This window comes from Chitinophaga filiformis, assembly GCF_021646545.1.
Classification (GTDB): Bacteria; Bacteroidota; Bacteroidia; order Chitinophagales; family Chitinophagaceae; genus Chitinophaga; species Chitinophaga filiformis_A.
In genome coordinates, this window is record NZ_JAKIRP010000005.1 from 230,687 (window position 1) to 288,357 (window position 57,671).

General features: G+C 46.7%; 42 protein-coding genes and 1 pseudogene (1 of these 43 cut by a window edge). 18 read left to right on the top strand and 25 right to left on the bottom strand.

Annotated features, from left to right (window positions below):
• From L3C95_RS15525 to L3C95_RS15540, 4 genes are all read left to right on the top strand, one after another.
• Positions 1 to 830, top strand: the 3' portion of a protein-coding gene (locus L3C95_RS15525) for a TlpA family protein disulfide reductase (RefSeq protein WP_236388922.1). It extends 1,159 nt beyond the left edge of the window; the window shows 830 of its 1,989 coding nt (coding positions 1,160–1,989); the start codon falls outside the window, past its left edge; its stop codon occupies positions 828 to 830.
• A 1-nt stretch (position 831) separates the two neighbouring features.
• Positions 832 to 1,914, top strand: a complete 1,083-nt coding sequence (locus L3C95_RS15530) for an alpha/beta hydrolase family protein (protein WP_236388923.1) — start codon at positions 832 to 834, stop codon at positions 1,912 to 1,914.
• A gap of 99 nt (positions 1,915 to 2,013) precedes the next feature.
• Positions 2,014 to 2,859 carry a helix-turn-helix domain-containing protein gene (locus L3C95_RS15535; protein ID WP_236388924.1) on the top strand — a complete coding sequence of 282 codons (846 nt, stop codon included), beginning with the start codon at positions 2,014 to 2,016 and terminating at the stop codon, positions 2,857 to 2,859.
• 85 nt (positions 2,860 to 2,944) lie between these two features.
• Entirely contained in the window at positions 2,945 to 3,949 is a 1,005-nt protein-coding gene (locus L3C95_RS15540) for an NADP-dependent oxidoreductase (RefSeq protein WP_236388925.1), read from the top strand.
• Between the two features lie 75 nt (positions 3,950 to 4,024).
• Here the strand turns inward: L3C95_RS15540 and L3C95_RS15545 are convergent, their stop codons facing one another.
• From L3C95_RS15545 to L3C95_RS15560, 4 genes are all read right to left on the bottom strand, one after another.
• Positions 4,025 to 5,146, bottom strand: a complete 1,122-nt coding sequence (locus L3C95_RS15545; RefSeq protein WP_236388926.1) for a glycoside hydrolase family 76 protein — start codon at positions 5,144 to 5,146, stop codon at positions 4,025 to 4,027.
• Between the two features lie 34 nt (positions 5,147 to 5,180).
• Positions 5,181 to 6,977: a RagB/SusD family nutrient uptake outer membrane protein gene (locus L3C95_RS15550; RefSeq protein ID WP_236388927.1), complete on the bottom strand. Its 1,797-nt coding sequence runs from the start codon at positions 6,975 to 6,977 to the stop codon at positions 5,181 to 5,183.
• A gap of 17 nt (positions 6,978 to 6,994) precedes the next feature.
• Entirely contained in the window at positions 6,995 to 10,375 is a 3,381-nt protein-coding gene (locus L3C95_RS15555) for a SusC/RagA family TonB-linked outer membrane protein (protein ID WP_236388928.1), read from the bottom strand.
• Between the two features lie 116 nt (positions 10,376 to 10,491).
• Positions 10,492 to 11,421 (bottom strand): FecR family protein, encoded by a 930-nt coding sequence (locus L3C95_RS15560; protein WP_236388929.1) that lies wholly within the window; start codon positions 11,419 to 11,421, stop codon positions 10,492 to 10,494.
• Between the two features lie 542 nt (positions 11,422 to 11,963).
• On the opposite strand from L3C95_RS15560, the gene L3C95_RS15565 reads away from it, so the two are divergent.
• Entirely contained in the window at positions 11,964 to 12,623 is a 660-nt protein-coding gene (locus tag L3C95_RS15565; RefSeq protein WP_236388930.1) for an SMI1/KNR4 family protein, read from the top strand.
• Between the two features lie 63 nt (positions 12,624 to 12,686).
• Here L3C95_RS15565 and L3C95_RS15570 read toward each other — a convergent pair whose 3' ends face one another.
• Positions 12,687 to 13,043: a winged helix-turn-helix transcriptional regulator gene (locus L3C95_RS15570; protein ID WP_236388931.1), complete on the bottom strand. Its 357-nt coding sequence runs from the start codon at positions 13,041 to 13,043 to the stop codon at positions 12,687 to 12,689.
• A gap of 124 nt (positions 13,044 to 13,167) precedes the next feature.
• On the opposite strand from L3C95_RS15570, the gene L3C95_RS15575 reads away from it, so the two are divergent.
• Complete coding sequence (locus tag L3C95_RS15575) at positions 13,168 to 13,926, top strand: SDR family NAD(P)-dependent oxidoreductase (RefSeq protein WP_236388932.1); 759 nt, start codon at positions 13,168 to 13,170, stop codon at positions 13,924 to 13,926.
• A 170-nt stretch (positions 13,927 to 14,096) separates the two neighbouring features.
• Here L3C95_RS15575 and L3C95_RS15580 read toward each other — a convergent pair whose 3' ends face one another.
• From L3C95_RS15580 to L3C95_RS15620, 9 genes are all read right to left on the bottom strand, one after another.
• The gene (locus tag L3C95_RS15580; RefSeq protein ID WP_236388933.1) at positions 14,097 to 14,687 is read right to left on the bottom strand and encodes an NAD(P)H-dependent oxidoreductase; all 591 of its coding nucleotides are present in this window, start codon (positions 14,685 to 14,687) and stop codon (positions 14,097 to 14,099) included.
• Positions 14,688 to 14,765: 78 nt separating this feature from the next.
• A complete protein-coding gene (locus L3C95_RS15585) occupies positions 14,766 to 15,320 on the bottom strand; it encodes a Crp/Fnr family transcriptional regulator (RefSeq protein ID WP_236388934.1) in 555 nt (184 codons plus the stop codon).
• A 79-nt stretch (positions 15,321 to 15,399) separates the two neighbouring features.
• Entirely contained in the window at positions 15,400 to 15,828 is a 429-nt protein-coding gene (locus L3C95_RS15590) for an EthD family reductase (protein ID WP_236388935.1), read from the bottom strand.
• A 173-nt stretch (positions 15,829 to 16,001) separates the two neighbouring features.
• Positions 16,002 to 21,449 (bottom strand): Ig-like domain-containing protein, encoded by a 5,448-nt coding sequence (locus L3C95_RS15595; protein ID WP_236388936.1) that lies wholly within the window; start codon positions 21,447 to 21,449, stop codon positions 16,002 to 16,004.
• 38 nt (positions 21,450 to 21,487) lie between these two features.
• The gene (locus L3C95_RS15600) at positions 21,488 to 23,089 is read right to left on the bottom strand and encodes a RagB/SusD family nutrient uptake outer membrane protein (protein WP_236388937.1); all 1,602 of its coding nucleotides are present in this window, start codon (positions 23,087 to 23,089) and stop codon (positions 21,488 to 21,490) included.
• A 17-nt stretch (positions 23,090 to 23,106) separates the two neighbouring features.
• Entirely contained in the window at positions 23,107 to 26,265 is a 3,159-nt protein-coding gene (locus tag L3C95_RS15605; protein WP_236388938.1) for a SusC/RagA family TonB-linked outer membrane protein, read from the bottom strand.
• 87 nt (positions 26,266 to 26,352) lie between these two features.
• Positions 26,353 to 27,402, bottom strand: a complete 1,050-nt coding sequence (locus tag L3C95_RS15610; RefSeq protein ID WP_236388939.1) for a FecR family protein — start codon at positions 27,400 to 27,402, stop codon at positions 26,353 to 26,355.
• Positions 27,403 to 27,471: 69 nt separating this feature from the next.
• Positions 27,472 to 28,026, bottom strand: a complete 555-nt coding sequence (locus L3C95_RS15615; RefSeq protein ID WP_236388940.1) for a sigma-70 family RNA polymerase sigma factor — start codon at positions 28,024 to 28,026, stop codon at positions 27,472 to 27,474.
• A 153-nt stretch (positions 28,027 to 28,179) separates the two neighbouring features.
• The gene (locus L3C95_RS15620) at positions 28,180 to 30,219 is read right to left on the bottom strand and encodes a hypothetical protein (protein WP_236388941.1); all 2,040 of its coding nucleotides are present in this window, start codon (positions 30,217 to 30,219) and stop codon (positions 28,180 to 28,182) included.
• Positions 30,220 to 30,534: 315 nt separating this feature from the next.
• Between L3C95_RS15620 and L3C95_RS34955 the strand changes: the two genes are divergently transcribed.
• Together L3C95_RS34955 and L3C95_RS15625 are read left to right on the top strand one after the other, a co-directional pair.
• The gene (locus L3C95_RS34955; RefSeq protein WP_262915875.1) at positions 30,535 to 30,663 is read left to right on the top strand and encodes a hypothetical protein; all 129 of its coding nucleotides are present in this window, start codon (positions 30,535 to 30,537) and stop codon (positions 30,661 to 30,663) included.
• Positions 30,664 to 30,853: 190 nt separating this feature from the next.
• Entirely contained in the window at positions 30,854 to 33,811 is a 2,958-nt protein-coding gene (locus tag L3C95_RS15625) for a trypsin-like peptidase domain-containing protein (RefSeq protein ID WP_236388942.1), read from the top strand.
• Between the two features lie 920 nt (positions 33,812 to 34,731).
• On the opposite strand, the gene L3C95_RS15630 is transcribed toward L3C95_RS15625, so the two are convergent.
• The 6 genes from L3C95_RS15630 to L3C95_RS15655 all read right to left on the bottom strand — a co-directional run bounded on the left by L3C95_RS15630 (position 34,732) and on the right by L3C95_RS15655 (position 40,882).
• Positions 34,732 to 35,325, bottom strand: coding sequence for an RNA polymerase sigma factor (locus L3C95_RS15630; RefSeq protein WP_236388943.1), 594 nt, complete (start codon positions 35,323 to 35,325; stop codon positions 34,732 to 34,734).
• A 103-nt stretch (positions 35,326 to 35,428) separates the two neighbouring features.
• Positions 35,429 to 36,388, bottom strand: a complete 960-nt coding sequence (locus L3C95_RS15635; protein WP_236388944.1) for an MBL fold metallo-hydrolase — start codon at positions 36,386 to 36,388, stop codon at positions 35,429 to 35,431.
• Positions 36,389 to 36,460: 72 nt separating this feature from the next.
• Positions 36,461 to 37,531, bottom strand: a complete 1,071-nt coding sequence (locus L3C95_RS15640) for a serine hydrolase domain-containing protein (RefSeq protein ID WP_236388946.1) — start codon at positions 37,529 to 37,531, stop codon at positions 36,461 to 36,463.
• A gap of 6 nt (positions 37,532 to 37,537) precedes the next feature.
• A complete protein-coding gene (locus L3C95_RS15645) occupies positions 37,538 to 38,656 on the bottom strand; it encodes a lactonase family protein (protein WP_236388948.1) in 1,119 nt (372 codons plus the stop codon).
• Between the two features lie 113 nt (positions 38,657 to 38,769).
• On the bottom strand, positions 38,770 to 40,380 hold the full coding sequence (locus L3C95_RS15650) for a M1 family metallopeptidase (protein WP_236388950.1): 1,611 nt from the start codon (positions 40,378 to 40,380) through the stop codon (positions 38,770 to 38,772).
• Between the two features lie 31 nt (positions 40,381 to 40,411).
• Positions 40,412 to 40,882, bottom strand: a complete 471-nt coding sequence (locus tag L3C95_RS15655) for a secondary thiamine-phosphate synthase enzyme YjbQ (RefSeq protein WP_236388952.1) — start codon at positions 40,880 to 40,882, stop codon at positions 40,412 to 40,414.
• Between the two features lie 79 nt (positions 40,883 to 40,961).
• Between L3C95_RS15655 and L3C95_RS15660 the strand changes: the two genes are divergently transcribed.
• On the top strand, positions 40,962 to 41,810 hold the full coding sequence (locus tag L3C95_RS15660) for a universal stress protein (RefSeq protein WP_236388953.1): 849 nt from the start codon (positions 40,962 to 40,964) through the stop codon (positions 41,808 to 41,810).
• Between the two features lie 102 nt (positions 41,811 to 41,912).
• A complete protein-coding gene (locus L3C95_RS15665; RefSeq protein ID WP_236388954.1) occupies positions 41,913 to 43,130 on the top strand; it encodes a PAS domain-containing protein in 1,218 nt (405 codons plus the stop codon).
• A 68-nt stretch (positions 43,131 to 43,198) separates the two neighbouring features.
• Here L3C95_RS15665 and L3C95_RS15670 read toward each other — a convergent pair whose 3' ends face one another.
• Positions 43,199 to 44,878, bottom strand: coding sequence for a RagB/SusD family nutrient uptake outer membrane protein (locus L3C95_RS15670; protein WP_236388955.1), 1,680 nt, complete (start codon positions 44,876 to 44,878; stop codon positions 43,199 to 43,201).
• A 23-nt stretch (positions 44,879 to 44,901) separates the two neighbouring features.
• Positions 44,902 to 48,183 (bottom strand): SusC/RagA family TonB-linked outer membrane protein, encoded by a 3,282-nt coding sequence (locus L3C95_RS15675; protein WP_236388956.1) that lies wholly within the window; start codon positions 48,181 to 48,183, stop codon positions 44,902 to 44,904.
• 565 nt (positions 48,184 to 48,748) lie between these two features.
• On the opposite strand from L3C95_RS15675, the gene pncB reads away from it, so the two are divergent.
• Positions 48,749 to 49,924, top strand: a complete 1,176-nt coding sequence (pncB, locus tag L3C95_RS15680) for a nicotinate phosphoribosyltransferase (protein WP_236388957.1) — start codon at positions 48,749 to 48,751, stop codon at positions 49,922 to 49,924.
• Between the two features lie 21 nt (positions 49,925 to 49,945).
• The gene (locus tag L3C95_RS15685; protein WP_236388959.1) at positions 49,946 to 50,674 is read left to right on the top strand and encodes an FRG domain-containing protein; all 729 of its coding nucleotides are present in this window, start codon (positions 49,946 to 49,948) and stop codon (positions 50,672 to 50,674) included.
• Positions 50,675 to 50,678: 4 nt separating this feature from the next.
• Here L3C95_RS15685 and L3C95_RS15690 read toward each other — a convergent pair whose 3' ends face one another.
• Together L3C95_RS15690 and L3C95_RS15695 are read right to left on the bottom strand one after the other, a co-directional pair.
• Complete coding sequence (locus tag L3C95_RS15690; RefSeq protein WP_236388961.1) at positions 50,679 to 51,428, bottom strand: metallophosphoesterase; 750 nt, start codon at positions 51,426 to 51,428, stop codon at positions 50,679 to 50,681.
• A gap of 2 nt (positions 51,429 to 51,430) precedes the next feature.
• Positions 51,431 to 52,174 carry a nucleotidyltransferase gene (locus tag L3C95_RS15695; RefSeq protein WP_236388963.1) on the bottom strand — a complete coding sequence of 248 codons (744 nt, stop codon included), beginning with the start codon at positions 52,172 to 52,174 and terminating at the stop codon, positions 51,431 to 51,433.
• A gap of 181 nt (positions 52,175 to 52,355) precedes the next feature.
• On the opposite strand from L3C95_RS15695, the gene L3C95_RS15700 reads away from it, so the two are divergent.
• Positions 52,356 to 52,814 carry a lipocalin family protein gene (locus L3C95_RS15700; RefSeq protein WP_236388964.1) on the top strand — a complete coding sequence of 153 codons (459 nt, stop codon included), beginning with the start codon at positions 52,356 to 52,358 and terminating at the stop codon, positions 52,812 to 52,814.
• Between the two features lie 500 nt (positions 52,815 to 53,314).
• On the top strand, positions 53,315 to 55,711 hold the full coding sequence (locus tag L3C95_RS15705; RefSeq protein ID WP_236388965.1) for an ABC transporter permease: 2,397 nt from the start codon (positions 53,315 to 53,317) through the stop codon (positions 55,709 to 55,711).
• Here the strand turns inward: L3C95_RS15705 and L3C95_RS35245 are convergent.
• A pseudogene (locus tag L3C95_RS35245) lies at positions 55,687 to 55,740 on the bottom strand (hypothetical protein); the annotation flags it as partial. The gene L3C95_RS15705 and the pseudogene L3C95_RS35245 sit on opposite strands and share 25 nt — an antisense overlap.
• 91 nt (positions 55,741 to 55,831) lie before the next feature.
• Here L3C95_RS35245 and L3C95_RS15710 point away from each other — a divergent pair.
• From L3C95_RS15710 to L3C95_RS15725, 4 genes are all read left to right on the top strand, one after another.
• Positions 55,832 to 56,197 (top strand): PKD domain-containing protein, encoded by a 366-nt coding sequence (locus L3C95_RS15710; protein ID WP_236388966.1) that lies wholly within the window; start codon positions 55,832 to 55,834, stop codon positions 56,195 to 56,197.
• Positions 56,197 to 56,412, top strand: coding sequence for a PKD domain-containing protein (locus L3C95_RS15715; RefSeq protein WP_236388967.1), 216 nt, complete (start codon positions 56,197 to 56,199; stop codon positions 56,410 to 56,412). The genes L3C95_RS15710 and L3C95_RS15715 overlap by 1 nt, the downstream gene beginning before the upstream one ends.
• 186 nt (positions 56,413 to 56,598) lie before the next feature.
• Positions 56,599 to 57,186, top strand: coding sequence for a Crp/Fnr family transcriptional regulator (locus L3C95_RS15720; RefSeq protein ID WP_236388968.1), 588 nt, complete (start codon positions 56,599 to 56,601; stop codon positions 57,184 to 57,186).
• Between the two features lie 59 nt (positions 57,187 to 57,245).
• Positions 57,246 to 57,608: a hypothetical protein gene (locus L3C95_RS15725; RefSeq protein WP_236388970.1), complete on the top strand. Its 363-nt coding sequence runs from the start codon at positions 57,246 to 57,248 to the stop codon at positions 57,606 to 57,608.
• Positions 57,609 to 57,671: the final 63 nt, after the last annotated feature.

Genomic DNA, 57,671 nt, shown 5'->3' on the forward strand with positions numbered 1-57,671 from the left:
GCCCTGCATTCTTCGGCCATGCATCGCTGCTGCATGTGACAGGCGACGATAAACGTGCCCTCGTATATATGGAAAAAGCAAAGTCATACCATGATCCGGAAAGGGTTAGCGCAGAATTCAACGGATTGTATACAACCCTACTTGAAAAGAATGGTAAACACGCGGAAGCCATGCAGGTAGTGGAAAACAGTGTGCGTGAGAATAAGGTTACACCTGAAATGATCGACATGCTGAAAAAAGAGTACATCGCCAAACATAAAAATGAAGCTGGCTTTGAGGCTTACTTCAACAACATGAAGAATCCCGACCAGCTGAAGGCGCAACAGGAACACCTGAAATCAGCCCTGATCAGACAATCCGTCCCTTCATTCAAACTGGAACAAATGAAAGGCGGATTCGCCGAGCTGGCAAAACAAAAAGGTAAGATCGTCGTAATCGACTTCTGGGCTACCTGGTGCGGCCCATGCAAAGCAGCACTCCCGGGTATGCAGATGGCGGTGGACAAATATAAAAACGACGACAAAGTAACTTTCTATTTTATTGCCACTCAGGAAACCAAACCTGACTACCGGGAGCAGATCAAAGCCTATGTGAAAGAGAAGAATTACAATATCAATGTGCTGTACGACGCACCTAATAAAAAGACTGGTCACCTGGACGACACATATTCCAAATACGCTGCACTGATGCACTGCTCCGGTATTCCACAGAAGATGATCATTGACGGCAATGGTTTGGTAAGATGGAGTTCCACCGGTTATATGGGTAGCCCCAGTGCACTGGTAGACGAAATATCCTATGTTATTGAACTGCTGAAAAAAGAGAATTGATATGTTAAGATTGTTACTGATTGTCCTTTCTATCCCTTTAATGCTACCTGGCCGTATATGCGGCCAGGTATTCCCTTACCGCAGCGATTCCGTGCATTACAGCAATGCTGATGGCAGTATCCGCTTTGGTGGCACGCTCACTACGCCGACGGGTGAGAAAAGCTATCCCGCCATTGTACTGATATCAGGCACAGGTAAACAGGATAGAGATGGTGCCATGGCGGGACATGCTATGTTCCGTGTGCTGGCTGACTCACTCACCCGCAATGGCTTTGCTGTATTGCGTACAGACGACCGGGGTGTAGGCGAAACATCAGGAAAATATGAAGACGCTACTACCAAAGATTTTGCTGATGATGCACTGGCTGCTGTTCACTTCCTCAAACAGCATAAAGCGATCGCTAAAGTCGGCGTCATAGGTCATAGCGAAGGTGGCGCCGCTGCCATCATTGCCGCCGGTTCTTCCCATGATGTAGACTTTGTGATCACGCTGGCAGGCCTTGCCATCAACGGACTGGATGCCCTGAAACTACAGAACTATGCCATTACCCGATCGGCAAAGATCAGTGACTATGACCGTAAGCGCTATGATACCATCAACACACGGATGTTTAACACCGCTTACAGGTATGCCGGTACCCGCGAACTGGAAACTAAACTCCGCAGTACCTACGCGGCCTGGAAACAGGCAGATGACAGCGCCTTTAAGAAAGACTTCCCGGACAAGTACGATCATATGCGTTTTTTCCTGGAGTCTTACATCGCACAGGCAACAGGGCCCTGGTATCAGTACCATATCAGGTTTGACCCAGTCCCCTATCTGCAGCAGATCAAAGTACCTTTCCTGGCCCTGAATGGTGATAAGGATATCATGGTCACCTGTAAAGAGAACCTTGAGACAATCGCTACGACATTGAAACAGTCAGGTAACAGGAATGTAACGACTCATGTTTTGCCGGGCACCAACCACCTCTTTCAACATTGTGTGACCTGCACACGGGAAGAGAGCAGCACGTTGCAGGAAGACTTTTCTGCAGAAGCATTTACGACTATCATTCAATGGCTGCAGCCATTCCTGAAATAACACGCTTCTTTGTTGAAGATCAATAGATAAATGACAAACGCGGCTTATCGAGGCCGCGTTTTGTATTTTACCCCACAGATGATTTCGTACATTTACACTATGAACGATCGTCAGTCAGCTGCAACAGGATACATCACCGGTCATATCCCTGTTCCCGAAGAATGGGACCAGGTATTTGACCCGTTTTACTATGCTGCAAATCACCAGGAGTCGCCAATCAGGAGAAAATTTGCCCCCAGCTTCCAGACTATCCTCATCTTCAACTTTGGCACGCCAGGCTTCTTCTACCTTACGCCAGATGAGCCTTTGCCTGTCGAAAACAGTATAGTCATCGGTCCTATAAAGCTGTCCCACGACTATGTACTGTCTCCCGGCACAGACGTGTTAATAGCCAATTTTAAACTGGATGCCTTTTACCGTTTCTTCGGCAGACACCTGCAGTCTTACACCGACTTCATGCAACACCCTGATGAGTTATTGGGCGAACACTGTTTTGCGAATCTCTGGCAGGAGCTGAAACAACTTCCCGATATGCAGCAACGGGTGAACAGGATACTGGATTTTTCAGCCGCCTACCTGGTTGAGCGGGACGAAAAGTCTGAAGACATTGTGGCAGGCAGTCATCCTGAAAGTGTCATCAACCCCATTAAGGAAATCGCCGGTAAACAAGGTCAGAGCGAAAGAAGCATACAGCTGAAGTATAAAAAATACCTGGGCTACAGCGCCAAGGAGATCAGCCGCTACCAGCGCTATAAGAAAGCATTGGCCTGGTTGCAGGAACGGGCAGGGCAAAACAGCCATATTGACTGGTTTGAAATAATCCACGAATTCGGGTACTATGATCAGAGCCACCTGATCCACGATTTTAACCACTTTCTGGGCGTTTCTCCCGCCCAATATGTCAAATTGCAGGCAAGTATCTGTATCGCAGCCGGGAGGCCTTAATTTGGTCTTATTTTTGCCAAAGACTTTATCTTTAGCGCAGCTATTCCATCCAGCTTTCAACCGGTTGGATACAATAAGACAAGACATGAAAGCGATCACACTCAGGCAGTTCGGCACTACCGACAATTTCTTCTTTACAGAAACTGACACCCCGGCAATCAACGATAACGATGTACTGGTAAAGATATATTCTACCGCCTTCAATCCCATCGACTACCAGATGAGGATAGGCGCCAATGAAAGTAAACGCATGCACTCACATATCCTGGGAAGGGAATTCTCCGGTGTTATTGTCCAGAAAGGCAAATCTGTGAAAGATCTTGAGATCGGAGACAACGTGTATTGTGCCTCCGGCAGTATGGGATCAAACGGCACCTATGCTGAATATATCAGTGTCCCCCAGCAGATCCTTGCCAGGATGCCAGCCAATATCAGCTTCGATCAGGCGGCAGCACTCCCCATCAGTGCCCTGACCGCCATGCAATGCTGCAACCGGCTCAAAATATCCCCCGAAGAATCCGTCTTCATCAGCGGAGGCGCCGGTGGTGTAGGATTAGTACTGATCAAGATCCTGCTTTCCCATGGCATCAACAAGATCATCACCACCGCCGGTAACCCCGGTAGCAAACAGGAACTGATCAATGCCGGCCTCAGATACGATCAGATCGTCAACTATAAAGCAGCTAATGCCATTCCCCTCATTATCCAGGCAAATGGTAACCAGTTGTTTGACTACTGTATAGACCTGGTAGGCAGGCAGATGTCTGAACTCTGCAGTAATATTGTACGATTGAACGGCACCTATGTAGACGTGACCGCATTCACCACAGAAGAGGCCCGGGAGAATCTGTTCAATATCGGAGCTGTAGTGGTTCATATCTCGAACTACGCCTATAGCCTGAAAGGCAATTTCTCCTATTATGGCGACCTGTTAAAACGGGTCACAGCCCTGGTGGAAAAAGGCATCATCAGCCCCTCTCCCATCCAGGTAATCGGCGATTTCGAACTGGAAACCGTCAAAAAGGCACATACGCTCATGGAAACAAACCAGACGAAAGGCCATAAACTGATCATGCGCATCACCGAATAAAAAAGGGTGTACCAACAAGCCGTGGAGCTGGCCGGTTGATACACCCTGGAATTAGTATGGCTGGATATGGATAGGCTATTTTTCCGGCGGACAAACCTGCATCAGTTCTACTGCGCTGCTGGCCTCATATGATTGCACAATGCCGGAAGGACATGTCACCTTGTAATTCCGGTACGTGATCCCTCTCGTAGCATCCCGGTTTCCCCAGGCCATATTGATATTCTTCCGGAGCCATGGCAGGTATTGCTGCTGCCCTGCATCCTTCACCAATGTCATAATGTAGTGACCGAAAATAGCCTTCAGAACGCCCTGCTCATTCCAGTCGCCTTCTGCCGGCAGAATACCATCGGCATCACACATCTTCTGCTGTGTATAATCAGCTGCCTTCTTTGCATTGTCCAGGTAGGACTGCTGACCGGTAGCCTTGTACAACATCACGGCAGCACCAATAAAAGTGCCCTGATTATAGGTATAATCAGAAAATCCTTTATTGCCTTTGATGTTATTATCTGCCGCCCTGCCGGTAGTACTGTCAGTCAGGTTCACCAGCGACCAGCTATAGATGTCTTTCGCCTTGTTCAGGTAAGCGGTATCTTTTGTAATGTTATACAAGGTCATAGCGGCAATCACTGTCGGAAAGTTGATACAGGAGTTCTTGCCGGTATGATTGAAGTCCCACCACATACCACCGCCTGCAGGATCGTATGATTCTTTATAGACATAGTGAAACCCCTGTATGGACCTGTTCAGGTACTCCTGGTTGCCAGTGATCTCATGTGCCCTGGCCAGGGAGATGATCCACCACATCATATCATCATAAATAAACCATACCACTTTGTTACCCCAGTTATACTTATCATATCGGTTATAACCACCCTGGTACAGGTCTTCTATCATCTTGCGGTGAGCCGCGTCGCCGGTACGCTTATAGGTATCCATGATCAGGTCCCAGTATACCGCCTGTGTCCAGATAGCGCCTATATCCTTCCTTTCTGTATTGGAATAATACAGCTTATCTGTCGTGCTGTAGAAATACTGGTTGAAGGTGTTAAAAGCAGCAGTAGCATCTTTCGATGTAAAAGATACCGGAGGCAATACCGGTGGCTCCTGAGTTCCCCCGCCCGGTGTATTGCTTTTACCGCAGGATATACTGGCCAGCAGTACCGCAATCGTCAGAAAACAACGTAATTTATTCATCACAAAAACAAGTTGGTGTCAGTTAATAAAGTTATTACCATCCGGGGTTCTGGACAAGCTGCTTGTCATTATTTACATCGTTGGATGGTATCGGGAAAAAGTAATGACGCTTGTTGAACACCCTCGTCTCAAAAGGCACCACCTTGAGAAACTCCGGCATGTCAGCACTGATATTCAGTCCGTACATAGGTCCGTTCTGGGTTTGCTCTCCTATTTTCCAGCGGCGCACATCAAAGAAGCGGTTATTTTCGAATGCCAGCTCTATCCTTCTCTCTTTACGGATAGCCTCACGCATGGCATCCTGCCCCTGCGGAACAGCTAATCCTTCCGTTCCATATTGTGGTATACCCGCTCTTTCACGGATCAGGTTCAGGTATTTCAGTGCATCAGGATTTGCGGGATCAGCTTCATTCACACACTCTGCATAACTCAGGTAGATCTCAGCCAGGCGTATCAGTATCACGGTACGGTTGGAGATATCCCATGCGCCCAGTCCCATTGCCTTACGCACAATGTAACCGGTCGGGGAATAGTCGCCGCCACCTGTTTGTTTACCGGAATTACCTGTATTGTAAAGACGTGTGGTGATCTCACCGAATGATCTGTTCAACCAGGTACTGCCATCAAATGTAATATTCACATAGAAACGTGGCTCTCTGTTCACCCATTGGTTATAGATCTCTTTTTCATGCGTATCGTTCGGTGGCTGGAACATCGAAGTTCCTTCCTTCACGTAACCGGATAAAGGATCATCTATACTTCTGCCATTCTTCATAAAGAAAGCATCCACCATGTTCTGTGTAGCACCTAAGCCGCCGCTGCCTCTTACATCGCGGGAACTGGCGCCGTTGTGATAAGGCGTCAGCTCATATTGTCTCGGACTGATAGAGCTGCCTGTTCTGGCGAAGATCACCTCCTTGTTCCAGTCAGTCAGTATTACGTCACGACAGGACAGATAAGGATCGTAATTGCCGTTCGCATCATTTTTCCTGAACAGGTCATAAGTGCCGGGTACAAACGTGGAAAGAAAGGCCCTATAAGCTTCTGCTGCTTTTGTCCATTTATTGGCGTCAAAAGTCTGGCTGATCAGGTGTTTACCGTCTTTGTTGACCATGTCAGCAAAGTCGGTGTTACCGTTGTACAGGGGACTGGCGGCATACATCATGGCATTCGCGCGAAAAGCCAGGGCAACACCCTTTGTAATACGCCCGTATTCTTCATCATTCCTGGGTATTACCGGAAGGTCTTCCGCTGCCTTTTCCAGTTCAGCAGCCACATACTCCACACACTCATCAAAGGAATTACGCGGTAATTGCAGGTCTGCATCCACAGCGGGCGCTTTCTCTCCCAGGATGATCACCGGTCCGTAGATACGCATCAGATAGAAATAATACATGGCTCTCAGCGCTCGTGCTTCCGCTTTGTATTGTTTAATAAGGTCTGGCGACAGATCTGTGATCGCGTCTGCATTTTCCATAAATACACTGGCACTGCGGATACCCCGATAAAAGTTACGCCAGTAGTCGCCCACGAAACCGGAGTTAGCATCCCAGTTGCCGATGTTCACGTCATTGGATTGTACAAAACCCCATACGAAGTCCGCTTCATCACAACCACCGGTCCACAGACCGCGATTGCTTTCAGAACCGGGATTGCGCTGCCCGAATTCATCCGGTACACTGCGGTACACATCTGCAAGGAAGCGCTGCGCCGTACCCCACGTCCTGAAGGTTTCATCTAAGGTCAGCCTGTCGTCCGGCACCTGATCGAGATACTTTGAACAGGAGGACGCGAGTACTATAACGAGGAATAGATATAATAGCTTTTTCATCATCATTACTTGTAGCATTAAAATTTCAGGTTCATACCGAGAGAAATGGTCCTGATGTTAGGATACCTGGAACCATTATCTGTATTGAGCTCAGGATCCCACAGCTTGAACTTACTGAAGGTAAACAGGTTGATGCCCTGCACATAAACAGACGCATTGCGGATACCTGTTCTGTTCAACCAGGTAGTAGGCAGGTTATACGCCAGCTGTGCGGATTTCAGTCGCAGGAAACTGACGTCTTTTACCCACCAGGAGCTGGCCTGTGTATTGTTTTTATTCTCTGCCTCTCCATATGCCAGTCTGGGATAGAATGCATCGGGGTTGGGATTATCCACCGTCCACCTGTCTTCCGCAATAGCATATGCGTTGGTGAGACCGCCACCACCATTGAATGGTATGATAGCCGATCCTGCCAGCATTCTATCTGCATCGGAAATACCCTGGAACAGCAGTCCGAAATTGAATCCTTTATATCCCAGGTCGAAGCCGAATCCATATACGGTCGTTGGCAGATCGCCACGGCCTATTTTGGTCACATCATAGCTGTTGATGATACCGTCGCCGTTCAGGTCTTTATACTTGATATCACCGGGTTTCACTTTGGACTTATCGCCTGGTACAGCACTCTTGTTCACTTCGTCCTCACTGCCAAACAAGCCTTCAGCGATGTATCCATAGCGGGCAAGCACATTATTGCCCCTGTGCTCCATCCATGGGTAAGTCTGCGGTGGGCGGTCGTCTTCTATCACCACGTCTTTCGTATAAGTGATATTACCTCTCAGTCTTACGTCAACCGCGCCGATCCGGGTACTATATTCAAGTGAAGCGTCAAAGCCTTTATTATCCACGATACCCAGGTTAGCAAACTGCTGGTTCTGCAAGCCCATAAAATCTACGTTGGAGGCCCTTTGCAGGAAGATACCGGTACGGTGTTCTTTAAAGAGATCTACGATCACTGACAGGCGGTCTTTCAATGTGCGGAACTCGATACCCAGGTCCTGTTTGTTGGATACAGACCATTTTACATTCGTAGCATAACGGTTGATGTTGATCCCGCCGAGTTCATTAAATGTCTTTCCATATTTATAAGCACGATCGTAAGTGCTCAGGTTCGTGATGTACAGGAAACGTTCTCTCGCACTACCCAAACCAGTATTACCATTGGAATAGCGGAATTTCAGGAACGTAATAGCGTTCTTCAGTGGTGCAAAGAATTTCTCTTCAGAAATGATCCAGCCCACACCTACAGCGGGGAAGAATCCAAAGCGGTTACCGGGTGCAAACAGTTCAGAACCGTTATAACCGGCATTCACTTCCAGGAAATATTTATCTGAATAGGAATAAGCTACCCTGCCCGCAAAACCCAATGATCTTTCAGGGATGGAGCTGATAAAATCTCCCGCCAGCGCATTCGTTCTGTCGCTGGAATAGAACAGCGCCAGTCCGCCAAAGCGGTGTTTACCAAAACTCCTGTCGTAATTCAGAGAAGCCTCTGTATAAAATTTACGGCTGGTCTGCCTGTCGTTGGAATTATTATCAAATCCGAGGTAAGCATTTCCCGTATATGTTTTCACCAGATTCAGCGTACCATCCGGTTTGTAAGGCATGCTCTGATCAGGATAATAGGTATCCTCTCTCTTGGAACGGGTAATATAGTTCTGGTTGTATGTATCAAACGCAAACATCACGCTCGCGGTCAGTCCCTTGGTCAATGCATCCAGCTCCTGTGTGGCCCTCAGATTGGAGAACAGCTGATTGCGGAACTCATTACGGTAGCCCCTGCGGGTCAGGTCAGCATATGGATTGCGGAAGCCACCGTTGGATGACTGTCCGGGCACCAGGCCACCGGGATACATGATAGGATAGGCCACGGGTGCGGCATCCATCGCGCTCTGGAAGATATCGGCAGAATTGATTCCGGGATAATTACCATTGGAAAAATATCCCTGTAAACCGACATCCAGTTTGGTGCTTTTTGTAACACGCAGATTGAGGTTGCTGGTGAAGTTGTACCGGTTATATTTCATGGATGAATTATACTTCGCCAGATCGTCTGTTTTCATGAAGCCTGACTCACTGAAATAACCCAGGGATACATAATATTGTGCGTTCTCAACACCACCGCTGGCGTTCAGGTTAGTGCTGCGGGTATGCCCGTATTTATTGAATACAGCGTCCATCCAGTCTACATTAGGATACAGCAAAGGATCGGTACCGTTCTTAGTATTCTGGATATATTCCTGCGTATATTTCGGGTTCTGGTTCCGGGTGGTCAATGCTTCATTGGCCAGGTTCATATAGGAGATACCATCGAGCATTTCAGGACGGCGCACAAATGTATTCACGCCCTCATTATAATCCAGGTAGATCTGTGGCTTACCTACCTTACCCGTCTTCGTTTTCACCAGTATCACACCATTGGCGCCACGTACGCCATATACAGCGGTACCGGCAGCGTCTTTCAGTACGGTGAAAGACTCAATATCTTCCGGTGAGATGTTATTGATAGAACGTTCTACCCCATCCACCAGGATCAATGGGCCAGAGCTGTTTCCATCACCGAAGGTGGAGATGCCCCGGATCCAGATATCGGCGCTTCCCTTACCCGGTTCGCCGGAACGTTGTACACCTACCACACCGGCGATACGGCCTGCCAGCATGGTTGTGATATCTGCAGCCGGTTGTTTGAATTCTGTTACCTTCACAGTAGACTGTGCACCTACCAGGCTTACTTTACGCTGTGTACCAAAACCCACTACTGCTACTTCACCGAGCGACTTGCTGGCAACTTTCATGCGTATATTCAGGCTCGTCTGCTTACCTACTGTTTCGATGACGGTCTCATAACCGATGAAGCTGAAAGCCAGTACGGCATCGGCCGATTGTACGATCAGTTTGAACTTACCGTCATTGCCGGTGGAGGTCATGGTACTGGATCCACGTACCGCTACGCTCACACCGGGCATAGGAGTACCTGTTTCATCCAGCACGATACCGGATACTACAATGTCCTCTCTCCCCGCTTTCACTGCTGTAGGCGTAGTATTGCCGGCAGCAGCCTTACTGATCACAACAATGTTGTTAACCTCTGCAAACTCCAGCTGTTTGTTGCGGAGTAACTGTTCCAGTACTACATCCAGTCGCTCGTTGGAGAAAGAGCAGTCCCGGATGGGAAAAGAGCGTAACAGTTGTTTGTCATAGGCAAAAGTAACTTTCGTGGACGAGTGCAGCTCTTGTATGGCTGACTCCAATGATCCGCTTTTCAGACGGATAGTGACATTGGTCTCTTTCAGGATCTGTCCCTTACCTGCATATACCGGCAGGAAAAGGGAAGCTCCCATCAGGAGAAGAACGGCAAACAATAGCCGTCTTCTGAAGGTCGTGGCAATTTTTTTCATACGTAGTTTAGGCGTTAAGATGTACGTTAGTGGAACTTCCGTGACATTGGTTGATCAGTGTTTTCTTGTGCTTGTGTTAGTCCGTTGGTTTGTCTGTTTCTATTAGTCTGTTGGTTTTATTCAAAGAGTGTGACCACGTGGCCGGTCACTTCGATCTTCAGGTTGTGGATAGCAGCCAGTACCTCCGCGGCTTTTACAGGGTCCATAGTAGTTGACAATTCAGTGGTGTACCTCGTCTCCCTGATCTTTACCTGTGAGGTAGTCAGTGTAAGACCAAAGTTCTTCTGCATCAGCACCACCATATCTCCAAAGGAGGCATCGTTCAGCACCATAGTTCCTTCCCGCCATTCCAGCAGGCTTTTGTCGATGGCATCTATCGTGGTATTGTTTTTCGTCCGGTCATAGGTCAGGGTCTGGTCCTTCACGAGTACATCCGCAGTACTACCGGTTTTCTGCACACTTACCTTACCGTCTGTCACGGCGATGCTCATCCTGTTCACTTCTTTATAAGCAGTTACATTGAAAGAAGTACCCAGCACAGTAGTGGTCAACGGGCCGCTTTCCACGATAAAAGGAACAGCAGGATTGCCCTTTACGTCAAAAAAGACTTCCCCATCAACGATATCCAGCCGGCGTTCCTTGCCCATGTCTTTAGGTATGCGGACAATAGAACCTGCGTTCAGGGTAAGTTGTGAGCCATCTGCCAGCTGTATGGTCTTCCTTTCGCCCACGGCGGTGGTTACTTCTGTATACGCCGGGGTGCTGGTGTTTACCAGGTAATAGGTCAGTCCTCCGGCTAATAGCAGGACCGCTGCCGCGGCGGCAGCCCAGCTTCTCTTTAAATAATGGACTTTCTTCCTTTCCAGTTCCGGGCGGATGTTCTGCCAGATCTCCAGGCGGATGGCTTCTTCCTCCTCCCTACTGAGTGGGGCAACACGCTCATTGTCAAATGATTGATACCAGTGATCGATGGTGCTAGTCTCTTTTTCCCCGGTTTGTCCCAAGAGGTATTGCCGGAAGATTCGCTTAAGTTTATCAGTTTCCAAAGTGGACGTTTTATAAGCTTATCCGGGAAATGGGGGTTTGGTACTAGAGGGTGGGAAAAAAAATTTTGGGGATCTTATCGAGTGGAGTTGAGAGGGGTTTTAATGAATTATCCGTATAGTCATTAAATCTTTAATGAGTTCCAGCCCAGTTGGGTACAGTAGCGAAAAACTGCCCCTAAACATAATGATAGCTGATACCCTAATGGATGACAAGATATCTGGCGAACTGCAGCTCCGCTCTTAGTCTTTGTTCACGTATCCATGCTCACGATGCTTAAATAAAAGATAACTGCTTCGTGCCAGCAGCTGTTTAACGCTTGCTAGTCTCAACTAGAATTTAAAAGAGTTGTTTAGTTAAAATGCATAATACGGTAGTCGCGGTGAAAAATGAACACGTTTATTTCCTTATATTGCGTAGTTATACTTAAGCCTAAAATATGCTTTCCGAAGATCGACCGATTTTTCCTTGAGCACCCGCGTGATCCCAGGAACACTCTTATCAACAAACAAACTCAAACAAGCATACCAACTATACAAGCAAAATGTGGTACTCAAAATATACTTTCTTCGACAAAGAAGAAGGGCTAAAGGACGAAATCCCCGATAATTATTTTCTTCAACCATACTCTGAAGAAGAGTTTAACATTATTTCTGATTATACGGAGGGGAAAACAGTAACTGATTTTCAGATTCCGCCTTATTTACAATTGCCTGAAGAATACAAGCAATTATTAGAATATTCAAACGGTGGTGGCATAATAAACGGCGAAAGAGAATTCGGATTTTTCAGTCCCGAAGGGATCAGAGAAAAGTATATTGCATACGGCTTCTTGATTTGGGCTCCTGATTTTTTACCGATCGCTTTTAATGGAGGGGGTAAATTTTACGTCTATGATTTCAGAAACCTTCAAAACAGTCCCTCAGTTCTTCTTGTGCCGGCAGGGAGTATTGAAGATGATGAGAGTTGTGCATTTTTAGGCAATACACTTGATGAAGTATTAAGTAAAACTACAAATGTGGAAGATGAACTTGACAAACTTTATCCTCAAAAAGAGTTATCAGAAGCAGAGAAAGAAAGAATAAGCCTAAACGAACAGCTCCGCGATATCCAGCAAAAAAGGCAATCAGGAGCAATAGACCTAAAAACGTTTTTAAAAACCAAACAAGACATAGAATTCCAGATGAAAAAGCTGGAGTTGTAAATCGCGACCCGGTAGTGTAAAAAGCTATAAAGCAAGGAAATCGCAATCCTGATGATTGCCCTGTTAACCTTGTTCACCTGGTCTTTGCTTGCTCTGGTTATTTACCTTCTGCTTCAGGTGCACCGCCCATTCATTGATCTGGTTAAGCACAGGCTTTAATGTAAGGCCATCTTCCGTCAGGCTGTATTCCACTGTAATTGGTACGGTGTTAAAGGTTTGCCGGTATACGATTCCCGCTGCTTCCAGGTCTTTCAACTCCTTGATAAGCATTTTTGGTGAAATGCTGCCTATTTCCCGCTCCAGTTCCTTAAACCGTTTCTTGCCGAAATACAGGATGGAAAGGATATGTATTTTCCATTTTCCACCCAAAACCTGTAAAATAAATTGTAGTGATTCCAGATTCGGCAAACAATTTTCCATATTTTCTTTCAATTTAACTTGATGATTTTCAGCTACACTATCTTTTTGTAAATTAGAATACTATTTGGTAACTACTTTCAAAAATAAACCTTCCTCTGTACTTTGCTTCCTTAAATTTTAAATAATGCTAAAAGGTAGAACGATTTTAATCACGGGCGGCGGATCGGGCATTGGGGAGGCACTGGCAACTATTTTATCTGCGGAAAATAAAGTGATCATCAATGGAAGAAATGAGGAAAAACTTAAACGAGTTTCAGCAGCCGGCAAGCACATTTCCTATTATGTCGCAGACATATCAAAACCCGATGAAATAGACGGCTTATTTAAGCGCCTGAAGGCAGACAATATCGTTGTTGATGTGCTGATCAATAATGCCGGGGTAACGGAGCCTTATTATATCGACAAAAAGGCCATGACTTCATCGCAGATCTTTGAAAAAATAAACACGAACCTTTCCGGGGCTATCGCAGTTACGCAACAATTCATCGTGCAGGCAGATCGCGCTGCGAGCAATTTAATTGTGAATGTCTCTTCGGCAATTGTAGCTTTCCCGGCACCCAACCAGTTGTTATATTTCTCTTCTAAAAGCGGCTTAAACGCGTTTACCCGGCTCTTGAGATACCAATTAAAAGACACCAATTTTAAAGTCGTTGAAGTCCTGCCGCAAGGGGTAGATACCGAAATGTCTAGAGGCCTGGGATATACAGGGAAAGCTCCCATGCCGGCAGTCTATGCACGAGAAGTCATACGTAGTATAAATAAAGGTAAAACGGAGCATGCGTTCGCTGGCTACACACCGGCCAGGCTGTTTAATGCGTTGATACCGAATGCCACTTTGCGACTGGTCGATAAAATATCCCAAAAACTGTTTAAGCACGAGTAATAAATGGTTTAGGGGTTAAGCGGGATCACCCCAACCCGACTTCTTGAGAATAGTCTCAAAAGGTCGGGTTGTCTTGTTTGTAAGAAGTGCCTGTCGACTCTGAACGAACCTGAATTAATGGATTTGTTCTTGTGGTTCGACGTTGATCATTTTCTTTTATGACCACTTATCTAGTTCATTCTCCCAAATCTCCTTTCGAGATCCTCCAGCCACTTTACCCTCTTATTCTGCCCTACCGATTTAACACGATTAAAGCTGATCCAGCTAAGATTCTTATATCCCATAGTTTTGAAAACACTTCTCAGCATTGCTTTCCTGATCAGATTTCCAATAAGTAAGGAATACATAATTTTCGGTTTATTCATCGTTGTGATAACGGTTACTCCTTTTAAATTCTCCCAAAGGGGCACCAATCCGAAGCCTCTTGGATGATGATCATAAGCAACCCCTGGAGTAAGGACCCTGTCGATAAATCCCTTGGTAGTTGCAGGCATTAAGTCCCACCAGATAGGAAATATAAAAACAAGGTGGTTAGCTTCCTTCAGCCGCTTATTATAGTCTATTACCTGCGGGTCAACGGCTCTGTGTTCAACAAAGCCTTTAAGGTCTGCCTTAGACATAACCGGATTAAAACCGTCATTGTCCAGATGCATAAGGTCCACTTCGTGACCTGCTGTTTTAAGCCCTTTTGTTACTGCATTTAGAATCGCGTTTGCATAACTTCCCTCATAGGGATGGTTAAATACGACTACCACTCTCATTTTACCTGGTTTATTTCCCAGCAAAACTAATCTACGCGATGGGTCCCGACGATAACATTTGTTATCAAATCCAGCAGACTATCTTTTTCCGGCTAGTTTACTTTTTATACGGCTGAGATGAACTTTCGTGATTCCCAGATACGAGGCAATATAATGTTGGGGAACACGCATAATGATATCCGGACGTTGCTGTAGAATCTGTTCATAACGTTGTTGAGGGCTATCTTTAATATGCGAAAGCAGTAGCTTTTGACAATCGATAAATCTCCTGAAGAGATGCCTCTCCATCTCCATTTTTATACCCGGGGAATTATCCAGTACAAATTCAAAATCTTTTTTGGAAAGAATCTTTATAATGCAAGGCTCTATACTTTCTATGCTATAGAGACTGGGCTCATTTGTTCTGAAACTTTCAACAGAGGAAACACCGTCTCCCTCGAAGAAAAACTGCGTGGTGATGTCGCTTCCGTCATTATTAAACCATGTGCGTAAGCAACCTTTCTCTATGAGATAGGCATTTTTTGAAATTTCGCCCTCCCGTAAAAGTATTGTTTTCGCAGGTACTTCCTGACGTTTAAAGAGGTGATTGTATTTATCCCAATCACTGGCTGCACCTATTGTTCCTTTGGCCATTTAACTATTAAGTAAAGTATATCTTCAAACAAATATACTAAATGCGTCCCGCAAAGGCTGGGGAGTATGAAAGTCTGCTTTATTTCACCACTTCACTCACCAGAATGACAGGAACGACGTTGGTATAGTTTACAAAATCTGCACGGATCGCATCTCTGTTCGGAGCAATAGCCGCCTGATATTCACTCAAGCTTTTTACATAAAATGTTCCGATAGCCATAAAAGGTAATGGTTGATTAGGCATACCGCTGGCAAGCCCTTTTTCAATGGTATATCTGACCAGATTTGACCCTAAATAACCCGCTACCATGGGCATGTGCTTCGTTTCATAGTACTCCATATTGAAGGTTTTACCTTCGGCATAAGGGTACATGATGCATATCTTAATCAATCCCTTTTCAGTGACATCGGTATTGTGTTCTTTGGATTTCCCGGGTTGCTTTTCCTGGCTAAATGCAGCAAAACAGATGGCTAAGAGCAAAAACGATAGAATTAGTTTGAACTTCATAACTGGTTAACTTTATGTGTAAGAAATGTAAGAATTTAATTGCAGTTTAGGAAATTCCGGGTAACTGAGTTGTCATCTAGCTGAAGATGATCACCACAGGGAAAGATTACAGCCCAAAAAGAAAAGCTGCCTCACTTACCATGAGACAGCTCCTCTCCTACTAATCTAACCACTTAATGTTTCACCACCTTCATCGTCTTACTTTGCCCCCCTTGCTTAAGATTAATATAATAAATACCAGGTTGCAGGTTCTGTCCAAGCTGGTAATAAGTACCGGCATTTATCCTCGTAGAATAAATAATGCTACCGGCATTATTAACAATACTAAGTACCGCTGGCGCTTTCGAAGCAGAAGTCATTCTTACATTAAACACACCATGGGAAGGATTCGGATATACTTCCGTTGTAAAATCCAGGTTGCCTTGTGTGTTTAATTTATTGCCGGCTACTGCGACGGTGTTCGTCACACCTTGCAGCGTATCTCCCGGCTGTAATGTCCGCACTTCAATACCCGCCACCGAGCCGCTATATGGATCATACAATCCTTTTTTAGGGTAAAAGAATACCTGTATCAAACCGGCATTGTCTGCTTTTGCCCTGATAGTTTTTATAACAGCGGTATTCAATTTGTTGCCCGCGGCCTGATAGATATTGAAGTTGATAAGGCTGTCCAGACCGTTGGTGGCTTTAATGCTAAATATCCTGTTATTCTTCTGCGCATTATCTGGCTCAACGAAATGCAGGCGGATGGTATAAACAGTATTAGGAGTGAGCCCACGCAGGTAATAACGCATCTGGGTTACATTGTCTTTGAATATACGTATATACTCATATACCTGCGGCGGAGCCGGATCAGTCACCTGAGAGACGTCTACAGGAGAGTTCACTTTTTGTACCCAGGTATAACCTGCATGCCAGAGCTTATCGGTACCAGTAGGCCCTTCCGGAACATATTGCGCAAAGGTGGTATTGGCATATGGACCAGGAGGTGTTTGCGTGGTGCCCGCGTTTATACCATAAACGGCCGATTGATTTGTCTTTAAAACTTCTATACAATAATCATCCAGCCATACGGTACCAAATCCTTCTTTAGCTACCCAGTAAGTCAGCCCTGTTGCGCTGTCAGGCACAGTGATGGTATCTCTTACCTGCGCCCAGTTGTCCCGGTAGGCCGCTACATTATACACCTCTTTTGAATAGTTGGCGTTACCTGTGGGAGCGCCCTGGCTGTTTATAAACCCAACGCCGTAGCCAGACCACCACGGATAGCCGGTAGCATCTTTCTCCACTTTCACCCAATTGGTAAATACAATAACACTACCTCCTCTTACAGGTATGGAACCCTGAATGTTCATGCCTGTCTTGTCTGTAGTGAAGCCCATTGTTACGGCTTTATCACCGGAATGGCCTTTGCCGCTAACTGTGTACACGGCGCCGACAAACGGCAAGTCCTTTTTAAAAGTGATCCAGTTAATCAGGTCGCTTTCGAAGCCATAGTTGGGTATGCCGCCGCAGGAGTCAAATGGCACAATGGTTACGGGCAGTGTAGCTGATACGCCCGATCCGTCTTGTGCATTGGCGGTGATGGTAGCTGTTCCCTGCCTGATCGCCGTAATGATCCCCGCAGTGTCAACGGTAGCCACTGTTGTGTTGGAGCTGGTCCAGGAAACCTTTTTGTTGGTAGTGTTTGCGGGCGAGAAAGTGTATGCCATCAACAATGTATCTCCCTCCCCAATGATCGCGGTGGATGGCTGCAACGTAAGCCCGGTGGCTAATACATCGGCCACATGCACATTGGCCTGCGCAAAGATTGTCGGATTTTCTGCAGATGCGGCTTTTATGATAACATCACCTTGTTTGATGCCAGTGATAATACCGGCACCGTTTACTTTAGCCAGCAGCGTGTCTGAAGTCGTCCATACCACCAGTTTATTGCTGGATTTCGCCGGTGCAACGGTGGCAGTCAGCTGAGTGGTCAATCCCACAAATACATTGGCCGACGACGTATTCAATGTTAATGATTGAACGGGCACATATATCACGTTATAGGTCTTGGTAGCCTTAAAGCCGCTTTCTGCGGAAGTTGCAGTGATAGTAACTGTTCCCGCCGATTTTCCTGTTACCACCCCATTCAGGTCTACAGTTGCAACAGCCGGATTGGAAGAAAGGTATGAGACATTCCGGTTGGTGGCGTTCAGCGGCGTAGTGGTCACCCGCAACGTATCAGTATAGCTCACATAAAGATTGCTGCTGTCTGAATGGATGCTGATCGCCTGAAGTGGAATGATACGTGCCTCAATGGCGGCGATGGAAGCGCTATAGACATCGCCTGCTTTCGGGTAGAACCAGACCTCTATCAGGCCTGAACTATTCGCTTTCGCTTCAAGTGTACGTGTTACAACGGTGTTCAGCTTATTGCCTGCGGCCTGGTAAACATTGAAATTGATCAGGCTATCGCCATTGTTGGCCTTTACACTGAAGATGCGATTAGCCTTATCGGCATCACTGGGTTCCAGAAAGTGCAGGCGTAGCACGTAGTTGGCGTTGGGAATAAGATTGCGCAGGTAATACCGCATCGGCGTGACATTGTTCCTGGACAAGCGCATGTATTCATACACCTGGCGGGGTGCAGGCGCTGTTACCTGGCTTAGGTCAACCGTGGCCGTGATACGGACGTTCCCGGTATATCCTGCGTGCCAAAGCCCGGCGGTGCCGCCCACCCCTTCGGGTACATACTGGCCGATGGTAGTATTCTGATACGGTGTTGCCGGATTACCTGTTGTTCCTGCGTTGATGGCCGTCACGATGGTGTTGACGATCAGCTGCACGGTCCTGCTGGCACCGCCGTCTGCAGCCGTAACGGTGAGGGTCGTGGTATCCAGCTTCAGACCTGTTATCACGCCGTTGGCATCTACGCTCGCCACGCTGGCGTCCGCCACTGTCCAGATAAGCGTTTTATTGGTAGTATTGGCGGGCGTTATGGTGGTAATGATCTGTTTAGGTGTATTCATGGTGCCGTAGACGACACTGTCTATCGCTATGCCGGTGGAGATGGTCGGCGGTATGACGACAATGGTGTGTGTGTCTGTTTTTCCTCCGTCGACCGACGTAACGGTGATCGTGGCATTACCGGCCTTCACACCGTTCACATTCCCGAAGGCGTCCACTTTGGCCACCGAGGTATCGGAAGAGCTCCAGGTAACGGAGGGATTCGTGGGATAAGTAGGTGTAAGCTTTACGTTCAGCTTAACCGAATATCCTTTTACAATCGTGTCTGACGCGGAATTGATTATTTCTACCGACTGAACGGGTCCTGCTACCGGAGTGCCGAAAAAGATACCGTTCCCGTGAGCAGAAATAAACATTCTTCCTTTGTTGTCCGCCGTAATATTCGGTGCTACACCCGGCAGCCTGTCTAAAATGGTGATCCATGTACGACCCGTATCGTCTGAACGGAAGGCGCCATAATGAATGCCATTAATCGGAAGCGCCTGACTGGTCACATACAAAGCCAGGTGCGCATTGGGTGTGGTATCGGACATAGCGGCTGCGATCCATTTGGGTTTAAAATTCTCGCCGCCTACCCTGGTGAATGTTTTGCCCGTATCTGTTGTATGATAGAGCGCGCTGTATTGCGGATATCCTTCATTGTGGTATGCGATCCATACATCACCTGTCTTCCCTGGTGTTACCTCAATATTAGAAGTAGTGGCATAAGCAGAGCCATTCGGATTGCTGCCTGCGTTGGCGGCAAGGCCCTCAGCAGCTGTCTTCACGAACGATTTTCCGCCATCTGAACTTACAAAGAATGAGCCGCGGTCCCAGACATAGAAATAATCGCCGTTCACCTTATCCGCTGCCAGATGGTTTTCTCCCGGATACAACATCCATTGCGGCCCGGCAGGTAAAATGCCGGAAGCAAGGCCGGTGGATTTGGTCCAATCGGCGCCAAGATTGTCCGACCAGTACACGTTACCTGGACTGTTGCCGTCCATTTGCGTCAGCCAGAGGATATTCCTTCGGTTAGCCGACACGGCTACACGCCCGCGTATGCCGGGCAACTTAGGAAATAGTGTGTAGGTGTCTCCACCATCGGTGGAATAACCCGCGCGTGATGCGCTGAGATTGTTATCTGCCGGACCGTCGCTACCCACACGTACAAGAAAATCCGGGTCCGTATACTGGAACGCGACCCCCTGCATGTTAAACGCTGAAAAGATGTTCGTGAACAGCGCCGTGCTGGAAACGGCGCCCTGCCTCAACGGCTCCGTAAGGGAACGGTGGTGAGCCCCACCAACATCCGCGGTAACCGTGAACAATTGATTCTTGCCGCTGGGGGGCGCCACCAGCGGACCGGTTACCATGATCTCTTCCAAACCCACTACGCGGATCTTCCAGTTAGCGGGGCTACCAAAGATATTATCCGTGGAAAGTACATCCAGCAGATCGTTGATCCATACGCGGTCCGGGTAAAAGGGATCCCAGGTAAATGCGATCGGGTTATGCCCGGGGGCGTTAAACGATAAGCCGTCATTCTTCGAATGTGGCGCTTCCGAATTATCGCGGCTGATCTTTCCTGGTGTGTAGGAGCCAGGGGCGCCACCATTCTTTGAAATAAAATAAGGATCCTTATTCCAGGTACCGCGGGTACCTACAACGATATAATCTGAATTGGCGGGGTTCACTGCGACTTTAGAAAAGTATCTGTCGGCTTTATTCGGATCGGGATCTGGCTCTAAAGTTACAGGGGAAACGTCCTGCCAGCCACCGTTCCTATACTTGTAAACGCCTTTAGGCAAATTCTCTGTTCCGGCAGACACATAAAGCGTTCCATCCGCATGGATCGTGGCCCGGTAGGGATGTGCAGGACTGTTGCTCATCAGCGAGAAAGAGCCGCCCCCATCTTCAGATGCATATACACCTGTTGACCGGCCTATATAGATTCTCCGGGTAACATTTTGCCCGTTGATGGCAACAGTACCGGAACTTTTATCGAAAAGAATAAAAGAGCAGTAGCCTGGCGTAGTGATGGCGCTTACCTGCGACCAGCTGCTGCCGGCGTCTTCCGATTTCAAGGCGCCATTCGAGTCTGTTACGACCCATACACGGTTGCTGTTGGCTGGATCAACCTGTATACGGTCGCCAAAAATCTGTGTATTGTTCGGATACACTACAATGGGCACACGCAGGTCCGTCCAGGTATCGCCCCTGTCGGTACTTTTCAGGATGGTGCCCATGTCCTTGTTCCCTTTGCCTGGCCCTGAACCTTCACTGTCCTGCACTGTGGCATAAAGGATGTTGCCGGTGGAGTCGTTGGGATCTACGCCAATGCTGCCGCAACGCTGGTGAAACTCCCAGTTCCAGTAAGTAACGGGTATTTTTTTGAACAGCATCAAATGCTCCCATTTCTGCAGGTTCTTATTCCATCGGTAAGGAGTGCCTACATCGGTGGTGATGAAATAAAGATCGGGCACCTTGGGATGTGCCACAAATGAAGGCAGCGCACCAGATCCGCCTATCCGGACCTGATTCCAGGTATACGTTTGCGCATTTACCTCCCGTGAAGCGGTCAGATAAAAGATGGTTAATAATAGGATGGAGTAGATCGTTTTCAAGTTCATAGTGGAATTTTTTAAGGTTTTTTTGGATGATCCTGGTATCAATTCCAGCCATTTCGAATGTCTTTGGCCACATTGGGATTATAGTTTTTCTCCACATCAGGAATGGGGAACAGCAGGTGTTTATCCTGGAAAGGTTGTGTGCCGGTTCCCGGCTCCGCAGCTTTTTCCGCATTAATAGTTTCTTTGATAATGCCCCATCTCAGCAGGTCGAAATACCGGCATTGCTCTCCGCACAATTCCAGCTGGCGCTCGCGCATCAATATTTTCATGGCATTATCTTTACCGCCAAGCGTGGTATACAAAACAGCATGAGAGCGGGAACGTACACTGTCGATCAACGCCAGTGGAGCATCGCCCGTATTACCTTGCTGGATATAAGCTTCCGCCAGCATCAGCATCACATCTGCCAGGCGGATCACCTGCCCGTTGATAGGACTTTTAGGATCGCCATATTTTTCCACGAGATTGTAATACTCATATTTCTTCCAGCGATAGTCGCCCTGCGGATCGGTAGCATCAAATGGAAACGCTTTTTCACCTGTAGGGCACTGCTGGCAGTACATGGTTTCTCCTCCTGAAGCTGCAGTGCCATAGAAGGTGGATTTAGCACGGGGATCTGTATACGGTTCACCCGTTGCAGGATTGGGATACGTAAATGCCTTCACAGCAGCATTGCTGATGTATACGTTCTTCCAATCGTTCCAGCCATATTCCATCGCACGACCGGTATGCGTTTGTTTACCCACCTGCTCCGCACCATTACCAAACATATAGTAAGGCGAGCCAATGCCCCAGTCGGTCCACTGCTGATGCATGATCTGGAAGATATTTTCGGGCGTGTTCTGATTCGTAGTGCTGAAAACATTATCAAATGAAGGGTCGAGCCTGTAGGCATATGGCGCGCCCATCAACTTTTCGAAGGATGTTTGTGCAAGGGCCCACTTTTTCTGATACAGGTAAACCTTTCCGAGCAGCGCTATCACTGCGCCTTTGGTTGCCCTGCCCAGTTCTGTAGCAGAATATACGGCAGGTAATTCCGAAGTTGCTTCTGCTTCTGTCAGGTCTTTTTCCACCTGCTTCCATACTTCAGCAGCAGGACTGCGCGATAAATAGTTGTTATTAAGTGTAGTCTGATAGTCGGTATACAGTGGCACATCTCCCCATAAGGTTACTAGATGGAAATATGCATATGCCCTCAGGAACTTAACCTCTGCGAGATATTGATTCAGTTTTGCCCGGTCTGCGGTGGCGGTAGGATTCCAGGCCGCTGCCCGGTCTATCACCAGGTTAGTCCGGAAGATCATCCGGTAGAGAGAACTCCATAAGGCACTCTGATCGGCATTGTTGGTACCAAAACTGTAATCGCCCAATTCCTGTTCTGCCCCCAGCAAAAAGCTGGCCCGCTTGGCTTCATGTCCCATCAGGTCAAAAATATAGTAATACTCCCTTGCCCACAATCCAGGGTGTAACAGTGTAGCGTAACAGGCAATAGTAGCCTGGTTCAGCGCGCCGATGTTAGTAAAATAGGTTTCGTATGCATAGGCACTCTGGTCCACCAGGTCGAGGCGCGACTTTTTGCATCCGGTAGAGATGGTTATCAGCGCAGCTATCAGCACTATTTGATGTATATACTTCTTCATAAGATCACGTTTAAAAATTAAAACCCTAATTGAATACCTGCCAGGAAAGTTCTTGGCTGTGGCACCTGTCCCTGATCAATACCACGTGCAAACAGGTAGTCGCCTGCCACTTCCGGATCGTACCCGGTGTACCCGGTGAGCGTAACTAGGTTCTGGGCTGCTATGTAAATGCGGAGCGATTTAACGGCGCCTTTAGTAATATTGCTTAACATCGGCGCCGGGGTGTTATATCCGATAGTAATATTCCGTAAACGCAGATAGCTGCCATCTTCCAGCCACCAGTCAGATGGGCGGAGGTTACCGTTGCCGGTTACATTCTGGCCTATCCTGGGTAAAGCGGCTACATCACCAGGCTTACGCCATCTGTCGAGGATGTCGGTGCTGGCGTTGTGCCCTGTAGACATGAAGCTGGTATTTAATTTTAGGCCATTCAGGAGTTTCAATCCGCTGATACCAGACAATACCAGGTTCAGGTCAAAGTTCTTATAAGTGACACCGGCATTGATCCCATAAATATATCTGGGGATGGCATTACCTAATATTTCCTGGTCCTTTCCCGTAACCACACCATCGCCGTCAATATCCTTATAAATAAAATCGCCCGGCAACAAACCATCCTGATACTTCGCATCTGGTTTGCCTGTTTTTTTTGCTGCTTCCTGGTTCAGGATATTGATTTCATCAGCATCCCTGGCCACATGATCCACTCGGTAGCCATAGAAAGAGCCGATGGCATTGCCTGCTGCCGTGTAAGTAGTGGCGGGTACCGGCGTAAAGGCGCCAGCCTGGATAGGCGCAGAAAACTGATTACCTAACGACAATACTTCGTTGTGATTAACAGATCCATTAACGCTCACATTGAAACTGAAGTTATCGTTGATTTTATCTGCATACCCGACTGTCAACTCAAAACCTCTGTTCCGGACGTCGGCTGCGTTTACTGTTTTACGAGGCTGCGTACCGGTAGGACTTACACCAATACTGGCGGGAAGCAAGGTGGTTACCAGCAACCCCGTACTTTTACGATCATACCAGTCAGCTTCAAGGCTGAGGCGTTTTTTAAAGAAAGCCAGGTCGATGCCTATATCCGTCTGATTGGTTTGTTCCCATTTTAGATCCGGGTTGCTCAGGGTGGTCAACGTGGTGCCGGATATAAATGTTTCTGTACTGCCCAGCGAGTATACCAGTGCGCCGCCAGGTGTGCCCTGGTAGGTTTTTGCGGTATTCAGGAAGTTGGGAATATTGTTATTGCCGGTTTGCCCCCAGCTGGCACTCAATTTTCCGTCCGATAGTACCGGGAGCGTATTTTTTATAAATGCCTCTTCGGAAAAGCGCCAGGATAAACCTACGGCAGCGAAATTACCGTAACGGTTGTTAGGGCCAAAGTTCGAAGCACCATCCCGGCGGTAGCTGGTGGTCAGTATATACTTATCATCATACGTATAGTTCAACCGGCCATAGTAAGAGATCACAGAAGGACGTGCATAGTTGGAATAAGTATTGGTAACGGATTGGGAAGATGCCACACCTACATTGGTGATATTATCATTGGGTTGCCCGGTTCCCCTGATGGAAGAGCCGTTGGTAATACCCGGGTCAATATAGCTCTGCCCCGCAATCAAAGAGAGCTGATGCCTGCCCAGTAGTTTGTCGTACGACAGGTAGTTTTCCAGCATATAGTACGAGTTTTCCGTAAAAGTCAGCAACGACTGGCGGGCCTGGTTCAGGAAATTGGATGCCTGGTACTGTTTCTGATAGCTGTTACTTCTGCTGGAGTTCACCTCTGCTGCAAACTGTGAACGGAATTTCAATCCATCGATGATACGTACTTCGCCGGATAGCTGCGGGAAGAAAGCCAGTGATTTGGTCGTTTGACTTCTCATGGCAATCTCCTGTATCGGATTAACGGCATTGCTGAAGTCATCGATGTTAGAGACGATAGAATACCCGCCCTGGATAGATGGGTCCAGGATGGGTTTATAGGGGGCATATTGTATAGCATTGATAATATTGGCGTAGTTGCCTTTGCTCACATATTGCCGGACGATGATGTTCTGTGTAAACCGGAAGCGGCCCAACGTTTCTTCGAGGCCTATACGTGCCTGGAATCGCTTGTTGGTAGCATTGGTTAAGATGGCCTGTTGATTGATATAAGTGGCGGATATACTATAATTTACCTTTTCACCTCCACCGCTGATGTTCAGGTCATTTTCCGATACCAGCGCATTACGGAAGATGGCGTCCTGCCAGTCGGTACTGTCCTGTAAAACGGCTGTTGTATTGAATTTTGCCGGCAGCACGGTATTCTTGGTAGCGGCGAGATCTTTCAGCGCGTCCACATATTGTGCAGCATTGAGCAGATGCAGTTGTTTCCAGGCTTTGGCGATGCCCCATTGAGAGGTAAAGCTGATACGAGGCGGGCCGGTCTTTCCTTTTTTGGTAGTGATGATCACCACGCCATTTGCCGCTGCAGAGCCATAGATAGCTGTAGAAGATGCATCTTTCAGGATGGTGATACTTGCTATGTCCTGGGCATTAAGCGTATTAAAAAGGTTTTTTGTGCCCTGGATGCCATCCACTACATACAACGGATTGATATCCGTGAAGCTGCCAGTACCCCTGATGATAATCTGGGCATCTGCACCGGCGCCCCCGCTGCTTTGCAGCACCTGTACGCCCGCGGCCTTACCGATGAGCAGCTGCGAGGGATTAGTCGCATTTACCGCACCGGCTTCTTTCACCGTTACTACATTGAAAGCGCCCACTACATCTTTCTTTCTGGCAGTACCATAACCGATAACGACAATGTCGTTCAGGGCCGCCACTATCCTGACGAGGCGTATAGAAAAAGTGAGCGTGGCGCCCGACTTCAGCAAAACATTATTCAGCCGTTGGGTTTCAAACCCCATGTAAGAAACGCTGAGAGAGTATTTTCCTTCAGGGGGCAATCCGGAAAAACGGAATACACCATTACTGTCAGTTACCACGCCTGCGGAATACATTGTTTTTTCATTAAGCGCCACTACAGAGGCGTTGGGGAGAAGGTCGCCCTGATCTGTGCGCACTGTGCCGGTCACCTGCATGCGAACCTGAGCCCGGGTGATCATTGAAACGCCTGAAGTCAACATGACTAGTAGCAGGTACAGACGCCATTTTGGTTGATAGAACATCTTCATAACTGGAATGTGTTTTTAAAGTCCGGAGCATAGCAAGCCCCGGGGCGCTACCGGCGCCCACTTGTGGAATAGAACTATATCGGTGATTTATCTCCTCTTAATTATAAATCCGCTATCATTCCGGATCAGCTGCAGATTATTGGGCAGCGTTATATCGGTTAAGATTTTCTCCAGCGAGTCTGTTTTTTCAAATTTACCATCGAAATAAATCTCCATCACGTCTGAAGGATAATAATAGATGGCTATTCCATAGTAATTACTCAGCTGATCCAATACCTCCGACATGGGTTGATTATTAAATTTATACCAGTCTGGTTTCGTATACCCTGTGTCATTATTGCCGGCTCTTACTAATATGTCCATGCCCCTGGTATTGAAGTCAGACACTAAAACTTTTCCCGTCTTACGGTAGTAATTGAGTTCTTTACCGGGAGTGAGTACCACATCGTTGATGACTTTCTTTTTATTGACGGCGCCTTGTACCATCACTTTCCCGCTGTTCAGTCTTATGCTGATCATATCCTCGCCGGGATTGGCTTTCACATGAAAAAAGGTGCCCAATGCGGTCGTATATAGGTCGCCGCTATACACTACGAAGGGGTGCAATTTATCGAAGGCTACAGTAAAATCGGCTTCTCCTGTCAGGTAAATGTCCCTGTTTTCCCTGAATTGTTTGTCATATACAATACTGGCTGCCGGCAGTAACCTTACCACAGAACCATCCGGCAACGCGATGTCCATGGCTTTATGACTGGTGTTGGTGGTCCGCTGCTGTTGTTCAGTAGGAATCGTTATTGTCAGTTCCTGATTAACAGCACTAATTTTTTGATGATCGCGCTGGAGCAACAACATGGTTCCTCCTGCCAATACGCCGGTGACTACTGCTGCGATGGCCAGTCGTTTAATCCATTTCTTCCGGTTATTGGCCGGTAGCGTTTGTTGATGAATATTCTTCAGCCACTGTTGGGAAACGGTTTCCGGGAAGTAGCCGCTTTCCTGTAATTGCAGGAATTCCTCTTCCGGCAGGTATTTCTCCAGCATATCAGGATGCTCCTGCAGGTAATTGGCCACCCTGCGGGCTTCCTCCGGTGTGCATTGATTGCTGAAGAACCGTTTCAGTAATTCATCATTTATCATATTATATACGGCTGACAGATAAGTAATACGTTTGTAACGGGCGAACTACGTAGTCCGATCCAAAATATTTTAAAACCGGCCAAACCAGGCCAGAAGAGAGGCCAGGAACCCGAGATAATGTTTTATCTGTTTGATGGCCTGGAAAATGTGCGTTTCCACTGTTCTGGACGACAAGGAAAGTTCCCGTGCGATCTGCTGGTGGCTCATGCCTTTAAAACGACTCATTTCGAACACTTTACGACGCATCGGAGGCATCTCTTTCAATGCATCCGCCAGCTTCACCTGTAGTTCCTTTTCTGCCAGCTTCCCCCAGAGGTCATCTACCGGCAGGGTATACTTATCTATTACATGGACCACCTTTTCCCTGTAAACGGTTTCCTTCCGTAGAAAGTCGATCAGCGTGGTGCGGGCAATACGGAACAGCTGTAATTCTATATTGAGGTCGTCTGCGAGATTTTCCCGGTAGTTCCAGCACTTGATGAATGTCAGCTGCGTCACCTCTTCTGCAATAAAGGATGACCTTGTTTTTTGGAGAATAAAATAGTAGATCCTTTTGTGCCAGGAATAATAGACTTCGTTAAATACCAAAAGGTTACCTTGCTTCAAAGCAGCTATAGTATTCAAAACGTGGGGAATTTACCATAGCAATTTAAACAAATAAATATGGAAATGCCAGAGATGCGGCCGGCAGTGTTGCAGGGGTAATGGGAAGCTCGTACCCGTTAAACGAGGACAATTCTCAATTTGCAGCCCCACTGCCTAAATTGGCTTTCACTATTAGTTTCTAAATAACTTGTCAAAAAATGGAGTATGCCTTTTTTCAACGGCCTGAATAAGTTGACTGAACCTTAATACTTCAATATGCATATTTAGATCAGGATAGATCTTATAAAAAGTACCAAAAGGAGTCTTTCGATATCCTTTTCCAATGTTATATGTCTCAAGTTGCTCTGGAATTATATCAACAATTACATATCCAAATTTTGGTGTTTCCTTTCTCACGACAACCTGACTTCCTCTATAGTTCTTTTTTGAATCACCATATAAGAAATCATCAAAATATTCTTCAATTAACTCAGAGAACTCCCATCTATAATCCGCCTTACTTTTCTGATGAGCGATTTCTCCTGGGCGTTTAAATTCAAATACAACCATTGATGAAATTTCTCCTGAATGTTCAGGTGCAAAGCTTATGGGATTATCAAACATTGGCGGATGGTCTATCATTAAAAGGTCCGGCTCTTTTCTGCTTTTATTCTGGGATATAGAAGTGATTGGCTTATCTGAGGCAATAAAAGTATAAGTTGCAAAACGTTCATCCAACAACCATAAATTATGAGAATCATAAGTAATTTCTCTGTCAGTCACACCCATAGGGAATATAAGGTTATGTATATCCTCTTCTAGCTTGTACTTCCCATTTTGGTCTGCTTCAAGGAAACGATTGAACAAATCAATAATAGCTTTTCTCCTAATCATATACTCAGCGAGATTGTCAGCATCATAGGCTGTCTTTTCCACCAGTTCTTTTTTTATCGCCTCAATATTCTCTCGAGTAATTTCTCCCTTGTCTATGAATCTCTGAATTTTTTGATCTATGTTCTTTTTCTCATTAAAGGAGATTCTATAAAGAGCCTCTTCCTTCTTTTCATCCGAAAGATTAGGTGGAATTGAATTCAAAATATCTTCTCTATCAATATATCTGCGGTAGCGCGGCGCCTTTGAAGAAATATAGTTTTTTAATTCTTTAATATTCCTGTCTTGCATTGCTCTAACAAAATCATCATATTCCTTAGCCAATAAATCAGCCAGCTCCTTTTCGATATTATCAAAAGAAAGTTCCGATCCGACCTCATCACGAATATATAACCCGTGTTCACTTTGCTGAGGAATAGTGAAACCATTTCTTGAATGATATACCTTTTTATTTAGATATTCAGACACTACATAAATATCCAGATAATATCCTTTACCATTCTCGATCAGTGCATAGCTGAAGATACTATTCATCTTTCCGATACTTCTTCCTGATCCAACTACTCGGGAGTTTGCACAATAATGTAGGTAGTGGTTCTTTCTATTATTGACTTTTTCCGTCTTTGTGATGTAACATTTAAAGGACTCTCCACCCAGCGCGAAGTTTCGTTCTTTTTCCTTCGATACCTGCTTGTAAAGATCATTAACTACAGCCAGTTCGCCATTTTCGAGATCCAATATTTCAATTAGTGGAAGATCCCCACACAAATAGTATATTAAGCAATGACGCATGATTTCTTCGGCAATTTTTGACACCGAAAGTGCTGTATGATCTTTTATAGCCTGATTATGGCAAGCGGAAAGCTCGACAATTGTCTTTCTAATTGAATCTTCACTTTCCCTGGTATTTATATTTGTGACCTCACTAATTGGGTCAAATTTAAACTCTCTGTATTTCCATACATCACCTTCCTTATAGGTACTTCTAATATAAATTTCTTCAAATGCTGCAAGGACGGTGAATCTACCAATTCCTTTACAGCCAAAAGCTTTATTGTGTCGTGAATAGGCGGTTTGATAGGATTTAAGATTTGCATCTGTGAATCCATTTCCGTTATCGATGACTTTCAAGGAATGTATGGTCTTTGCATCCGCCACTATAACGTTTTGCGGAAATTCACCACGTATAATTTGAATCTGAATCTTTTTTTCCTGTTTATCGACATCTTTCGTTTGTTTTAAGCTTACAATAGCATTCGCTACTATCTCAAACAAAGGTAATAGAGCGTCAGTTGCTTTGAGATCAACTTCACTAACAATATTTTGAACCGGCAAATCCATAAAAAGAAGTGATTGTAAAGTACAAGAGTGTGTTATAAAACTACGAAGTTTTTAGTAATCAAAAACAATATTGAAGTTAGTTGAACTTTTCTGATTAAATCCAAGCAACCAACAGTTTATTTTCATGACAGATATACAATACATGATCATACTTATAACATGCAGATCGAAGCGCCTTTCTAACAATCACAGAAGGAAATTGATTAGGCTCTTTAATCTGTGTTACAAAAAAATGAATGCATAAACGCCAACTACTTCCTTGACTTCTCCGGGCTCAACCCAACAGAGCGAAGTGCATTTGATAGACAAAGGCCCATGAAATTTCTTGGCTATGGCATAGAAAGTGACGTCGCAAGGGAATACTATGACGTTTCGCTTACCCGGTTGTTTGATCTACTGATCTTCCTGAAAGAGACTACACATACCACAGCATTGTTTAATTGAAGAAAGGAACGCTGTAGCATATGGAAGGCGCGGTTAATCACGCCTTTCATATGCCATACAATAGACACCATCAGTGGCAATAATCACGGCTCCCCCGACCCTGAACTTGTCCAAATTCTTTTGCTCATCTCCATAGAAACCGTTAAATTAATATAGATAACCCCGATTATTCCCTCAAACCCCCAATCACATGTCCCACGCAACAGGAACACATGTTACCCTGCCTGGTCCACAAGGCATTGGCCCAGCATTTGGCGCGCCTGACCATCTGGACTTTGTACCAGCACCTGCACCTCCACCCGTAACACCACCGGGCGGTATTAAACTGATCATACTGCATTTCGCCAATGCCAGCTTCCCTGGCAACAGTCGCCTGGAGGTAGAACTAGGCTATGGCACGGATGTATTCACTGTAGCAGATGGCGCTGAGTTCTGGACACGCCCCATTAATGCCAGCCTTTTCCCCGGCGGCATCTCCATCACATATTTTCCCGATGGCGGCGGCGGCGTACAACTGATATCGTTTGGAAGAGGAGAACGTCATGAAGAAGAAAATCCTGGCGGATCTCACGACAGTTATTCAAACTGCGATCCTTTCCTGAAAGATGGCAACTACACAGAGCCGCAATACGACCCGTTCTGGTTCTGTAACACACCGCCGCAATGGGAGAACGTGGCCGCATTACCCGATGGCATACAAAAACAGGTAGCTGCCAGTGTATGTATGCTGGTTGCTGTACACGGCGACCATGTATCTACCTGCTCTGCTACACTGATAGGGCCCGATCTTGTCATCACCGCCGGCCACTGTGTTACAGACCCTGATATGGAAGTACCCACCATGTCTGTCATCTTCAATTACCAGACAAATGCCGATGGCTCTAAACCACCCGGCTATAACGCGATTTTTCACAAGGTGATCAGATATCTGCATCATGGTACAATAGGCCAGTTCGGCTCAGGGCCCATTGACTATCTAATCGTCCAGATAAAGATACCTGACGGCGGTCTTGGCATTCCTCCGATCCCCATGCGCAATAGCCTGCCGGCAGTAGGCGAACAGGTTTTCGGCATACATCATCCCAATGGAGCTGTAAAAAAAGTAAGCCGCAGACACACTGATCCTACCGCCACCGTTACCAGTAATGCCTTGATGATAAACGTGAACATAGATGTTTCCGGTGGTAGCTCCGGTTCCGGACTTTTTGATATGACGGGCCGTTTCCTGGGCGTACTCTCATCAGGCGGCAAATGTAACCTGGGCTATGCACCTTCCGTTTCTATCCTGGACCATATCAGCGAGACGCCAGTCCCTTCTCCTGCCCGCGACGTGATGATCGTATTTGACCGCTCCGGTAGTATGTCTATGGACGCCGGTACCGGCCAGACCAAAATAGCAGAAGCCCGTGACGCCGCTTCTTTGTTTGTACAGCTGATACGAACATCTGGCGCGGACCGTATCGGCCTGGTTTCTTTCAGTACCTCTGCCAGTGATCCGGTCGAGTTTACCCTGCATCCCGTCGACAATGCCAACAAAACCACACTGATAGGTTCAATGCCTTTCTCAGGCGGTATCATAGGCAACCTGATGCCAGGAGGTAACACCAGTATCGGCGATGGCCTGGCGGCAGCCAGAGATACCTTCACCGGAGGTGCTAACCGTAAGACCATCTTTCTGCTGACCGACGGCCTACAGAATACACCACCTATGATCGAAAATGTGGAAGGCAGCCTTTCCAATATTGACGTAGTGGCAGTAGGTTTTGGCACGGAAGCCGGATTGAATGGGCCACTGCTTACCCAACTTACCCAAACGCACAACGGACTATACATGCGGGCCGGCGATGGACTGGATCTGAAGAAATTCTTTTCATTGGCTTTCGGCAACATCTTTGAAGCAGGAACGCTCAACGATCCTGTCTACGTCCTCCCTGCCGCCGAGCGGGCGGCCAAACCCATACCTTTTGCAGTATGCGAAGAATCGTCCATTACAGTTGTACTGGGATGGGATAAGGAAGCCGCACCACTTAATCTGGCATTAAAAGCCCCCTCCGGCAAAGTAATACTCAGCTCGGACGCAAGTGTGGAATCATCCCGCGGAAGAACCTGGGAATTCATGCGCCTGAGCCTCCCTGCCGGCGCTGACCGGAGCGGGCAATGGGAAATCCTTGCAACCCGTGTTGGCGGGGGCGGTGAGTTTCCACCACCGGCTATAGACGTCCGTTTTTTCATCAACGTTATTGTGAAAGACGGCCCCTTTATGGCGCAGAGAATGAAGCAGCGCAAATTCTTTACCGGCGATACCGTCAATCCCATAGTAGCCATCTATAGATCGAATGGCTACCCGCCAGCCAATGCAGCTATAAAATTGACTGTAACCAGTCCTATACGAAGCGTAGGCAACATATTGGCTGACAGAGGACTGATACCGGCCGGAGAAACCGGTGGGGACAACATTCCTCCGCGCTACGCCACACTACAACAGATAGAGGCCGCTCAGCAAAGACCTGTAATTGATTACAGAAACGACACATTTGATCTGTACGATGATGGTGCACACGACGACGGCAGTATGGAATCCGACGGCGTTTTTGGCAACCCGCTCATCAACCTGCTACGCCATGAGGGGCACTACACCTTCCATGCTGTCGCTACCTACGGCGATAACTGCCGTGGCACCCGCGAGCTCACCTGGACATTATACGCTGACATTGGAATAGACCCCGGACAAACAACCGTATCAACTACCGTAATCAGCACTTTACCCGATGGCCACCAGCTTGTAAGGGTCACCTTCACCCCCAAAGATAAATATGGCAATAAAGTAGGCCCGGGAAGATCCGATGCATTTACGCTGGCCGGACTGCCAGGCTCTGAAATGGAAGGAACTGCCACTGACAAAGGAGACGGTAGTTACGAAGTGATAGTGAACTGGCAAACCGACGCCTCCTATCCACCTGGCATCATCATCACACAGGACGGTCGCGACCCCGTGATCATAACCCCCAAACCGGCCAAACCGGATAAAAAACCGGATTGCCGCAAATGGAAACGCCGTAACCGCCAATTATGGTTACTAATTCTGCTGTTACTGTTATTGCTGATTTACCTCATCTTTTTCCTCCCGCCTACGTATGGCCCGTACTAGCGTAACAGATGCCATTGGCCCCGGCGTATAACAACGCGCGGCAACCAGGTATTTTTGTGGCCCATGTCGACGTACACGTCTGGCATACCCTGTGTATACCTCTGGTGTGCCTCTAATGTACCTCTTGTACACTCTGGTACACCTCTTGTACACCTCCGGTGTGCCTCTGGTATACGTCCAGAACAACACGGATATAAGTGACTATTTTAACATTTGCATTACTTTAGATTCGTTTGAGATATAGTAGAGATTCGCTTATCCTCCCTTAATCCTCCCTTTTAAAGGGAAGATTAAGGGAGGATAAGCGAATCTCTACTATATCTCTACTATATCTCTACTATCTCTACGATATCTTAACCGAAACAATTCCTGCCATTGCCAGCAGATCAGCATCATCTACTGGCGGCCTGCCAACAGCATCCATCGTCCCTTAAAGCGAGAGCTGACATTTATCGTTGGGAGAGCGGAAGTAGCAGCGGTTTCAGATGGGAATGGCGGGCCTTCGGCTCTCTGGGCTACGACTGATGCGGCTAAATAGCATTCCCAAGCCCACCCGATTGACAAAGCTAAACAGCCTTCCGCTGCCAGAGAGGCGCCGACCGCCATCCCATACTGAAACCGGGCTACTTAGCGTGAATAATATATTCGCTCAGGATTCGCTCAGGATTCGCTCAAGATCCGGTGAAGATTCGCTCAAGGTCCGGTGAAGGTTATAGCCTATAGGCTCTCTACTATAGCGTTACAGCCACTGTTCTATAGCCCTGGCTATAGAATAGCAGGCGTAAGGCAGGTCTATAGCGCCTATAGCTATGGAACCGCAGGCCATCTTGAGCGAAGTCTGACCCTACTTGTACCGTAGAAAGTCCGGGGCAAGTCCAACCCAAAGGCATGGTAAAGGCATGGTAAAAGCGTACCAACCCCTATCTGATATGACAAAAGAGATACGCCACCAACAGCGCCCAGTCGCCGGAAGAACTGGTTTTCAGATAACTACGCATTCGACGCAGCGCCTCCGTCAGCTGGTTTTTAACCGTCTGTTCTGAAAGATTAAGTTTACGTGCTATTTCCGCTATAGAGAGGTCTTCTTCCCGGCTCATCCGGAAGATCTGCTGCATACGCGTGGGTAACAGACTGACCGCAGCGGCAATATTGGCGGTTAATTCTTTGGTTTCCAGCCTGTCATTGAATTCCTGGCTGTCAAGTATGTCGAATAAGGATATTTTTTTGATCTCGGCAGTACTGAAAGCATAATGACTGATCACCCTGTATTTGATAGCAGCGTGGAGGTATTTTGCAAATTCGCCTTCCTTAAAAACGGGGAGCTCATGTCTCCGGCGCCAGAGGCTCAGCATGACTTCCTGTACCAGGTCTTTCGCATCGTTCACATCCACACGCTGGCTGGCCCGCGTGTATAGCACTTTCCAATACCTGTTGTACAGCATCTCGAAAGCAGCGGTATCATCTCCTTTCAGCAATTGCAGTAAGTCCCCGTCACTGATATGCGTTTCGAACATTTTGATCTTGGTGAGCCGTAAAGTAAAAGCGAATTACTTAAGAATGCAAGCACATGACAAATAATTAACCGGCTGGCACTTATCATTGATTATCCGCAGATCATTATACATTCAGCCCGGCTCCCACTTTCAGCAGTTCCAGCCGCCCATGTATAGCGCCCTTTTTTTCAAGCCCCTTCAGCACATTAAAAGGGTCGCTTATCGGCTCATCAGACAGCTCAAAAGTACCGTAATGCATAGGGATCATCACCTTCGCATGCATATCGTTCGCCGCTTTCACCGCATCCTGGGGAGAGATGTGGCTTTGTGCCATGAAAAAGGCAGGTTTATACGCTCCTATCCCTACAATACAGTAGTCTATAACCGGGAAGATCCGGCCTACGTCTGTAAAATGACTGCCATATCCTGAGTCAGAAGCGAAATAAATGGTCTTGCCACCCGCCTGGATCACAAAAGCGCCCCAAAGCTGGCTATTAAGGTCACGAAACCCTCGTTTGGACCAATGCCTCGCCGGGAGGAAAAAAACCTTAATACGGGCCTCTGTGTGATATTGCTGGTACCATCCTGCCGTCTGAACCTGCTCACTGCCCGTCAGTTTGTGCAGCAGCCCCTCCATTTTCAACCCTGTCAGGTAAGTGGCCTGCGGATTATTATCCGCCAGTAAACGCAGACTGCGCTTGTCACAATGGTCCAGGTGATTGTGGGATACCAGGATATAATCCAGGCCTTTCAGTTTTGCGGGGTCTATGGGAAAAGGCGTACGCCGTTTGAAGAAGATGATATCATAGAAAACAGGGTCGATCAGTATATTGACACCTCCCAGCCGGATAAAAAAAGAGGCATGCCCCAGCCAGACGATGCAATCCCTGCCCGAATGCAGGAACTCCTCATTATGCACGACTTCCGGATGCCAGGTATCCGCTTTTTTCTCTGCCTTCTGGGGATTGCGCTGGAAGCGCCACTTCAGGAATTCAAAGAATGAATACATATGCGGGAACTCATGATTCACGAATTTTCCGCTTTCATCTACCGGTGTTCCCTTCCAGTCAAAAGGTAATTGCATACCGGACAAGTCCGGGTTTGAGACATATTCCATAGCTGCCATCATGTGTACCTGACAAATATACGTTATCTGTTATTCTCCATACCGCCGGGTGAGCTCCCGCTGTAATACATCAACGGCATCTTTTGTGGCAGCAGTCGCCGCATTTGTAAAGATCACATAAGCTCTGTCGGCCTCTTTGACAATATGCACCTTAGTAATGAACGCGCCGGCATTTCCTTCGTTGAAGGCTGCATGATGTTGTGACGGCAGCGGCGGATTAAACCATCCGTAAGAGAAGTAGGGCATCCCGAAGAGCAATTGTTCGAAAGTTTTCTTCGGCAACAGATCGCTCTTCCCTTTCAGCCCCATTAGCAATACCCGTACAAAACGGGTATATTCTTCGATGCTCACATTGATATTGCCTGCCGCCAGCAGCCAGTTCATTTTGTAGCTTTCGGCGGGGACAAGCGGCTGCAGGTTTTCATCATGGCCCCACGGTTGCGTGGTATCTTTCAGGTTGGGATAATCAAAGCGGAAATTAATCCCAAGCCGTGCGCCCAGCTCCTGTACCAGCGTTTTATATGATTTTCCACTTGCTTTCTCCAGCATCAGACCTGCCATGATATAGTCAACATTGGAAGGTGTTAGCCCGTTTTTATCCGGTTTCAGCGGGGCCTGCGTCAGGAAGTTGGCTGCCAGTTGCATACGCTGTGCGGCATAATCGCCATGCAGGTCCCTGAATGCAGGCCTTTCTGAATTGTAGGAATAGCCCTGCAGCCTGCCTCTGAAGTTCAGCAGATTCGCCAGCGTAACTGTATCATAGACATAACGGGTCCTCCATCTCAATTCCGGGAATAGCGTCAAAATGGTAGTATTCCACTGGATCTTCTTCTCCTGTACCAGCAAAGCGGCAATAAAAGCAGTAATTGCCTTTGTATTAGACCCGATATGGAACCGGTCGCCCGGTTGTGCCGCATAGGTGGTATTGGCACGCCTGACGCCCAGCACATGGCATTCCAGCACACTATCTGAAGAAACCACGGCGAATGCCAGTTCAGGCACCTTGTAATGTTGTCTCACACTATCAGCAAAAGATATAATACCCTGGCTGTGGCACAAATGGGTAATGGCCAGCAGCAGTGGCAGCAGCAAACGTTTCATAGGTATTTAGTCGTTGTACGTTATGACCTGTAAGCAGGAAGGTCCCTGCATCTTCACTTCTACGCCTGTTTTCGTCAGCAGTCCTGTCTGTGCATTCCGTTTAAAGACCACCACATTCCCGCTGAGCTGGTTGGCGACTATCAGGAATTTTCCCGTGGGATCTATTACAAAATTACGTGGGTGGTCGCCTTGTACAGGCTCATACCCCAAAAGAGTCAGGGTCCCGTTTTTACTGATGCTGCAAATGGCTATATTATTTTCCACGCCCCGGTTAGAGGCATACAGGAAACGACCGTCGGGAGAAATATGAATATCAGCACTACCATAGAATTTCTGCGGTTCACTATGTGTCATCAGCCTTTGCAGTGAATCCAGCCTGCCCCTGTTGTATTTATAAGCAGTTACTGATCCCGACAGCTCCTCTATACAATAGGCAAATCGCCCATTAGGATGAAAGGTGAAATGCCTTGGACCACTACCGGGTGTAGTGCGAATGAAACTATCCGCCTGCAGTGGTTTTGCCTGACTGGCATCAAAAGTGAAACGCCGTATTTTATCTGCTCCCAGGTCGGGAGAGAACAGATAGTCCTGTGCAGGGGAAAATACAGTGGAGTGAATGTGCGCACTTTTCTGCCTTTCGGTAATGCTGCTATCGGTGAATGGCAGGAGCGTTACCGCTGTCCCGATAGTGCCGTCACTGTTCAATGGAAATACGGCGATACTGCCGCCCGTATAGTTTCCGTTCACCAGCCAGCGACCGCTTTTATGCACGGTGACGTAGACCGGGTTATCCCCTCCACTGGGCTGCTTACTCAGCAAAGTGATAGCCCCTTGCTGTCTGTCAAACCGGTAACTGCTTACACTGCCTAACCCCGCTGTACGGGTTTCAGTGCAGGCATAAATGTATTGACCATCCGGTGAAAGGATCAGGTAAGAAGGGTTCATGATGCCGGAAAAAGTACAGACCTTATCAAGTCGTCCCGTTTCCATATCCATCCTGTAAATGTAGATACCGTCTTTATCTTTCGCGTCATTGTACGAGCCCACAAACAAGTAGGTTGTCTGTGCATACATAAAACTGTTGGCGAGTACTGCCAGTAACAGCAGATATGATCTTTTCAGCAAGGTGATGAAGCGATTTATGGGTCCGGAATTGAAGTGCCGGACAAAGATAATATTTACACCTCATTCCAAAGGCTTTTTACAGGATTGGTCAGTCCTCTTCACCCTTCCTATCCCTACATGTCTTTACCATAAGTAAACAGCAGGTTTATCTGCGGATCAATATGTATCGTGTGGTTCGCATGTATATTGATCACCGTTACCCTGTCTTTGATCTGCACTTTATATACCTTCGGATCATCGTCTATAGCATATTCCAACGGAAATGTAAACAACTGATCCTGTTGCTGTCTGATGGTAAACTTGCCTTCACCGCCAGGCCTGATGGTCAGTTCCGGCATACCGGGTGTGTACAGCCATTGCTGGAAAAAGTTGCCCAGATCCCGTCCGCTCTCCTTTTCCATCACCTTCCTGAAGTCTGTTGTATTGGCATTATGTCCGCCGTAGGCTGCGAAGTAACTCCGGATGCCTTTCCAGAAAATACTATCCCCTACCTGACGCCTTAACATATGTAATACCCATCCTCCTTTCTGATAACTATTTGCATTCAGCAACTGTGTATATCTGTCTTTCGCGCTGGTATCGACAACAGGGGTAAATCTCTTTTTCTCAAAGGCGATCACTTTTTTCCGGTCAGCTTTTAAACCCATCTTCAGCGTATCGGCACCGTACTTGTGCTCCATGTACAGGTGTGTCATATACGTAGCAAAGCCTTCGCTGAGCCAGACATGCTCCCAGTCAGTTTCAGTGATCGCATCTCCAAACCATTGATGCGCTATTTCATGGGCCAGCAGCTCCTCAATATCTTCGGAGCCGACTGATTCTTCCGAATAAAAGATGGCGCCTGCATTTTCCATACCACCGTAAATGGTTTTCGACTGGATATTGGCCAGTTTTTTATAGGGATAAGGCCCTATGTGTTGTATAAAAAACCGCAGGATCTCCCCTGCCTTTCCATAGTCTTTGAAGCCCTGTTTCTTATTTTCCGGGAATACATAGCTGTACACAGGAATACCCTGCACATCTGCCGAACGGTCCACCGCGAAACTGGCTATACCTACAGCGAATATTTTCGTAGGTAACGGCGCCTTTTCTGTATAGTGCGTCCTTCTCTGGTGATTGCCCATCACCACATCCTGCGTTTTCAATCCGTTGGCCACTACGGTGTATTTGTCGGGCGTGATCACATCAAAATCCACTGATGCTTTATCCGACGGATGATCTATACATGGCAACCAGTGACGTGCACGATCGGGCCAGTTATCTGTAAAAAAGGTACGCTGGCCGAATTTGTTTTTCGAGATGATGAGGCCATCTTTGGGAATGCCGGCATACTCGATCCTGTAGGTATGGGTTTCATCTTTCCCACCATTGACAGATAAATAGATGGCAGAGCTATCCTGCCGGAAAGGAATGTTCTTCACGCTGTTTGGCGCTCCGGACTTTCCCCCGCTGGCGGCAGTACGACCTGCAGCTACTTTCTCTGTCACCTTCAGTACAGTCATACCGGTATCAGCTATCTGCGGTCCTGCCAGATCCAGACGCAACTCCCCCACGTTGTTCAGAAAACGTACGGTTATTTCAGCAGTACCCGTTATCTTATCGGTGTTATCGCGCACCGTCAGGGAGATGCCGTAGTGTTGCACATCTACGGACTGGCGCTGACCTGAAGTATTTAAATAGATTCCCAGTATTAGTAACGGGAGTACAATCAGTTTTTTTAACATACGGTATAGTATCAGTTTTTCCGGATTATTGTTATTCTCCCCAGGCGGTGATGACCAGCCTTCTGCTTCCACCACGGTTACGGTGTTCACACAAATAGATGCCCTGCCAGGTGCCCAGGGCCAGGTTGCCGTTATTGATCGGGATCATCACGGAACTACCCAGCATCGCCGCTTTCAGGTGTGCAGGCATATCGTCCGGGCCTTCATCATCGTGCTGATAATCAGGATCATTCTCGGGCACCACTTTGCTGAAATACATTTCGAAGTCTTTCCTCACGGTAGGGTCTGCATTCTCATTGATGGTAAGAGAGGCCGAAGTGTGCTGGATGAACACCTGACACATGCCCGTTCTGATCTCTCTTAACTGTGGCATGGCCTGTACCACCTCTCCCGTGATCAGGTGAAACCCCCTTCTCCTTTCATGGAGCTGTAATAATTCCTGGAATATCTTCATTTCATTCGATTTAAACGCCCTTACGCCTGTTGTAACCACACTTTTCATGCCTGCCGGTTAATGGTATATTTTTTTCAGATTTAGGCAGGACAAACTTAACTTAGTAAAAGAGAAAAATGAAATCGTTATGAAAACATTACTGATTCCCGTTGATTTCTCACCCACGTCAGATAATGCAGTCGATTTTGCAATAGAATGGTGCAAAGATTACGGTTATGAACGCATTATCCTGCTTAAATCCTTTTACGACACTGTTTTTGACCATATAGTGGTTTCTGCTGAATACGCCCCTGTTAGTCCTCATTATATGGCCAGGGAACGGCAGGAAGCCAATGCGCTGATGGATGATCTCTCCCAGGATATTATCACAAAGACGAACAAAAAGGTGCAGGTCGTTTCCATGGTCAGTGAAGCGCCCCTGTTAAGGGCTATACTGGAAGTGATCAAAGAAGAATCGCCTGAAATGGTCGTACTGGGCAGCGATAACTTCAAATACTCCAGCGGCAGTTTTATTGCTGCTAACCTGATCCCCATCGCCAAGGCCAGTCCTGCCAGGGTACTGATCGTACCGGTCACTTATACTTACCGGCCGGTAAAAACCATCCTGGTGCCCGTCGACTATAAAACCCTCGATTCCCTGCATAAACTCGAAAATCTCCAGATCCCGCCCCAATGGAACGACAGTAAGTTACTGGTCCTGCATGTGGACGCAAAAGAAAAATACCTCAATCCGGACGACCAGTTGATAGCGGCAGAACAGCATGTACATGAGCGCCTGCGCGACTACCAGCACGACATCTGCTACAGCAGTGATAAAAACATCATTAACGGCATCCTGAATTTTACAGAAAAACATAAAGTCCAGCTCATCATTTCATTACCTGGCAAGCACAGCTTTTTGTATTATCTGACACATAAGAGCATTTCTGACGCTATCTGTCGTAATGCCCGTGAACCGGTAATGATACTCAAATAAAATGGCTTTTCCGGGTACTTTCTCTCAAAAACTACCCATTAAACCAATAAACAATACGTATAATAAATTAATTTATTATTTTGGGTGGAATAGTCCGATATCATGCCAACCAGGAAATCATCATCTGCTTTCAGGTCGCCCTCCCTCAGGGCATTGTTAATGGGAAAGGAAGATGAGTTTTCCTTTGAACACCGGGTATTCAATTTAACCGGCGCTATCACCCTGCTGATCCTGGCTGCTTTTCTTATCATTGACATACTTATCGGCGCAGATAAATCTGTCTTACTCCTGCTGGGGCTCATGGCCATACAGGTGGTGTATTATATTCTGTCCCGTAAAATGCGCAAATACCGGTCTATAATTGTCAGCTATGTCATTGTGGTATATGCGGGTCTCAGTGCCAACTATTTCTTCAATGGGGGCATTGACGGACCGACATTATTGCTGTTCTTCACGACACTCCAGCTGGCATTGAATATTTCCACGAGGGAAAAGTATCTTTTATGGCTGATCCTGAGCCTTATCATCCCAGGTTCATTGCTGGCTGTTGAACTGTATTTCCCGAACGCAATAACCGGTTACTACAAAGATCCCACAGAGAGGATTATCGACCGTTTTGGTTGCTATGTCCTGTCAACTATCTATATTTTCTTTGCCACCTCCAGTTTCAAAAGACACATCACCGGCCAGCAGGAACGTGAGGAAAAAGGGGCCGCCGACATTGCCGATTACGGCATCCGGCTACGCGCCTTCTTCGAAAGCCTGACCGACAATTTCGTGTTGCTGGACAGGAACATGCGAGTGCTTTACTTCAATAAAGCCGCTGTCGACCTGACCACCACCTTTTACGGCAGAAAGATCGAAGAGAACCTCAATATCGATCAGTTTGTACATGCATCCAATAAAGAGTCTTTCTACCACTGTTTTAACATGGCACTAAGCGGTACCGCCATTGCCAGGGAATTCAAGCGCGTATACGCTACAAAAGAAACCTGGTGGCTGAGCTCCTTCAATCCTGCCAGGAATGAGCAGGGAGAGATCATCGGCGTTACGCTGGTCATGAAAGATATCACTGACGGCTATCTGTACAAGCTTAAAATAGAACGTAAGAACGAACTGCTGGAAAAGATCGCCTTTATCCAGGCGCATGAACTGAGGGGCCCGCTTACCTCCGTACAAAGCCTTCTCGGGCTCATAAAGGAAGAATATGGCGATATGGACCTGATATACACGCAGAAGCTGGAAGAGGGCTTAAACAGGCTGGATGAGAAGATTAAAGAGATCATCACGCTATCTTCCGGTCAGCAGGAGGAGTTATAGCCTACCAAAAGCAAAGGCTGCCCGCATAAATGCAAGACAGCCTTTTTAGTGAAAACCCGAACGTTATCTTAGAAGTTAGGATTCTTTATTGGCGCACTACCCTCGCCCGGTGGATTCAGATCCGCTTCATCTGCCGGTACATCCCAATAGTCCATAAAGTTGTAATTGATCGTCACATTGGTATTCACCACACTGGCAGAAGTCAGGAATGTATTACCATAACTGCCACCACCATTGGCGATATCGTATGTCCATCCCCATCTTCTGTTGTCATAGAAAGACAGGCCCCTGAACACCAGCGCAGCTCTTCTTTCCATTACCAGCTCTTTCAGTGCACCCGCTTCCGTGAGTCCGGTGCCAGCCACGGCAGCAACGCCCGCTCCCATATACGTCCTTACGGCATCTACATAGGCAAGTCCGGCGTCAGTATTACCCAGACGGATATTCGCCTCGGCCAGCATCAGCGCGTTCTCTTCATAGCTGGGGCCGATGAACAGTTCATAAGTACCGGTCGACTTCGTGCCATATACATAGACGCCACTGGTGCCGGCGCCTCCGTCTATGATGCTGTAACGGGTGCCGAATGACAGATCATCCAGGTATTTGGTAGCCGTATTGAAGTTATTCTCCCGGCGCTTATCGTCCGCTTTCAGATTCTGTACAAAACGCTCGCTCAGCCTGAAAGTAGTAGAAGTGTTCACACCCGTTGTCAGTGCGGCTACGGTACCACCATCCGCAGTAAAGAAACCGTTTGCCGCAGCACTCCTGCCGGTAAATACATAGTCGGTAGCCCTGATACCATTTGTAGCCAGCGTCAATACCTCATTCCAGTCGGCCGCTGTCATCACCGCTGTGGAAGCCTTCGCAATCACAGCATCCGGATTGCCATTCACAAACGGCGCCAGCTTATTCACGAGTATGTTCCTGGCCAGCAGGGTATTGATATTCCTCAGCCACATATCTGTTGTCAGCACACCGCCCTTGCCTACCTGGCAGAAAGCAGGGATCAGTTGCCCTAATACAGACGAGTAATCTCCGGAATTGGAAATACCGCCCGACAACAAATCGGCCGCCATATGCAGATACTTGTTGGATGCAGCGATGACGGAATCTTTCAGTACATAGTTGTTGCTGCTTGCTCCATCCTCGTCAACGATCAGGCCGGAATAATACATGGAACCGATGGAAGCATATGCATAGCCTTTCCACCAATAGCACCAGGCTTTGATCGTATTGCTCTTTGTTTTGCCCTCACCGGAAAAAGTGATATTGTCAACAATGCTCAACACCTTGTTGCAGGCGCCGTTCAGTGCATACATATTCAACCACTGATAGTACAGGGGATTGTATCCGGAGCCTGTCTGCGCGCGGGTATTATTCGCCCTCAGCTGACTGACGTTGGAAATGTTGGTATTAACCCGGGAATTATTATCCAATATAAAATATTCGGGTATGCTGACAGTACTTACCAGCTGATTGGAAGCCTGCGCTCCTACCACATCTGCCAGCAGTTCACTATAGCCGTAAGGCAATGAAAAATAGCTGTCGCCCAGCCAGACATCACCTTTCTGAAAACCATTTATATATACTGATCCAATGGCCAGCGCAATGATGCCAGACTCATTATTGACATTCTCATCTACCGTAGGCAGGTTGGGATTACCCACATTAAGCTCTTTCTTGCAGGAAAAGATGCTGCATAAAAAGAGGAGGCCTAAAAGTCCTGAAACGTATTTATTCCTGATCATAATTTTCTCTTTTTTAATAAACATTAGAATCCGACATTTAAACCCACTGCATAAGATTTGAGGTTCGGGATAGTACTGTTGTCTATCCCCCTGTCGAAAGAAGAGTTCACAGCACCGGAACTCACCTCCGGATCGAAGCCGGTGTATTTAGTAACCGTCCATATGTTCCTGCCTGTCATCACCAACTGCAGTTTCTTGAAGTATTTCATCTTCATCACCTTCGCAATGTCAAATCCTATGGAAACGTTGCGCAGTCTCAGGAAAGAAGCATCTTCATAGAAATAGTCTTTGGTAGCGTTGTTACCCGGACCATACAGACTACCCCAGGAACCACTGTAAGCACTGCCATAATAAGCGGTATACGCAGCCGTCACACCATTGATGGTAACAGGTTTTGCAAAGTCGCCGTGGATACCGTCTCTATACATCCACTCTTTTGTCTGATTGTACAGGTGACTGCCATAGATCCAGTCAAACTGGAAAGAGAATGTCAGGAAATCTTTGTAACCGAATGCACTGATAAAGGAAGCATTGAACTTCGGATTAGGATCGCCCAGCGGATAGGCATCGGAAGAGAACTGAATGCCCCTGGTAGCGGTATCAACGAGATGCCCGTTCACTACCTGGTACTTTCCTGCATCCTGTTCTGAAATATATTTCGTTCCATTTTTGTTTACCGCATCTACACTGGTCAATGCTTTATAACCATAGATCTGTCCGATCTTCTGCCCTGCTGTAAGTACCAGTGCAGTACTACCTGCCGCAGAAGTGAGGATGATATCAGCACCGCCATTGATCCTGTCTATCATAGACGTCTGGTGACTGAAATTCGTTGTGAAGTCCCAGTTAAAGTTCTTGCTATGATATAAAGGCAGGTTCAGCTGGAACTGATACCCTTTGGAAGACATGTTGATCGCGTTGTTCAGGATACCTGTAGCTCCGGAAGATAGCGGCGCACTCACCGTATAGATCACATTTTCACTCTTACGTTTCCAGTAGGTAAAAGAGGCATTCACAGTGTTCAGCCATTTGCCCTGGCCGGCATTGAAGGTGAGGTCTGTACCCGCTTCAAACTCTTTGGATACTTCCACCTGCAGATTCGGGTTCTGCCCTGTAACCGGTACAGAATACACTACATCAGATCCAATGGTGTTCTGGTCCAGCGTGGGATACCTGTCAAAAGGCCCAGGCTGTATCCCAGCCTCACCATATGCAGCTCTCAGTTTAAAGTAGGGTATTCTGGTTTCAAGCTTATCAGCCCAGAAGTTAAAGGAAGAAGGGAGTATGTAACCATATACATTAGGGAAAGTAAAAGGAGATGCACCACTTCCAAAAGCAGATGACCAGTCGCTTCTGAAGCCACCGCCTACGCCACCATAATCACCGAAGTCGATCTTCTGGTTGATGAGATAACCGTAAGTGATAAATGACTCCTCATAGTTACCTGTTGTCTTGGTCGTGGTAGAATAAGGCGCCACAAACAATTGTTTGGCAGTAGAGATATTCACCGGTGGAGACAGCGGCAATCCCAGTCCATACACATCTTCTTCCTTATACTTGTTCTTTCGGTAGTCGTAAGAGATCTGTGTAGTGGTCTGGATCGGCAGGTGGATATTAAAGTCTTTTTCAAAGTCTGTCCTGATATACGCGCTTCCGAGGAAGTTCTGGAAAGTAGTGTTATAGTTCCAGTTATCTATTTCTCCCGAAGCATCGTTGGCAAACTGGAATGACCATGCATCATAGTACATAGTATTGGCGTTCTGTGTCTGGTTCAGGTAAGTCCAGGTTGCCTTTTCTGTTCTGTAGTTAATACCATATTTGGCATCCAGTTCCAGGAAATGATTCACCTGGAAGTTGGCGTTAAAACTCTGTACGATATCTACCTTGTTATCTAATCCGCTCGCATACTGCTTTACGAAGTATGGGTTGAAGGCGTTGATACTTAAGAAATCGGCTGTCTGGAAGGCAGGTGAATTACCATCCGCCATTTTATAGGTCAGGTCAAAGAAAGGCGAAGTATTCAGGAAGCTGAAGATATTGTCATTTTTACCCGCTGTATTCCCTTTCCCATATAAGTAGCCGCCTGCGCCGCCTAAACCAGGCACGGTAGTATTTTTAGTATAGATCACCTGTGTGATGGAACGCAGTTTGAATCCTTTGAACAATTCTGTTCCCAGGTTAGCAGTCAGGTTGGAACGGTCTACATAACCATTCTTCATTACAGGGCTCACAGTATGATTGTTGGCAACACCGAGAGAGAAATCTGATTTATCAGAGCCGCCGGAAATGCTGATATTATTGTTCCAGGATGTTCCTGTCTGGAACACCTGTTTAAAGTGGTCGTAATATTTCAGGTTGGCATTGTATGGTTTGTTGGCAATATTCCGCGGATCGAGTACACCATAACGGGTAGCACCACCATAGGCATAGGATATGCCTTCAATGCCACCCAGATCAGTATATTGCAGGATATTCCCATTTGCATCAACGATATTATTGTTGCCATCGGTTAAATAAGGATGAAGCCGTGCCTTCTCAACATGCCCGCTGTTGATATAACTATTCGCCGCATAATTGGTAGAATAGGTAACAGCTATAGGACCACGCTTTCCTTTTTTAGTGAAGATCTGCATTACACCATTGGCGCCCTGGGCGCCGTAGATGGAAGCGGAAGCCGCGCCCTGTACTACTTCTATTCTTTCCACATTACTCAGGTCGAGCGAGTTGAGGTCTGTGGCAGAAACCTGCACACCATCCAGCATGATCAGGGGTTTGGTGCCATTCTGTACAGTGTTGACACCTCTTAACAGGATGTTGACAGGATCGCCGGGGTTACCACTTACAGAAGAGATCTGTGCGCCGGGTATCTTACCGATGAGCGCCTGGTCGATACTGGTAGAAGGACCGCTCACCAGTTTCTCTGATGTAACAGATTCTACCGAGATGCCCAGTTTACGTTTACTCGTAGCAGTACCTACACCAGTGATCACTACTTCTGATAGTATCTTTTTGTCTACGCCAAGTGTAACGTTCAGCACAGGCCCATCTACGTTCACCTGTTTGGTTTCATAGCCAATAGCCGTAAATATCAATGTGCGGCCCTTTCCAGCACTGATCGTGAATGCGCCATTGGCATCGGTTACAGTACCTCCACCACCTTTTATTTTGATACTTGTACCAGGAACGGGCGCACCTGAATCGTCAGACACAGTCCCTGTAATTTTAATGGTGGTCTGAGCCTGAAGCGTGCTGATATAGGCATGGCATAGCAATACCATCAGGCATAATAGCATTTTCTTTCTCATAATTGTGATTTAAATATTACTGTTTAACCGAGTAACATGCTTGCGTAGGGAAGCCTGGCAATAGGTACAATACTGTCCACTGTCGTGCGTTAAGGCACGGCACCAAATAACAAAGCCTGTATGTACTGTGGTTGTTCAGTACATAGCATTCCCCCTGGATAATTTGCTTATCTTTTCAATTCAGTAACAAAAAACAATTAGGTTAAGTGGCAATTATTTAAACTGCACAGCCACTTTCAAAGCATCTGTTCACCACAAAAATTCAATACTAAAATCAGGCATAGTACCTGGGTTTTCCAAGCTAGTGTGTCATCACCACAATAGATGTCTGGTCGTTAAATAATTTAGATTCTGGTTGACATTCTAATCATGATAAATATATGACCCTTTTGTTAGATTTCACAATTTTTCAGGGAGAAAAAAGGAAAAAAGTAAATATTGAATTTTTTATAATATAAGTATAAATAGCAGTACTATCCTTCTGACACTGTGGTATTCAGGTAGTGATTTCCTGCTGGATTTCTTTCGGAACAGATTGGCAGCAGAATTGCGGAAGTATCCAGTTATGCGGACCAACATACTTACTTCGATCCTCGATAATGACTTTTACAAGTTCACTATGCAGCAGGGAGTGATCACACTATTTCCCTATGCAAAAGCCCGCTATGCTTTTATTAACAGGGGCAAACATATCTTTCCAACAGGTTTCGCCAATATACTGCGCAAAGCGGTTGACGGCATGGCCTCATTGCAGCTCAGCAAACAGGAAAAAGATTTTCTCAGGATAACCTGTCCTTACCTCTCTCCTGTCTATCTCGACTTCCTGGAGGGTTACCGTTATGATCCTTCAGAGGTGAAGATCACACAGGAAAGAGATCAGCTGCATGTCAGCGTGGAAGGCGCCTGGTATCGTACCATTCTCTGGGAAGTACCGTTAATGTCACTGATCTGTGAACTGTATTACCCGTTGACCGATACAGAGCGTATCAGTGATGAAGCTGTGATGGAGCGTACACGCAATAAGATAGAGAACTACCTGCAGCTGGGAGTGACTGTCGCCGAATTTGGTACACGCCGCAGGCATTCCTATGCAGTACATCACCTGGTGATGAAGGCGTTAAAAGAATATGGCGCGGGTTCCTTTATCGGGTCGAGTAATGTACATATGGCCATGTTGTATCAAACGAAACCTATCGGCACACATGCGCATGAATGGTTCATGTTCCATGCAGCCCGCTATGGTTTCAAAATGGCGAATGCACTGGGACTTGAACACTGGACACAGGTATACCGCGGAGACCTTGGCATAGCACTCTCTGATACGTATACGACGGATGTGTTCTTCAGACAGTTTGATAAGATGTTCTCTAAACTCTTTGATGGCGTCAGGCATGATAGTGGTGATCCGTTGTTATTTGCCGATAAGGTAATCGCCCACTATCAGCAGATGGGCATTGCTCCTGCTACCAAAAGCATTATTTTTTCTGATGCACTTAACTATGACAAGGTAGCGCGTATTGCAGCACATTGCCGCAACCGGATAGGGATGTCTTTCGGCATAGGTACCAGCCTGACCAACGATGCTGGTCCTGCCGCTATGAATATTGTGATCAAAATGACTGCTGCCTGTCCGGAAGGAGAAGGATGGACACCTGTTGTGAAGCTGTCCGACGAACATGGTAAGTATACCGGCGATGAACAAACAATCGCGCTTGCCAAAACAATACTGGAAATTGATTGATGGAAACTAAAACCCCAATGTATGCAAGAGGTTGAACTGGATGCCATACGTGACTATCTCGATCTGATCAGGGTCAATAAGGAGGAAAATATACGTAGTGGCAATATGGGTGATTTTGTTTTCCGCGGACAAGGGGCTGATTATCCCCTGATCCCGAAAATTTGCAGGCTGAAACCCAAGGGGGATCTCTTCGAGGTAGAAAGAGCCTTATTGAATGAATTTAAACGTACGAATCCATTGCTCGTACAGCAACAAACACCATTGAACGACTGGGATTATCTGACCCTCGGCCAGCATTTCGGATTGCCTACACGACTGCTCGACTGGTCTAACAGTGCGCTCACTGCTTTATGGTTTGCAGTATCCCGGCACAACGCGGAATGCCTGCCCGAAAGCGCTTATGCTGTTGTCTGGATCTTAATGCCTACAGATGAAGATTTCGACTTTAATCCGGACGAGGTACATCCTTTTGACCTGCCGGCTACCAGGATCTTTCGCCCCCGGCTGATTAAACAACGTATTAACAACCAGTCGGGCGTTTTCACTGTTCCTTCCACACAGGAATTGCGTGAAACCAGTTATATGAATGAAAGCGATCGTTACGACCTGAAGCTCATCAAAGTAAAAATACCAACAGCCAGTCTGTCCAATATCCGGAATGAATTAAACACGCTTGGTGTGAATGCCTTTTCTATATTCCCGGAACTGGAAGGCCTTTGTACTTTCCTGCAGTGGCGTTACTTTGAGTAAGTAATTATATCTCGATCACATGGAAAGGCATATCATACCCTGCCTTTAACAATACGGGTTTGGCTACATTAAAAACTTTCACGCCTCCCGCCAGCGATCCTTCGAGTGTGCCCATGTGTGCATGTCCATGAAAAACTGCTGATACCTGCCGGCGGATCAATGGCTCTGCCAGCCGCGAGGAACCCAGGAAAGGATAGATAGGCTCCGGCTCTCCTTTCACGGTATCTATCAATGGCGCATAATGCATGAGCGCCACTTTTTTCAGATGCTCATGCTGCTGATCAATTCTAGCCAGCGCTCTGTCGAGGTGCAGGGCCTCGTTCACCGCTTCCTGTACAAATGCCTTCATGGCATCTTCTCCGAACATCGACAGCATAAAGTTATCAAATCCGCCGCCAAAGCCTTTTACACCGGCAAAGCCCACATCTCCTATTACGACCGCCTCTCCGTCCAGGATGTGTACGTTCTCACTCTGTACCGTCTGCCTGATCAGCTTCTGCCTGCCTTTTTCATGGTCATGATTGCCCAGTACAGCCACCACCGGGATCGTGCATGATTTCAATTCGTCGCATAGGATCTTTGCTTCACTTTCATCGCCGGTATTGGTCAGATCTCCGCAGATAAGCAGCACATCTGCCCTGCGGGATACCTCCTTGAAGTAGTCTGTCCACTTATTCTTATCTGTGTCAGCTATATGGATATCGGCAACAGCAGCGATGCGCATCTTCTTGTTTTCAGTGTTTTCAGCATCCATTATCAAACCGTTTTTATGGTCATTCCTTTATAATGCCAGTCGGTAATATCGACTGCATATTGTGTCTGATCTATCAATGGCCCCCTGCATACTTTTTCCTGTGAAGGAGGCAGTTCATATTGCTGATGCGCCCTTTGCATCAGTTCGTCAAACAGCCAGCGGGGAATAATCTCCGTGTAGTCGGCCGGGTATACAAACTGAAACACCAGCAATTGTGCCAATAACAGATGCCAGTGAGGATCACACCGCTGTAGCAGCCGTTTCCAGTCAATCTTTTTGCCATACCGTAACATGACATGATTGACATCTGCACCGTCAAAACGTTCCCTGTTCTGAATAAAGACCTTACTCCAGATCAGTTCTTCCGGCGCTATCAACCGCACGGGCAATTCCATAAACACGGCATCCACTGCATGCTGATACCAGCTTTCATCGACAAGGCAGATATTGTTGGTACTGCTGAAAATGATGTCGATATAATACTCCCCTTTATAAACTTTAGCCAGCCAACGTACATCTGTCAGTTCGATTTTATAGCCATGGGTGGCAAACAGCTTCATAAGCCCCGGATATTGCGTGGGAGTACAGAATATATCCAGGTCTTTGGTATCACGGAAAAGCCCCGTGTAATGAAATAAGGCAAATCCTCCTCCAATCAGAAAGTCATCCCCACTCTCCACGAGGATAGACAATGCTTCACGGTAAAAGGAATGCGCTTCCATCTTTTGTTCTTCGTTCATCATCATACCTATTATATAACCTAAAAACTGTGCCGTTGGCGCTTCATACCAGCCTTATCAGACAGGAGCCGTACTGCTCGCCCGGCTTATCAAGCTGGCCCGGATACAATTTCTGTGAATAATTGCCGAACGCTGTGAAGATTTTGCCCCATTCACTATATTTGACACAAATCCTTAATTTCAATCCATGAAATATCTTCCGTTTATCGCTGTCGCGATCTCATTGCTATCCTGTAGCCAGCAAAAAGAGCCTTCAACTGCTACTTCCACTTCACCACTAACAGGTACATGGAAACTGATCAGCGCCAAGTCTATCGAAAACAAAGACACGACAGTTACTGCGCCTGTTGCAGGACAAGAGACCATCAAAATATTCAATGACAGCTATTTCGCTTTCTTCACACATGACCTGAACCATGGCGCCGATTCAACGGCGGTTTACGGTTCCGGCAGCGGAACCTATACACTGGTGAAAGATGTGTACAACGAGCACCTGGAGTACTGCAGTTACAGGGGCTGGGAAGATAAAGACTTCTCCTTCGTTATGCAGATCAAAGGAGACACGATCATCCAGAGCGGCATCGAAAAGATCGATAGCCTGAATATCAACCACGAGATCGTGGAAACATATGTAAGGATCCGCTAGGAAATAATAAAAAAACAAAAGAGCCCGTATCTTACTTTTGATACGGGCTCTTTTGTTCGGATACCTGACGGAGACCGGCAGGCTTTTAAGCTATTTTCAGGAGGCTCATTTATACCTGGCACGTCCCTCTTCGTCATAATAAGTCAGGCATTCTCCGAAGCCCATTAATCCCAGCAGCCAGTCCCCTGGCTCGGATAAATAATCCTTGAAAGCAGCCCCTACGCGCAATTCAGCGATACCTCTGGCCCAGTTTCGCAGAAATTAAGGAAAAATAGCAACAAGCATTTGCTGAAACAGGATGACCGGTTGATTTCCCTGAAAACAGTTTGAAGGCAATAAATACCCACTGATGTTATATATCGGACAGTCATGTATTAAAAGCGGACATTCCCACCGCAGGTGGCGTACATAAACAACTGATTTACAGCATAGTGCTGAACTGGCATTCTTTTGGGATTTGCTGTAACAGTTTTTCTACCGACCAAAATCAAACTGCCCTTATGCTTAGAAACTACTTCTTGATCGCATGGCGTAACCTTATCAAGAATAAGACGACCACGTTCATTAATATCGGCGGACTTACCATCGGCATGGCTGTGGCTATGCTGATCGGGCTATGGGTGTGGGATGAGCTGTCTTTTGATAGCTACAACACGAACTACCCTTCCATCGCAAAGATCGCGAGAAGCGAGATGATGCCGAACGGAGAAGTATACATTTCAGACAACAGCAATCACTTTCCCATTCCGCTGGCAGCAGAGCTAAGGAGTAACTACAACAACTACTTTACGCATGTAGCACTGGCATCGGAGAAGAATGAGCATATCATAAAATATGGCGACAAGCAATTTTCCCGGCAGGGCATGTATGTAGAGAAAGACTTCACAGATATAGTCACATTGAAAATGCTGGCAGGATCTTATAAGGATTTTACGGAAACCAATACCATCCTGCTGAATCAATCGCTGGCCAGTTCGCTGTACGGAGATGAGGATCCGGTGGGAAAAATCTTACAACTCGACGACAAACAATCCTTAAAAGTGATCGGTGTGTTTGAAGATCTCCCACACAATACAACGTTTACAGATGTAAGTTTCTTCTGTCCCTGGAATTTGCTGGTCAGCACCGAACAATATGTAAAAGCCAATCTGAACAACTGGAGCAACAGTTCATTCAATATCTTCGCCACTACTGCTCCCGGCATTTCTATGGAAGCAATTTCCGGCAAGATTAAGGATGTTTATCAATCGAAGCTGAACAAACCAGCCATTGATGGCAAAATTGCCCTGTTCCTTCATCCGATGAAAGACTGGCACTTGCGGGCAGAATGGAAGAACGGTATCCATTCCGGCGGACAAATCCAACTGGTGTGGTTGTTCGGCCTTATTGGGCTGTTTGTGCTGTTTTTAGCCTGCATCAACTTCATGAATCTCAGCACCGCACGCTCCGGGAAAAGAGCAAGGGAAGTAGGTATCCGTAAGACCTTCGGCTCGCTGCGCAGTCAGTTGATAAAACAGTTCATGAGTGAATCTTTCCTGATAGTCTTTGTGGCCTTCCTGCTCAGCATTGGCATTGTAATATTGAGTTTAAACAGGTTCAATGAGCTGGCAGATAAGAAAATGATCTTCCCCTTTTCCAATACCGTCTTCTGGCTGATATCCGTGCTGTTTATCATGATCACGGCTATTGTTGCGGGCAGTTATCCGGCTTTTTATCTTTCCTCCTTCCAACCGTTGAAAGTATTAAAGGGGCCATTCCGTGCCGGCGGCGGGGCCACTCCGCGCAGAGTAATGGTGACCTTACAGTTCACCGTTTCTATCGTCCTGATCATCGGGACGATTGTGGTATACCGCCAGGTACAACTGGCGCAGAACCGTCCGATTGGTTATGACAGGAACGGGCTGATAAAGATCAATATGAGAACTCCGGGCCTCAATGGCAAGTATGATGTGCTTCAGCGTGAACTGCTTGCCACAGGAGGGGCTGTAGGTTTCGCGCAATCCTCCGCTCCTACAACAGCGTCCAATTACTTCGACGACCGTTTCGAATGGGAAAATAAAGATACGCAGCTGCCTAAAATGGCTTTCTCGCTGACAGCAGTAACCTACGATTTTGGCAAAACCGTTGGCTGGAACTTTAAATCAGGTCGCGACTTCTCCCGTAGCTTCTCTACCGACAATACCGCCATTATTCTAAATGAAGCAGCTGTTAAATACATGCAGCTGACCGATCCTGTAGGAAAAACGATCCGCTGGAATGGAAATCCATTTACTGTGATTGGTGTGATAGAGAACATGGTAACGGAATCGCCCTACAAACCTGTTCAGCAAAGTGTTTACTTCATGGTACCTGGTATCGGGCCTGTTATTACGATACGCCTCAATCCACAGTTAAGTGCCGGCGAAGCGATCAGCAGGATCGAGCCTGTGTTCAGGAAACTGGATCCCTCCAGTCCTTTCGAATATAAATTCATAGATGATGAATATGGTCGCAAGTTTGCCGCAGAACAACGTATTGGCGCTTTATCCACGCTCTTTACCTGCCTTGCCATTTTCATTTCGTGCCTGGGCATTTTTGGTCTGGCCTCCTTCACGGCAGAGCAACGCATGAAGGAAATAGGCATCAGAAAAATACTGGGCGCCTCCATCACTAACCTCTGGGGGATGTTGTCCAGGGAGTTTGTGGCACTGGTATTCGTCGCATTTCTGATCGCTACACCGGCTGCGCATTATTTCATGCAAAAATGGTTGCAACAGTACGATTACCATACTACGATCGCCTGGTGGATCTTCCTGATAGCTGGTGCAAGCGCTTTGCTGATCACACTTTTCACAGTGAGCTTTCAGGCCATCAAAGCAGCGCTGGCTAATCCTATCAGGAGTTTGCGGAGCGAGTAGCGGTAAAATGAAGTTGTGAGTGCATACACTCAACTGCGGTATTTTAACTTTTTGGTATTAACAGCGATCATTTATTTTGACGTTGATATTTATTTTGTTTACCCTAAATTCCCCTTTCAAATGAAAAGAACACTGTTGTTGATCCTTGCGGTATTTGTCAGCATTGGCATGTATGCAAATACCGGTATTACAAAAGCATCAACACCCACTTTTGACGTCCGTGTAAGCGCGATCGTAGCTTCGACCACAATTTATCAAGCTTCTGTTTTTCTTACAAACCCAGGCGCTGACCAGAGGGATCAGATTGGCAACATTGACTGGGACTTTGGCGATGGATCGGCTCCTGTATTAAATGGTGGTCCTGTTCTTAAGCATTTTTATCAACCAGGTACTTATACCATTACAATGACATTTACCTATATAACAGGTGAGACATTTGTAGTTACCAAACAGGTTGTTATTACGCCTATCGAGCCTGAGTACTGATGGGTATTTATGTTACCACTCCCATACCTGCAGACTTAGACCAGGTCAGCAATATAGACTGGGATTTGGGTGACGGATCAGCGCCTGCATTACATGCACGTCCGCTTGTTAATCACTTCTATCGGTCGGGTACTTACACCGTAACACTTACGTTAACATATGTGACAGGCGAAGTATTTGTGGTAACAAAAGAAGTCGTTATTACACTTCCTTAAGAAACTGATTTCAGGCCCATATCGTTGAAGGTATGGGCCATTTTTCGCTTTTGCAGCATACCGTTTCGTGGATGCTTTCTTTAAAAGGAGCCCGCCTGTAATTCACCATTAAGACAACATCCTAGCTGCTTTATTCACGATTTTATCATTATCTTCCCCGGCAACGCTAATCCGAATTTCTATTTCATGGATATACATGATGCAATTTTAAGAAGTATAGTAAAGCATATTTCCATATCCACGGAAGAAAGAGATTATTTTATTTCCCTTCTGGTGTATAAGGAGATACCTAAAAAGACAACTGTATTGGTGGAGGCTCAGGTTTGTAATCAGCTGAGTTATATTAATTCTGGTGCTTTGAGATCTTATTGTCTTGATGAAAAAGGCAAAGAATCGACCATTATGTTTGCTGTGGCAGACTGGTGGTTGACAGACATGTATTGCTTCCTGAATGAAAAACCCAGCATGACGTTTATAGAAACCATTGAAGATAGTTGTGTCTTAAACTTAAGTAAAGCTAATTTTGATCATTTGCTAACTACCATTCCAAAGTTCGAACGTTTCTTCCGCATACTGATGCAAAATGCTTACACACGCGAGCAGTTGCGGAGCATAGAGAACCTAACGCTTAACGCAGAAGAACGGTACGCCCGGTTTATCAGCAAGTATCCACAAATCGCCAATAATGTTACCCAGAAACAAATTGCATCTTACCTTGGCATTACTCCTGAATTTTTGAGTCTCATTCGAAAAAAACATCGTCGGCCGAAATAACTTAATCTACCTTAAGTCGGGAATGCGGAAATCTGGTTTCTTTTGTAAAAAAGAGAAACATGTTAATTCTAATTGCTGGTCCGTACCGTAGCGGGACTAACGATGATCCTACATTGATGAAAGCGAATCTGGCAAGGCTTGAAGCAGTGGCGTTGCCAATATTCCGGAAAGGACATATACCATTTATTGGAGAATGGATGGCATTGCCATTAATCCGTTTGGCCGGCTCCCAACAGCCAGGTGATGAAGCCTGGGAGGAAATTCAGTATCCTGTTGCACATCGAATGCTGGAAAGATGCGACGCTGTGCTTAGAATAGAGGGCGCATCTAAAGGTGCGGATGAAGATGTGAGGAAAGCGAGGGAAATGGGTTTGAAGATATATTATAGTCTGGAGGAGATACCGGATGAAACAGGTGTTTGAATAAGTTCATCTGTCGTGGAATCAATTGCTGATCGATAGCCTGATTTTCCGTTTTTGTAATGG

What these genes read in the sequence shown, in the direction of transcription:
- L3C95_RS15530 (WP_236388923.1), top strand. Translation starts at nt 832, where the DNA reads ATGTTAAGATTGTTACTGATTGTCCTTTCTATCCCTTTAATGCTACCT.
- L3C95_RS15535 (WP_236388924.1), top strand. Translation starts at nt 2,014, where the DNA reads ATGAACGATCGTCAGTCAGCTGCAACAGGATACATCACCGGTCATATC.
- L3C95_RS15540 (WP_236388925.1), top strand. Translation starts at nt 2,945, where the DNA reads ATGAAAGCGATCACACTCAGGCAGTTCGGCACTACCGACAATTTCTTC.
- L3C95_RS15545 (WP_236388926.1), bottom strand. Translation starts at nt 5,146, where the DNA reads ATGAATAAATTACGTTGTTTTCTGACGATTGCGGTACTGCTGGCCAGT.
- L3C95_RS15550 (WP_236388927.1), bottom strand. Translation starts at nt 6,977, where the DNA reads ATGAAAAAGCTATTATATCTATTCCTCGTTATAGTACTCGCGTCCTCC.
- L3C95_RS15555 (WP_236388928.1), bottom strand. Translation starts at nt 10,375, where the DNA reads ATGAAAAAAATTGCCACGACCTTCAGAAGACGGCTATTGTTTGCCGTT.
- L3C95_RS15565 (WP_236388930.1), top strand. Translation starts at nt 11,964, where the DNA reads ATGTGGTACTCAAAATATACTTTCTTCGACAAAGAAGAAGGGCTAAAG.
- L3C95_RS15570 (WP_236388931.1), bottom strand. Translation starts at nt 13,043, where the DNA reads ATGGAAAATTGTTTGCCGAATCTGGAATCACTACAATTTATTTTACAG.
- L3C95_RS15575 (WP_236388932.1), top strand. Translation starts at nt 13,168, where the DNA reads ATGCTAAAAGGTAGAACGATTTTAATCACGGGCGGCGGATCGGGCATT.
- L3C95_RS15580 (WP_236388933.1), bottom strand. Translation starts at nt 14,687, where the DNA reads ATGAGAGTGGTAGTCGTATTTAACCATCCCTATGAGGGAAGTTATGCA.
- L3C95_RS15585 (WP_236388934.1), bottom strand. Translation starts at nt 15,320, where the DNA reads ATGGCCAAAGGAACAATAGGTGCAGCCAGTGATTGGGATAAATACAAT.
- L3C95_RS15590 (WP_236388935.1), bottom strand. Translation starts at nt 15,828, where the DNA reads ATGAAGTTCAAACTAATTCTATCGTTTTTGCTCTTAGCCATCTGTTTT.
- L3C95_RS15595 (WP_236388936.1), bottom strand. Translation starts at nt 21,449, where the DNA reads ATGAACTTGAAAACGATCTACTCCATCCTATTATTAACCATCTTTTAT.
- L3C95_RS15600 (WP_236388937.1), bottom strand. Translation starts at nt 23,089, where the DNA reads ATGAAGAAGTATATACATCAAATAGTGCTGATAGCTGCGCTGATAACC.
- L3C95_RS15605 (WP_236388938.1), bottom strand. Translation starts at nt 26,265, where the DNA reads ATGAAGATGTTCTATCAACCAAAATGGCGTCTGTACCTGCTACTAGTC.
- L3C95_RS15610 (WP_236388939.1), bottom strand. Translation starts at nt 27,402, where the DNA reads ATGATAAATGATGAATTACTGAAACGGTTCTTCAGCAATCAATGCACA.
- L3C95_RS15620 (WP_236388941.1), bottom strand. Translation starts at nt 30,219, where the DNA reads ATGGATTTGCCGGTTCAAAATATTGTTAGTGAAGTTGATCTCAAAGCA.
- L3C95_RS34955 (WP_262915875.1), top strand. Translation starts at nt 30,535, where the DNA reads ATGAAATTTCTTGGCTATGGCATAGAAAGTGACGTCGCAAGGGAATAC.
- L3C95_RS15625 (WP_236388942.1), top strand. Translation starts at nt 30,854, where the DNA reads ATGTCCCACGCAACAGGAACACATGTTACCCTGCCTGGTCCACAAGGC.
- L3C95_RS15630 (WP_236388943.1), bottom strand. Translation starts at nt 35,325, where the DNA reads ATGTTCGAAACGCATATCAGTGACGGGGACTTACTGCAATTGCTGAAA.
- L3C95_RS15635 (WP_236388944.1), bottom strand. Translation starts at nt 36,388, where the DNA reads ATGCAATTACCTTTTGACTGGAAGGGAACACCGGTAGATGAAAGCGGA.
- L3C95_RS15640 (WP_236388946.1), bottom strand. Translation starts at nt 37,531, where the DNA reads ATGAAACGTTTGCTGCTGCCACTGCTGCTGGCCATTACCCATTTGTGC.
- L3C95_RS15650 (WP_236388950.1), bottom strand. Translation starts at nt 40,380, where the DNA reads ATGTTAAAAAAACTGATTGTACTCCCGTTACTAATACTGGGAATCTAT.
- L3C95_RS15655 (WP_236388952.1), bottom strand. Translation starts at nt 40,882, where the DNA reads ATGAAAAGTGTGGTTACAACAGGCGTAAGGGCGTTTAAATCGAATGAA.
- L3C95_RS15660 (WP_236388953.1), top strand. Translation starts at nt 40,962, where the DNA reads ATGAAAACATTACTGATTCCCGTTGATTTCTCACCCACGTCAGATAAT.
- L3C95_RS15665 (WP_236388954.1), top strand. Translation starts at nt 41,913, where the DNA reads ATGCCAACCAGGAAATCATCATCTGCTTTCAGGTCGCCCTCCCTCAGG.
- L3C95_RS15670 (WP_236388955.1), bottom strand. Translation starts at nt 44,878, where the DNA reads ATGATCAGGAATAAATACGTTTCAGGACTTTTAGGCCTCCTCTTTTTA.
- L3C95_RS15675 (WP_236388956.1), bottom strand. Translation starts at nt 48,183, where the DNA reads ATGAGAAAGAAAATGCTATTATGCCTGATGGTATTGCTATGCCATGCC.
- pncB (WP_236388957.1), top strand. Translation starts at nt 48,749, where the DNA reads ATGCGGACCAACATACTTACTTCGATCCTCGATAATGACTTTTACAAG.
- L3C95_RS15685 (WP_236388959.1), top strand. Translation starts at nt 49,946, where the DNA reads ATGCAAGAGGTTGAACTGGATGCCATACGTGACTATCTCGATCTGATC.
- L3C95_RS15690 (WP_236388961.1), bottom strand. Translation starts at nt 51,428, where the DNA reads ATGGATGCTGAAAACACTGAAAACAAGAAGATGCGCATCGCTGCTGTT.
- L3C95_RS15695 (WP_236388963.1), bottom strand. Translation starts at nt 52,174, where the DNA reads ATGATGATGAACGAAGAACAAAAGATGGAAGCGCATTCCTTTTACCGT.
- L3C95_RS15700 (WP_236388964.1), top strand. Translation starts at nt 52,356, where the DNA reads ATGAAATATCTTCCGTTTATCGCTGTCGCGATCTCATTGCTATCCTGT.
- L3C95_RS15705 (WP_236388965.1), top strand. Translation starts at nt 53,315, where the DNA reads ATGCTTAGAAACTACTTCTTGATCGCATGGCGTAACCTTATCAAGAAT.
- L3C95_RS15710 (WP_236388966.1), top strand. Translation starts at nt 55,832, where the DNA reads ATGAAAAGAACACTGTTGTTGATCCTTGCGGTATTTGTCAGCATTGGC.
- L3C95_RS15715 (WP_236388967.1), top strand. Translation starts at nt 56,197, where the DNA reads ATGGGTATTTATGTTACCACTCCCATACCTGCAGACTTAGACCAGGTC.
- L3C95_RS15720 (WP_236388968.1), top strand. Translation starts at nt 56,599, where the DNA reads ATGGATATACATGATGCAATTTTAAGAAGTATAGTAAAGCATATTTCC.
- L3C95_RS15725 (WP_236388970.1), top strand. Translation starts at nt 57,246, where the DNA reads ATGTTAATTCTAATTGCTGGTCCGTACCGTAGCGGGACTAACGATGAT.